Origin of the sequence: Streptococcus sp. ACS2 (assembly GCF_000525585.1) — a bacterium.
Classification (GTDB): domain Bacteria; phylum Bacillota; class Bacilli; order Lactobacillales; family Streptococcaceae; genus Streptococcus.
The window spans coordinates 1-57,671 of the sequence record NZ_JALT01000024.1; the positions used below are offsets into that span (position 1 = coordinate 1).

General features: G+C 41.6%; 54 protein-coding genes, 1 tRNA gene and 1 other annotated feature (1 of these 56 running past the window's edge). Of the genes, 52 read left to right on the forward strand and 3 right to left on the reverse strand.

Annotation, left to right across the window (positions count from 1 at the left end):
* Nucleotides 1–259: 259 nt before the first annotated feature.
* The 22 genes from HMPREF1517_RS04460 to HMPREF1517_RS04565 all read left to right on the forward strand — a co-directional run bounded on the left by HMPREF1517_RS04460 (nucleotide 260) and on the right by HMPREF1517_RS04565 (nucleotide 19,904).
* Nucleotides 260–457 carry a F0F1 ATP synthase subunit C gene (locus HMPREF1517_RS04460; protein ID WP_002886037.1) on the forward strand — a complete coding sequence of 66 codons (198 nt, stop codon included), beginning with the start codon at nucleotides 260–262 and terminating at the stop codon, nucleotides 455–457.
* A gap of 32 nt (nucleotides 458–489) precedes the next feature.
* On the forward strand, nucleotides 490–1,197 hold the full coding sequence (atpB, locus tag HMPREF1517_RS04465; protein WP_002890198.1) for a F0F1 ATP synthase subunit A: 708 nt from the start codon (nucleotides 490–492) through the stop codon (nucleotides 1,195–1,197).
* A gap of 20 nt (nucleotides 1,198–1,217) precedes the next feature.
* On the forward strand, nucleotides 1,218–1,715 hold the full coding sequence (atpF, locus tag HMPREF1517_RS04470) for a F0F1 ATP synthase subunit B (RefSeq protein WP_002886161.1): 498 nt from the start codon (nucleotides 1,218–1,220) through the stop codon (nucleotides 1,713–1,715).
* Nucleotides 1,715–2,251: a F0F1 ATP synthase subunit delta gene (locus tag HMPREF1517_RS04475; protein WP_002890205.1), complete on the forward strand. Its 537-nt coding sequence runs from the start codon at nucleotides 1,715–1,717 to the stop codon at nucleotides 2,249–2,251. Before atpF ends, HMPREF1517_RS04475 begins: the two co-directional genes overlap by 1 nt.
* A 15-nt stretch (nucleotides 2,252–2,266) precedes the next feature.
* Nucleotides 2,267–3,772, forward strand: a complete 1,506-nt coding sequence (atpA, locus tag HMPREF1517_RS04480; RefSeq protein WP_002885972.1) for a F0F1 ATP synthase subunit alpha — start codon at nucleotides 2,267–2,269, stop codon at nucleotides 3,770–3,772.
* Between the two features lie 18 nt (nucleotides 3,773–3,790).
* Nucleotides 3,791–4,669 (forward strand): F0F1 ATP synthase subunit gamma, encoded by an 879-nt coding sequence (locus HMPREF1517_RS04485; RefSeq protein ID WP_002886026.1) that lies wholly within the window; start codon nucleotides 3,791–3,793, stop codon nucleotides 4,667–4,669.
* Between the two features lie 75 nt (nucleotides 4,670–4,744).
* Complete coding sequence (gene atpD / locus HMPREF1517_RS04490) at nucleotides 4,745–6,151, forward strand: F0F1 ATP synthase subunit beta (protein WP_002890209.1); 1,407 nt, start codon at nucleotides 4,745–4,747, stop codon at nucleotides 6,149–6,151.
* Nucleotides 6,152–6,163: 12 nt separating this feature from the next.
* A complete protein-coding gene (locus HMPREF1517_RS04495) occupies nucleotides 6,164–6,580 on the forward strand; it encodes a F0F1 ATP synthase subunit epsilon (protein WP_002890211.1) in 417 nt (138 codons plus the stop codon).
* A gap of 259 nt (nucleotides 6,581–6,839) precedes the next feature.
* Entirely contained in the window at nucleotides 6,840–8,120 is a 1,281-nt protein-coding gene (gene ftsW, locus HMPREF1517_RS04500; protein ID WP_037599630.1) for a cell division peptidoglycan polymerase FtsW, read from the forward strand.
* A 236-nt stretch (nucleotides 8,121–8,356) separates the two neighbouring features.
* Entirely contained in the window at nucleotides 8,357–9,553 is a 1,197-nt protein-coding gene (gene tuf, locus HMPREF1517_RS04505; protein WP_002886182.1) for an elongation factor Tu, read from the forward strand.
* A 253-nt stretch (nucleotides 9,554–9,806) separates the two neighbouring features.
* Entirely contained in the window at nucleotides 9,807–10,565 is a 759-nt protein-coding gene (gene tpiA / locus HMPREF1517_RS04510; protein ID WP_002890214.1) for a triose-phosphate isomerase, read from the forward strand.
* Nucleotides 10,566–10,827: 262 nt separating this feature from the next.
* A complete protein-coding gene (gene tkt / locus HMPREF1517_RS04515; protein ID WP_037599632.1) occupies nucleotides 10,828–12,813 on the forward strand; it encodes a transketolase in 1,986 nt (661 codons plus the stop codon).
* Nucleotides 12,814–12,905: 92 nt separating this feature from the next.
* Nucleotides 12,906–12,978, forward strand: a tRNA-Thr gene (locus HMPREF1517_RS04520).
* 123 nt (nucleotides 12,979–13,101) lie between these two features.
* The gene (gene tmk / locus HMPREF1517_RS04525) at nucleotides 13,102–13,731 is read left to right on the forward strand and encodes a dTMP kinase (RefSeq protein ID WP_037599634.1); all 630 of its coding nucleotides are present in this window, start codon (nucleotides 13,102–13,104) and stop codon (nucleotides 13,729–13,731) included.
* A gap of 8 nt (nucleotides 13,732–13,739) precedes the next feature.
* The gene (locus HMPREF1517_RS04530) at nucleotides 13,740–14,615 is read left to right on the forward strand and encodes a DNA polymerase III subunit delta' (RefSeq protein WP_037599636.1); all 876 of its coding nucleotides are present in this window, start codon (nucleotides 13,740–13,742) and stop codon (nucleotides 14,613–14,615) included.
* Nucleotides 14,612–15,418: a regulatory iron-sulfur-containing complex subunit RicT gene (gene ricT, locus HMPREF1517_RS04535; RefSeq protein WP_037599638.1), complete on the forward strand. Its 807-nt coding sequence runs from the start codon at nucleotides 14,612–14,614 to the stop codon at nucleotides 15,416–15,418. Before HMPREF1517_RS04530 ends, ricT begins: the two co-directional genes overlap by 4 nt.
* Nucleotides 15,405–15,725, forward strand: coding sequence for a DNA replication initiation control protein YabA (yabA, locus tag HMPREF1517_RS04540; protein WP_002887582.1), 321 nt, complete (start codon nucleotides 15,405–15,407; stop codon nucleotides 15,723–15,725). The genes ricT and yabA overlap by 14 nt, the downstream gene beginning before the upstream one ends.
* Nucleotides 15,726–15,727: 2 nt before the next feature.
* Nucleotides 15,728–16,594, forward strand: coding sequence for a 16S rRNA (cytidine(1402)-2'-O)-methyltransferase (gene rsmI / locus HMPREF1517_RS04545; protein WP_037599640.1), 867 nt, complete (start codon nucleotides 15,728–15,730; stop codon nucleotides 16,592–16,594).
* 136 nt (nucleotides 16,595–16,730) lie between these two features.
* Nucleotides 16,731–17,966 (forward strand): ammonium transporter, encoded by a 1,236-nt coding sequence (locus tag HMPREF1517_RS04550; RefSeq protein ID WP_037599642.1) that lies wholly within the window; start codon nucleotides 16,731–16,733, stop codon nucleotides 17,964–17,966.
* 10 nt (nucleotides 17,967–17,976) lie between these two features.
* The gene (locus HMPREF1517_RS04555) at nucleotides 17,977–18,318 is read left to right on the forward strand and encodes a P-II family nitrogen regulator (RefSeq protein WP_021144573.1); all 342 of its coding nucleotides are present in this window, start codon (nucleotides 17,977–17,979) and stop codon (nucleotides 18,316–18,318) included.
* Between the two features lie 90 nt (nucleotides 18,319–18,408).
* Nucleotides 18,409–19,065 (forward strand): glucosaminidase domain-containing protein, encoded by a 657-nt coding sequence (locus HMPREF1517_RS04560; RefSeq protein ID WP_002890229.1) that lies wholly within the window; start codon nucleotides 18,409–18,411, stop codon nucleotides 19,063–19,065.
* A gap of 17 nt (nucleotides 19,066–19,082) precedes the next feature.
* Nucleotides 19,083–19,904 carry a Cof-type HAD-IIB family hydrolase gene (locus HMPREF1517_RS04565; protein ID WP_037599644.1) on the forward strand — a complete coding sequence of 274 codons (822 nt, stop codon included), beginning with the start codon at nucleotides 19,083–19,085 and terminating at the stop codon, nucleotides 19,902–19,904.
* Between the two features lie 18 nt (nucleotides 19,905–19,922).
* On the opposite strand, the gene HMPREF1517_RS04570 is transcribed toward HMPREF1517_RS04565, so the two are convergent.
* On the reverse strand, nucleotides 19,923–20,429 hold the full coding sequence (locus tag HMPREF1517_RS04570; RefSeq protein WP_037599703.1) for a YgjV family protein: 507 nt from the start codon (nucleotides 20,427–20,429) through the stop codon (nucleotides 19,923–19,925).
* A 224-nt stretch (nucleotides 20,430–20,653) separates the two neighbouring features.
* Between HMPREF1517_RS04570 and HMPREF1517_RS04575 the strand changes: the two genes are divergently transcribed.
* The 8 genes from HMPREF1517_RS04575 (at nucleotide 20,654) to HMPREF1517_RS04610 (ending at nucleotide 31,625) form a co-directional block, all read left to right on the forward strand.
* Nucleotides 20,654–21,730 (forward strand): SH3 domain-containing protein, encoded by a 1,077-nt coding sequence (locus HMPREF1517_RS04575; protein WP_037599645.1) that lies wholly within the window; start codon nucleotides 20,654–20,656, stop codon nucleotides 21,728–21,730.
* Nucleotides 21,731–21,867: 137 nt separating this feature from the next.
* Nucleotides 21,868–23,499: a Na/Pi cotransporter family protein gene (locus tag HMPREF1517_RS04580; RefSeq protein ID WP_002890237.1), complete on the forward strand. Its 1,632-nt coding sequence runs from the start codon at nucleotides 21,868–21,870 to the stop codon at nucleotides 23,497–23,499.
* A gap of 84 nt (nucleotides 23,500–23,583) precedes the next feature.
* Nucleotides 23,584–24,732, forward strand: coding sequence for an N-acetylglucosamine-6-phosphate deacetylase (gene nagA / locus HMPREF1517_RS04585; RefSeq protein WP_037599705.1), 1,149 nt, complete (start codon nucleotides 23,584–23,586; stop codon nucleotides 24,730–24,732).
* Nucleotides 24,733–24,837: 105 nt separating this feature from the next.
* Nucleotides 24,838–26,082 (forward strand): YkvI family membrane protein, encoded by a 1,245-nt coding sequence (locus tag HMPREF1517_RS04590; protein ID WP_037599647.1) that lies wholly within the window; start codon nucleotides 24,838–24,840, stop codon nucleotides 26,080–26,082.
* Nucleotides 26,083–26,538: 456 nt separating this feature from the next.
* Entirely contained in the window at nucleotides 26,539–27,456 is a 918-nt protein-coding gene (gene glyQ, locus HMPREF1517_RS04595) for a glycine--tRNA ligase subunit alpha (protein WP_002886077.1), read from the forward strand.
* Nucleotides 27,457–27,739: 283 nt separating this feature from the next.
* Nucleotides 27,740–29,776 carry a glycine--tRNA ligase subunit beta gene (gene glyS, locus HMPREF1517_RS04600; protein WP_014634025.1) on the forward strand — a complete coding sequence of 679 codons (2,037 nt, stop codon included), beginning with the start codon at nucleotides 27,740–27,742 and terminating at the stop codon, nucleotides 29,774–29,776.
* A 33-nt stretch (nucleotides 29,777–29,809) separates the two neighbouring features.
* Nucleotides 29,810–30,067 (forward strand): DUF896 family protein, encoded by a 258-nt coding sequence (locus HMPREF1517_RS04605; protein ID WP_002886085.1) that lies wholly within the window; start codon nucleotides 29,810–29,812, stop codon nucleotides 30,065–30,067.
* 169 nt (nucleotides 30,068–30,236) lie between these two features.
* Nucleotides 30,237–31,625 carry an amino acid permease gene (locus HMPREF1517_RS04610; RefSeq protein ID WP_037599650.1) on the forward strand — a complete coding sequence of 463 codons (1,389 nt, stop codon included), beginning with the start codon at nucleotides 30,237–30,239 and terminating at the stop codon, nucleotides 31,623–31,625.
* A 69-nt stretch (nucleotides 31,626–31,694) separates the two neighbouring features.
* On the opposite strand, the gene HMPREF1517_RS04615 is transcribed toward HMPREF1517_RS04610, so the two are convergent.
* Nucleotides 31,695–32,330, reverse strand: a complete 636-nt coding sequence (locus tag HMPREF1517_RS04615; RefSeq protein ID WP_013990993.1) for a hypothetical protein — start codon at nucleotides 32,328–32,330, stop codon at nucleotides 31,695–31,697.
* Nucleotides 32,331–32,636: 306 nt separating this feature from the next.
* Between HMPREF1517_RS04615 and HMPREF1517_RS04620 the strand changes: the two genes are divergently transcribed.
* Nucleotides 32,637–34,538: a beta-glucoside-specific PTS transporter subunit IIABC gene (locus HMPREF1517_RS04620; RefSeq protein ID WP_037599652.1), complete on the forward strand. Its 1,902-nt coding sequence runs from the start codon at nucleotides 32,637–32,639 to the stop codon at nucleotides 34,536–34,538.
* A gap of 36 nt (nucleotides 34,539–34,574) precedes the next feature.
* On the opposite strand, the gene HMPREF1517_RS04625 is transcribed toward HMPREF1517_RS04620, so the two are convergent.
* Complete coding sequence (locus HMPREF1517_RS04625; RefSeq protein ID WP_037599655.1) at nucleotides 34,575–35,333, reverse strand: peptidylprolyl isomerase; 759 nt, start codon at nucleotides 35,331–35,333, stop codon at nucleotides 34,575–34,577.
* A 287-nt stretch (nucleotides 35,334–35,620) separates the two neighbouring features.
* Here HMPREF1517_RS04625 and HMPREF1517_RS04630 point away from each other — a divergent pair, with 287 nt between their 5' ends.
* The 21 genes from HMPREF1517_RS04630 to HMPREF1517_RS04730 form a co-directional block, all read left to right on the forward strand.
* The gene (locus HMPREF1517_RS04630) at nucleotides 35,621–36,988 is read left to right on the forward strand and encodes a hypothetical protein (RefSeq protein ID WP_037599657.1); all 1,368 of its coding nucleotides are present in this window, start codon (nucleotides 35,621–35,623) and stop codon (nucleotides 36,986–36,988) included.
* 334 nt (nucleotides 36,989–37,322) lie between these two features.
* Nucleotides 37,323–37,829 (forward strand): hypothetical protein, encoded by a 507-nt coding sequence (locus HMPREF1517_RS10655; protein WP_232219561.1) that lies wholly within the window; start codon nucleotides 37,323–37,325, stop codon nucleotides 37,827–37,829.
* A 397-nt stretch (nucleotides 37,830–38,226) separates the two neighbouring features.
* Nucleotides 38,227–38,463, forward strand: coding sequence for a hypothetical protein (locus HMPREF1517_RS04640; RefSeq protein ID WP_037599660.1), 237 nt, complete (start codon nucleotides 38,227–38,229; stop codon nucleotides 38,461–38,463).
* A 21-nt stretch (nucleotides 38,464–38,484) separates the two neighbouring features.
* On the forward strand, nucleotides 38,485–38,952 hold the full coding sequence (locus tag HMPREF1517_RS04645) for a helix-turn-helix transcriptional regulator (protein ID WP_037599662.1): 468 nt from the start codon (nucleotides 38,485–38,487) through the stop codon (nucleotides 38,950–38,952).
* Nucleotides 38,953–39,038: 86 nt separating this feature from the next.
* Nucleotides 39,039–39,368 (forward strand): hypothetical protein, encoded by a 330-nt coding sequence (locus HMPREF1517_RS04650; protein WP_048790465.1) that lies wholly within the window; start codon nucleotides 39,039–39,041, stop codon nucleotides 39,366–39,368.
* A gap of 218 nt (nucleotides 39,369–39,586) precedes the next feature.
* Nucleotides 39,587–40,825, forward strand: a complete 1,239-nt coding sequence (locus tag HMPREF1517_RS04655) for a CD20-like domain-containing protein (protein ID WP_037599664.1) — start codon at nucleotides 39,587–39,589, stop codon at nucleotides 40,823–40,825.
* A gap of 115 nt (nucleotides 40,826–40,940) precedes the next feature.
* A complete protein-coding gene (locus tag HMPREF1517_RS04660; protein WP_002886225.1) occupies nucleotides 40,941–41,846 on the forward strand; it encodes a LysR family transcriptional regulator in 906 nt (301 codons plus the stop codon).
* A gap of 8 nt (nucleotides 41,847–41,854) precedes the next feature.
* A complete protein-coding gene (gene lspA, locus HMPREF1517_RS04665; protein ID WP_014634033.1) occupies nucleotides 41,855–42,316 on the forward strand; it encodes a signal peptidase II in 462 nt (153 codons plus the stop codon).
* Nucleotides 42,300–43,190, forward strand: coding sequence for an RluA family pseudouridine synthase (locus tag HMPREF1517_RS04670; RefSeq protein WP_002886027.1), 891 nt, complete (start codon nucleotides 42,300–42,302; stop codon nucleotides 43,188–43,190). Before lspA ends, HMPREF1517_RS04670 begins: the two co-directional genes overlap by 17 nt.
* A gap of 220 nt (nucleotides 43,191–43,410) precedes the next feature.
* Entirely contained in the window at nucleotides 43,411–43,932 is a 522-nt protein-coding gene (gene pyrR / locus HMPREF1517_RS04675) for a bifunctional pyr operon transcriptional regulator/uracil phosphoribosyltransferase PyrR (RefSeq protein WP_002886175.1), read from the forward strand.
* A gap of 175 nt (nucleotides 43,933–44,107) precedes the next feature.
* Nucleotides 44,108–45,385 carry a uracil-xanthine permease family protein gene (locus tag HMPREF1517_RS04680; protein WP_037599667.1) on the forward strand — a complete coding sequence of 426 codons (1,278 nt, stop codon included), beginning with the start codon at nucleotides 44,108–44,110 and terminating at the stop codon, nucleotides 45,383–45,385.
* Nucleotides 45,386–45,409: 24 nt separating this feature from the next.
* Nucleotides 45,410–46,336 (forward strand): aspartate carbamoyltransferase catalytic subunit, encoded by a 927-nt coding sequence (locus tag HMPREF1517_RS04685; protein ID WP_002890256.1) that lies wholly within the window; start codon nucleotides 45,410–45,412, stop codon nucleotides 46,334–46,336.
* 162 nt (nucleotides 46,337–46,498) lie between these two features.
* A complete protein-coding gene (locus tag HMPREF1517_RS04690; protein ID WP_002885900.1) occupies nucleotides 46,499–47,587 on the forward strand; it encodes a carbamoyl phosphate synthase small subunit in 1,089 nt (362 codons plus the stop codon).
* Between the two features lie 227 nt (nucleotides 47,588–47,814).
* Nucleotides 47,815–50,994, forward strand: coding sequence for a carbamoyl-phosphate synthase large subunit (carB, locus tag HMPREF1517_RS04695; RefSeq protein ID WP_037599670.1), 3,180 nt, complete (start codon nucleotides 47,815–47,817; stop codon nucleotides 50,992–50,994).
* 367 nt (nucleotides 50,995–51,361) lie between these two features.
* A complete protein-coding gene (locus HMPREF1517_RS04700) occupies nucleotides 51,362–52,117 on the forward strand; it encodes a class I SAM-dependent methyltransferase (protein ID WP_037599673.1) in 756 nt (251 codons plus the stop codon).
* A gap of 64 nt (nucleotides 52,118–52,181) precedes the next feature.
* The gene (locus HMPREF1517_RS04705; protein WP_037599675.1) at nucleotides 52,182–53,435 is read left to right on the forward strand and encodes an efflux RND transporter periplasmic adaptor subunit; all 1,254 of its coding nucleotides are present in this window, start codon (nucleotides 52,182–52,184) and stop codon (nucleotides 53,433–53,435) included.
* Between the two features lie 10 nt (nucleotides 53,436–53,445).
* Entirely contained in the window at nucleotides 53,446–54,132 is a 687-nt protein-coding gene (locus HMPREF1517_RS04710; protein WP_207185330.1) for an ABC transporter ATP-binding protein, read from the forward strand.
* 9 nt (nucleotides 54,133–54,141) lie between these two features.
* On the forward strand, nucleotides 54,142–55,350 hold the full coding sequence (locus tag HMPREF1517_RS04715) for an ABC transporter permease (protein ID WP_037599679.1): 1,209 nt from the start codon (nucleotides 54,142–54,144) through the stop codon (nucleotides 55,348–55,350).
* Nucleotides 55,351–55,473: 123 nt separating this feature from the next.
* Nucleotides 55,474–55,610, forward strand: a sequence feature (ribosomal protein L10 leader region).
* Between the two features lie 31 nt (nucleotides 55,611–55,641).
* Complete coding sequence (rplJ, locus tag HMPREF1517_RS04720) at nucleotides 55,642–56,145, forward strand: 50S ribosomal protein L10 (RefSeq protein ID WP_003095623.1); 504 nt, start codon at nucleotides 55,642–55,644, stop codon at nucleotides 56,143–56,145.
* Nucleotides 56,146–56,219: 74 nt separating this feature from the next.
* Nucleotides 56,220–56,588, forward strand: coding sequence for a 50S ribosomal protein L7/L12 (gene rplL, locus HMPREF1517_RS04725; protein ID WP_004183006.1), 369 nt, complete (start codon nucleotides 56,220–56,222; stop codon nucleotides 56,586–56,588).
* Nucleotides 56,589–56,796: 208 nt separating this feature from the next.
* A protein-coding gene (locus tag HMPREF1517_RS04730) for an ABC transporter ATP-binding protein (protein ID WP_037599682.1) crosses the window boundary here: on the forward strand, nucleotides 56,797–57,671 show its 5' portion. 862 nt of this gene lie beyond the right edge of the window; the window shows 875 of its 1,737 coding nt (coding positions 1–875); the start codon lies at nucleotides 56,797–56,799; the stop codon falls past the right edge of the window.

Sequence of the window (57,671 nt, forward strand, 5' to 3'; positions counted from 1 at the left end):
TATAGTTCTTATGGGACTTTTTGTGTACATTGAAAAAGCTCCATAATCTCTACAGTGGTTTTACCCACTACAGAAATTATAGAGCCGTTTTTATGAAATAAGCAGAAAGTTTTTCATTAAAAGTAAACGCTTGTGTAAGTAAAATGAAAACGTTAGGCAAAGTCAGTGAAAACGTCTAAAAAACCGTCAATTCATTGACTTTCGTGGAAAATAGGACTAAAATAGCAGGGTAAAAATAATTAAAAAGGAGAATTCTACTATGAATCTAACTATCTTAGCCCTCGGTTTGGCCGTTATGGGTGTATCTCTTGGTGAGGGTATCCTCGTTGCCAATATCGCTAAAGCTGCGGCTCGCCAACCTGAGATGTTTAGCAAACTTCAAACATTGATGTTTACTGGTGTTGCCTTTATCGAAGGTACCTTCTTCGTATTGTTTGCCCTTAGCTACATTGTCTAATAGACAAATAAAAGATGAAGGAGGGATGAGCAGTGGAAACTACAAGTAATCCAACCGTCTCATTATTTGGGATTGATTTTGACTTGACTGTCCTTGCCATGTCTCTCTTGACAGTAATTATCGTTTTTGGAGTAGTTTTTTGGTCAAGTCGTAAGATGACCATTAAACCAAAGGGAAAACAAAATGTGCTTGAGTTCATCTATGAGTTTGTGAACAGTACCATTTCTCAAAATCTTGGGAAATTCACGAAGAATTATAGTTTGCTCTTGTTTGTAATTTTCACCTTTGTTTTTACAGCGAACAACTTAGGTTTGCTTGTATCTGTAAAAAGTGAGCATTACAATTTTTGGACTTCTCCAACATCGAACTTCGGTGTTACTATCACTCTTTCTTTGATTATTACCCTCATTAGTCATATTGAGGGGATCCGTAAAAAAGGGTTTAAAGGCTATCTAAAGGGCTACCTTTCACCATACCCAGCTATGCTCCCAATGAACATTTTGGAACAATTAACCAACCTTGCTTCATTGGCCTTGCGTTTGTTTGGTAACATTTATTCTGGTGAGGTACTTACTGGCTTGATTCTTCAATTGGTGACCTGGTCTGCTTTTGCAGCACCTGTATCCTTTGCTTTGAACCTTGTCTGGGTTGCCTTTTCAGCCTTTATCGGCTTTATCCAAGCCTATGTCTTTATTATCCTAAGTTCAAACTATATTGGTGATAAAGTCAACGAAGAATAATTAAGAAAGGGAGAAATGAAATGTCATTACTGATTAATAGTACGACACTTGGTAATATCATTATCACACTCGGCTCAGTTTTTCTCTTGTATTACCTCATCCGTAAATTCGCATGGGATCAAATTACAGGAATCTTTGCTGCTCGTGAAAAGAAAATTGCCACAGATATTGATAGTGCTGAAAATGCTCGTCAAGAAGCAGAAAGCTTGGCACAAAAACGTCAAGATGAGTTGGCAGGTGCTCGCACTGAAGCAGCTCAAATTATTGATGGGGCCAAGGAAACTGGTAAAACTCAAGAATCTAAAATCATTGCAGAAGCACATGATGAAGCTAAACGCTTGAAAGAAAAAGCAAATCAAGACATCGCCCAAAGCCGTGTGGAAGCACTTGCTGGCGTTAAAGGTGAAGTTGCAGACTTAACTGTCCTCTTGGCGGAAAAAGTTATGAAACAAAACCTTGATGCTAAAGCGCAATCTGACTTGATTGATAGCTATCTTGATCAATTAGGAGATGCTTAATGGATAAGAAAACACAAGCTCTTGTTGAGCAGTATGCCAGAAGCCTGGTAGAAGTCGCTTTTGAACAAGACGCCGTGTCAACAATCCAAGAAGAAGTAAGGCAAATCCTAACAGTTTTTGCTGAAACAAATCTAAAAAACTTCTTGTCGCAGGAAAATGTGACAAGTGAAGCTAAAAAAGAAAGTTTGAGCTTGTTTCAAGAGTCTTGTTCAGTGTATATGAACAATTTTCTTGAGGTAATCTTACTCAATGACCGTGCCAACATTCTCTATGATGTGTTGAAATTGGTCCTTGAGCTCTTTGATCAAGAAGACAATACTTACGATGTTACAGTGACATCAGCAAGTCCCTTGTCTGAGGAACAAAAAGCCCGACTTTTGGCGATTGTTTCACAAAAATTTGAGATTAAGACACGTCGTTTAGTAGAAAAAATTGATGAGGACCTCATCGGAGGATTCGTCATCAAAGCAAAAAATAAGGTTGTTGACACGTCAATTCGCAGTCAATTGCAAACCTTTAAAACGAATTTGAAATAGAAAGTGGTGTGACTTTTGGCAATTAACGCACAAGAAATTAGCGCTTTAATTAAAAAGCAAATTGAAAACTTCCAGCCAAACTTTGACGTCACTGAAACTGGTGTCGTTACCTATATCGGTGACGGTATCGCACGTGCTCGTGGTCTTGATAATGCCATGAGTGGTGAGTTGCTCGAATTTGAAAATGGTGCCTATGGTATGGCCCAAAACCTTGAAACTAATGATGTCGGTATCATTATCTTGGGGGATTTCGTAGCAATTCGTGAAGGCGATATTGTTAAACGTACTGGAAAAATCATGGAAGTTCCAGTTGGTGAAGCCCTTATTGGTCGTGTAGTAAACCCACTTGGGCAACCAGTTGATGGTCTTGGTGACATCGAAACAACAGGTTTCCGTCCAGTTGAAACACCTGCTCCAGGTGTTATGCAACGTAAATCAGTTTCTGAGCCATTGCAAACTGGTCTTAAGGCGATTGATGCCTTGGTTCCAATTGGACGTGGTCAACGTGAGTTGGTCATCGGAGACCGCCAAACTGGTAAAACTTCAGTAGCCATTGATGCGATCTTGAACCAAAAAGGTCAAGATATGATCTGTATCTATGTGGCTATTGGTCAAAAAGAATCAACAGTTCGTACACAAGTAGAAACGCTTCGTAAACATGGTGCTCTTGATTACACAATCGTTGTGACTGCCTCAGCATCACAACCATCACCATTGCTTTACATCGCGCCTTACGCTGGTGTTGCAATGGCTGAAGAGTTCATGTATAACGGAAAACACGTCTTGATTGTTTATGATGATTTGTCTAAACAAGCCGTGGCCTATCGTGAACTTTCATTGCTTCTCCGTCGTCCACCAGGTCGTGAAGCCTACCCAGGGGATGTCTTCTATCTCCACTCACGTCTTTTGGAACGTTCAGCTAAAGTTTCAGATGATCTTGGTGGTGGTTCAATTACTGCCTTGCCAATCATCCAAACGCAAGCCGGAGATATCTCAGCTTATATCGCAACAAACGTTATCTCAATCACAGATGGACAAATCTTCTTGCAAGAAAACTTGTTTAACTCAGGTATTCGTCCAGCCATTGATGCGGGTTCTTCCGTATCACGTGTAGGTGGATCAGCGCAAATTAAAGCGATGAAGAAGGTTGCTGGTACACTTCGTCTTGACTTGGCTTCATATCGTGAACTTGAAGCCTTTACGCAATTTGGTTCAGATTTGGATGCTGCGACTCAAGCGAAATTGAACCGTGGTCGTCGTACAATCGAAGTTTTGAAACAACCGCTTCATAAACCACTTCCAGTTGAGAAACAAGTTGTTATCCTTTACGCTTTGACACACGGTTTCTTGGATAGTGTTCCGGTTGATCAAATCTTGGATTTTGAAGAAGCACTCTATGACTACTTTGATAGTCACCATGAGGATATCTTTGAAACTATTCGTACAACTAAGGATCTTCCTGAGGAATCTGTACTTAATGAAGCTATCCAAGCTTTCAAAGATCAGTCAGAATACAAATAGAAATAGGGAGGACAGCATATGGCAGGCTCTCTAAGAGAAATCCAAGCAAAAATTGCTTCAACTAAGAAAACGAGTCAAATCACAGGAGCCATGCAAATGGTTTCTGCCTCAAAATTGACACGTTCTGAGCAAGCTGCTAAAGATTTCCAAATCTATGCCTCAAAAATTAGACAGATCACAACAGATCTTCTACATTCAGAATTGATTAATGGTTCGTCAAATCCAATGTTGGATGCACGCCCAGTTCGTAAGACAGGTTACATTGTCATTACTTCAGATAAAGGACTCGTTGGAGGTTATAATTCAACAATTCTTAAAGCTGTGTTGGACATGATTAAACGTGACCATGATTCTGAAGATGAATATGCTATCATTTCTATTGGTGGAACAGGTTCAGATTTCTTCAAGGCTCGTAACATGAATGTTGCTTTTGAACTTCGTGGCCTTGAAGATCAACCTAGTTTTGAACAAGTCGGAAAAATCATTTCTAAAGCTGTAGGAATGTATCAAAATGAACTTTTTGATGAACTCTATGTGTGCTATAACCACCATGTTAACAGTTTGTCTAGCGAAGTTCGTGTGGAACAAATGCTTCCTATCGCTGATTTGGATCCCAATGAATCAGAAGGTCATGTGTTGACCAAGTTTGAATTGGAACCAGATCGTGACACTATTTTGGATCAACTCTTACCACAATATGCGGAGAGTCTTATCTACGGTGCTATCGTAGATGCCAAAACAGCTGAGCACGCAGCGGGTATGACTGCAATGCAGACAGCCACTGATAATGCTAAGAATGTGATTAACGATTTGACAATCCAATATAACCGTGCGCGTCAAGCTGCCATCACTCAGGAAATTACTGAAATTGTTGGTGGTGCAAGTGCACTTGAATAGCAGAGATTTGTCTTAATTAGACACACATGAAAAAGGGATGATTGTCATCCAAAAAACTATCATAAGGAGAAAACAATGAGCTCAGGCAAAATTGCTCAGGTTGTTGGTCCTGTTGTAGACGTAGCGTTTGCAGCTGGTGATAAACTCCCTGAGATTAACAATGCATTGGTCGTTTATACTGATGAACAAAAGTCTAAACGTATCGTGCTCGAAGTAGCTCTTGAACTTGGAGAAGGTGTGGTTCGTACCATTGCCATGGAATCTACTGATGGATTGACTCGTGGACTAGAAGTTCTGGACACTGGTCGTCCAATCAGCGTTCCTGTTGGTAAAGATACCCTTGGACGTGTCTTTAACGTTCTTGGTGATACCATTGACTTGGAAGCACCTTTTGCAGAAGATGCAGAGCGTGAACCAATTCACAAAAAAGCACCAACTTTCGATGAATTGTCAACATCTACTGAAATCCTTGAAACAGGGATTAAAGTTATCGACTTGCTTGCCCCTTACCTTAAAGGTGGTAAAGTCGGACTCTTTGGTGGTGCCGGTGTTGGTAAAACCGTTCTTATTCAAGAGTTGATTCACAACATTGCCCAAGAGCACGGTGGTATTTCCGTGTTTACAGGTGTTGGTGAACGTACACGTGAAGGTAATGACCTTTACTGGGAAATGAAAGAATCTGGCGTTATTGAGAAAACAGCCATGGTCTTCGGTCAAATGAACGAACCACCTGGAGCACGTATGCGTGTTGCTCTTACTGGTTTGACAATTGCGGAATACTTCCGTGATGTCGAAGGTCAAGACGTGCTTCTCTTCATCGATAACATCTTCCGTTTCACTCAAGCGGGTTCTGAGGTTTCTGCCCTTCTTGGTCGTATGCCATCAGCCGTTGGTTACCAACCTACACTTGCTACTGAAATGGGTCAATTGCAAGAACGTATCACATCAACTAAAAAAGGTTCTGTTACATCAATCCAAGCCATCTACGTTCCAGCCGATGACTATACTGACCCAGCGCCAGCTACAGCATTTGCTCACTTGGATTCAACAACCAACCTTGAACGTAAGTTGACACAAATGGGTATTTACCCAGCCGTTGACCCATTGGCATCAAGCTCACGTGCCCTTTCACCTGAAATTGTTGGTGAAGAACACTATGCTGTTGCGACTGAAGTTCAACGTGTGCTTCAACGTTACCGTGAATTGCAAGATATTATCGCTATCCTTGGTATGGATGAATTGTCAGACGAAGAAAAAACATTGGTTGGACGTGCTCGTCGTATCCAATTCTTCTTGTCACAAAACTTTAACGTTGCTGAACAGTTTACAGGTCAACCAGGTTCTTATGTTCCAGTTGCTGAAACCGTTCGTAGCTTTAAAGAAATCCTTGAAGGTAAATATGACAATCTTCCAGAAGATGCCTTCCGTAGCGTAGGTCCAATTGAGGATGTAGTAGCTAAAGCTAAAGCTATGGGCTACTAATGAGGTGAAGATATGGCACAAATGACCGTACAAGTGGTAACTCCGGATGGTCTGAAATATGACCACCATGCCAGCTTTATCCACGCGGTTACTAAAGATGGTCAAATTGGTATCTTGCCAGGCCATATTAACTTGATTGCGCCACTTGAAGTGGATGAACTCAAGGTTCGTCGTGTGGATGACGAGAGTCACGTCGATTGGATTGCCGTAAATGGTGGTATCATCGAAGTTAAAGATGATTTTATTACTATCGTTGCCGATTCAGCAGAACGTGAACGCGACATTGACGTTTCTCGTGCCGAACGTGCCAAGCAACGTGCCGAACGTGACTTGGAAGAAGCAACTAAATCTGACCGTATTGATGAAGTTCAACGTGCTCAGGTTGCTCTCCGTCGAGCACTTAATCGTATCAGTGTCGGTACAAAATAAGACAACAAAAAACGAGACTTTGGTCCCGTTTTTTATTTATCGTAAAAGAAAACATGAGAAGTAGCAAAGTTATCAAAGAAAGCTCATTGTAAAACCTATCTGAAGGTAAGATAAAAAATCAAATTTCCAGTCCTGAAAACGGTTAATTTAGCTTTTACTTTAGTTTAAGGTATCAAAGTGTTATAATATAAGCTGTTAGCTTTATATTTTAAGAGAAAATGTAGAGTAACGTAATAGAAAGTATGAGTTTTTTAAAGATATGAAAATTGAAAAGAAGCATCTTTTAGATTACACCATCTTAATACCTTATTTAATCTTATCCATAGTTGGTTTAATAGTAGTGTATTCAACAACAAGTGCTCGTTTAGTAGCCTTGGGAGCCAATCCCTTCGCATCTGTTATAAACCAAGGAGCCTTTTGGTTGGTATCCTTGTTCTCTATTTTTTTCATCTACCGACTGAAATTGAACTTTCTTAGGAAAGATAAGCTTTTGGGTGTTGTTATTGCCTTTGAGATTTTACTTTTGGTCATTGCCAAATTTTTCACCAGGGAAATTAATGGTGCCAATGGTTGGATTGTGCTTGGTCCCTTGTCTTTCCAACCAGCGGAGTACCTTAAGATCATTGTTGTCTGGTTTTTGGCACACACTTTTTCAAAAAAACAGTCTGCTATAGAACGTTATGACTACCAAGCCTTGACGAAGAATAGATGGATTCCTAGGAATGGTAAGGAACTTAATGACTGGCGTGTTTATTTGCTTGTAATGATTGGTTTGGTTGCTATCCAACCTGACTTGGGTAATGCGGCTATCATTGTGTTGACTACGGTAGTTATGTTTTCAATTTCTGGTGTTGGCTACCGTTGGTTCACGGCCTTATTTGCAGGCATTGTAGGGATTTCATCAGCCTTCCTTGGTTTAATTGCCTTGGTTGGGGTTCAAACCATGGCTAAGGTACCTATCTTCGGTTATGTTGCCAAGCGTTTCGCAGCATATTTTAATCCGTTCAAGGATTTGACTGGATCTGGTCTCCAGCTATCTCATTCCTACTATGCTATGAGTAATGGGGGCTGGTTCGGTCTTGGACTTGGAAATTCGATTGAAAAAACTGGTTATCTCCCAGAAGCTACAACAGACTTTGTGTTTTCAATTGCAATTGAAGAGTTAGGTCTTATCGGAGCTGGCTTGATTCTGGCCCTCCTCTTTTTCCTCATTCTTCGTATTATGATTGTGGGAGTAAAGGCACGAAATCCTTTTAACTCTATGATGGCATTGGGTGTAGGTGCCTTAATGCTAATGCAGGTCTTCGTTAACATCGGAGGAATCTCAGGGCTAATTCCATCAACAGGGGTTACCTTCCCCTTCCTTTCGCAAGGAGGTAACTCTCTTTTAGTGACTTCAGTTGGGATAGCCTTTGTCTTGAACATCGCTGCTAATGAAAAGCGTGATAATATTGTTCAAGCGATTGAGGATGAGTTATCTCAGACTCAAGAATTGGAAAATCAAGATGAAAAAATCGTACCTTTAAGAAGAAGTCGTTAATACGGCTTCTTTTTTCGTTAGATGGTGTTAGACAGTAGTATGAAGATAGTGAAAGCTAATAGGAGCAGTAGAAATAGAATTATTGAAAGGGATATTTGTAATTACTCTAAAGAAAAACTGAAAACTATATAAAATACTTGCAATTCTATGACATTTTGATAGAATAGTAGAGTAAAGTTAGACTGTATTGCCTACTGTCTATCTATAAAATATATTTTATTGGAGGCTTTTCCTAAATGGCAAAAGAAAAATACGATCGTAGTAAACCACACGTTAACATTGGTACAATCGGACACGTTGACCACGGTAAAACTACTTTGACAGCTGCTATCACAACTGTATTGGCTCGTCGTCTCCCTAGCGCAGTTAACACACCAAAAGACTACGCTTCAATCGACGCTGCTCCAGAAGAACGTGAACGCGGTATCACAATCAACACTGCACACGTTGAGTACGAAACTGAAAAACGTCACTACGCTCACATCGATGCGCCAGGACACGCGGACTACGTTAAAAACATGATTACTGGTGCCGCTCAAATGGACGGTGCGATCCTTGTAGTAGCATCTACTGACGGACCAATGCCACAAACTCGTGAGCACATCCTTCTTTCACGTCAGGTTGGTGTTAAACACCTTATCGTCTTCATGAACAAAGTTGACTTGGTTGACGATGAAGAATTGCTTGAATTGGTTGAAATGGAAATCCGTGACCTTCTTTCAGAATACGATTTCCCAGGTGATGACATTCCAGTTATCCAAGGTTCAGCTCTTAAAGCTCTTGAAGGTGATTCTAAATACGAAGACATCATCATGGACTTGATGAACACTGTTGACGAATACATTCCAGAACCAGAACGTGACACTGACAAACCATTGTTGCTTCCAGTCGAAGACGTATTCTCAATCACTGGTCGTGGTACTGTTGCTTCAGGACGTATCGACCGTGGTGTTGTTCGTGTCAATGACGAAGTTGAAATCGTGGGTCTTAAAGAAGACATCCAAAAAGCAGTTGTTACTGGTGTTGAAATGTTCCGTAAACAACTTGATGAAGGTATTGCCGGAGATAACGTCGGTGTCCTTCTTCGTGGTATCCAACGTGATGAAATCGAACGTGGTCAAGTATTGGCTGCACCTGGTTCAATCAACCCACACACTAAATTCAAAGGTGAAGTTTACATCCTTTCTAAAGAAGAAGGTGGACGTCACACTCCATTCTTCAACAACTACCGTCCACAGTTCTACTTCCGTACAACTGACGTAACAGGTTCAATCGAACTTCCTGCAGGTACTGAAATGGTTATGCCTGGTGATAACGTGACTATCGACGTTGAGTTGATCCACCCAATCGCCGTTGAACAAGGTACAACATTCTCTATCCGTGAAGGTGGACGTACTGTTGGTTCAGGTATCGTATCTGAAATCGAAGCTTAATTAATATTAAGTTCCCAATACAATTATTCGTCAGACAATAATTGAGAGAGTCGAGGTTACTCGGCTCTTTTTGGTGTTTGAAAATGTTTGTATTCTATACTTTTAAACTGTTTAAGGTCCTTAAGCTAAGTTTTGATAGTGATAAATAGACATAAAGCAGATCGAGTTTTCGGAATTTTCCTAAAATCCTAGTAATAGTAAGGGATTTGTGATAAAATAAACGAGTAAATAAATAAAAGAAGAGGTATGTGAAATGTCACGTAAACCATTTATCGCTGGTAACTGGAAAATGAACAAAAATCCAGAAGAAGCAAAAGCATTCGTTGAAGCTGTAGCATCAAAACTTCCTTCATCAGATCTTGTTGAAGCTGGTATCGCAGCTCCTGCAGTTGACTTGACAGCTGTACTTGCCGCTGCTAAAGGTTCAAACCTTAAAGTTGCTGCACAAAACACTTACTTTGAAAATGCTGGTGCCTTCACTGGTGAAACTAGCCCACAAGTTTTGAAAGAAATCGGTACTGACTACGTTGTTATCGGTCACTCAGAACGTCGTGACTACTTCCACGAAACTGATGAAGACATCAACAAAAAAGCAAAAGCAATCTTTGCTAACGGTATGCTTCCAATCATCTGTTGTGGTGAATCACTTGAAACTTACGAAGCTGGTAAAGCAGCAGAATTCGTAGGTGCTCAAGTTTCAGCTGCTCTTGCTGGATTGACTGCAGAACAAGTAGCTTCAACAGTAATCGCATACGAACCAATCTGGGCTATCGGTACTGGTAAATCAGCTTCACAAGACGACGCACAAAAAATGTGTAAAGTTGTTCGTGACGTTGTAGCTGCTGACTTTGGTCAAGAAGTTGCTGACAAAGTACGTGTTCAATACGGTGGATCAGTTAAACCTGAAAACGTTGCTGAATACATGGCTTGTCCAGACGTTGACGGAGCTCTTGTTGGTGGTGCATCACTTGAAGCTGAAAGCTTCTTGGCATTGCTTGACTTCGTTAAATAATTTTACATAAAGTCGGGGTTTCCCTCGGCTTTTTTGTTTTTTGATGAATAGATTTAATAATTACTTGGGATAAGACAAATGCTATTGGTTTGTAAAAACGAACGCTTTAGGTCCTGTATTTTATAGGTTTAGGGTCTCACAAATAGAATTGGACTGCCCAAAGAGATAGATAATATGCTATAATTAAAATAGTATAACTAGAGCTCAGACGCTAATAGTCTGTATGCTCCGCATTTTTTCCCAAAAAAGGAGAGTTAGAATCATGACTTTTGATGCAATTGACCAAATGGCGGTCAGCACTATTCGTTCGCTTTCGATCGAGGCAATTCAAGCCGCGAATTCTGGGCACCCAGGTCTTCCTATGGGTGCAGCGCCAATGGCTTATGTGCTTTGGAACCATGTGATGAATGTCAATCCAAAGACTAGCCGTAACTGGACAAACCGTGACCGTTTTGTTCTTTCTGCTGGTCATGGTTCTGCCTTGCTTTATAGTCTATTGCACCTTTCTGGCTATGATGTGACAATGGACGACTTGAAGAATTTCCGTCAATGGGGCTCTAAGACTCCAGGTCACCCTGAAGTTAACCATACTGATGGTGTTGAAGCAACATCAGGTCCTCTTGGTCAAGGGATTGCTAATGCTGTAGGTATGGCAATGGCTGAAGCACACTTGGCAGCTAAATTTAACAAACCTGGTTTTGATATTGTTGACCATTATACTTATGCCCTCCATGGCGATGGTTGTTTGATGGAAGGTGTTTCTCAAGAAGCTGCCAGTCTTGCTGGTCACCTTAAACTTGGTAAGTTGGTGCTTCTTTACGATTCAAATGATATCTCACTTGATGGACCAACTTCAATGGCTTTCACAGAAGATGTTAAGGCAAAGTTTGAAGCTTATGGTTGGCAACACATTCTTGTCAAAGATGGTAATGATTTGGAAGCTATTGCTAAAGCCATCGAAGAAGCTAAGGCTGAGACAGATAAACCATCTATCATTGAAGTTAAGACAATCATTGGTTATGGAGCTGAAGGGCAAGGAACATCAGCTGTCCACGGTGCTCCAATTGGTCAAGATGGCATTGATCACGCAAAAGGTGTTTACGGTTATGATGCACCGGCATTTACAGTTCCAGATGAAGTTGCTCGTCGTTTTGAAGCTGGTATTAAATTCCGTGGTGAAGCTGCTGAAAATGCTTGGCAAACTAAATTTGCAGAATATGAAACTGCTTACCCAGAATTGGCTGCTGAATACAAGTTTGCCTTTGCAAATGAACCTGTACACGTTAACTTGAATGCTCATGAATTGGGTTCAGCAGTAGCTAGCCGTGTATCAAGCCAACAAGCTATCCAACAGATTTCTGAACAAGTTCCTTCATTCTGGGGAGGTTCAGCAGACCTTTCAGCTTCTAACAATACTATGGTTAAGGCTGAGTCTGATTTCCAAGCAGACAACTATGCTGGACGTAATATTTGGTTTGGTGTGCGTGAGTTTGCTATGGCTGCAGCGATGAATGGTATTGCTCTTCATGGTGGTACTCGTGTTTATGGTGGTACCTTCTTCGTCTTCTCAAACTACTTGCTTCCAGCAGTACGTATGGCAGCTCTTCAAAACCTGCCAGTAACTTATGTAATGACACACGACTCAGTAGCAGTTGGTGAAGATGGACCTACTCACGAACCAATCGAACAATTGGCAAGTGTGCGTTCAATGCCTTACCTTAACGTTATCCGTCCTGCAGATGGTAATGAAACTAATGCTGCATGGAAACGTGCCTTGGCTGAGACTGAACGTCCAACAATGCTAGTCTTGACGCGTCAAAACTTGCCAGTCCTTGATGGTACTGCTGAAAATGCTGAAACTGGTGTCAATAAAGGAGCTTACATCATCTCAGAAGCAAAAGGTGATCTTGATGGTATCATCATTGCCACTGGTTCTGAAGTGAAATTGGCTCTTGATACGCAGGCTGCTCTTGAAGCTGAAGGTGTGCATGTTCGTGTTGTTTCAATGCCATCACAAAACCTCTTTGATGAACAAGATGCCGCATATAAAGAAGAAGTCCTTCCAGCAGCTGTGACAAAACGTTTGGCTATCGAAGCTGGAACTAGCTTTGGTTGGGGCAAATACGTTGGTCTTGCAGGTAAAACACTTACTATTGATACTTGGGGTGCCTCAGCACCTGGTGACTGTATCTTTAAAGAATATGGTTTCACTGTTGAAAATGCAAGTCAACTTTACAAATCATTGTAAGAAAAGAAAGAGCTTGGTTCGTCCAAGTTCTTTTTTCTAAATATCATACAGAACTTGACTTTTTAGGACATAGTGCTAGAATGACTGTGTCAGCCGATTTAGCTCAGTTGGTAGAGCAACGCACTCGTAACGCGTAGGTCACAGGTTCGAAACCTGCAATCGGCATGGTCAGAAGTATTCAGATAGAAAAAGGGGTTTTTAGAAACCTCTGTTTTCTTTTGTCCTAGATTGTTCATTTAAGCTAAAATTTGATAAAATAGAAGGTGAAAAAATAAAAAAGGAAGTATCATGTCAAAAGGGTTATTAATCTCAATCGAAGGGCCAGATGGTGCTGGAAAGACCACAGTTTTGGAGGCGCTTTTACCTCGTCTTAGAGAAGCCTATCCAGCCAAAGTCGTGACGACACGTGAACCAGGCGGAGTAGCTATTGCAGAGCAAATCCGTGAGGTTATTTTGGATGTAGATAATACGGCTATGGATGCTAAGACAGAGCTCTTACTCTATATTGCGGCTCGCCGTCAACATCTGGTTGAGAAGGTTTTGCCAGAGCTTGAAAAAGGCAATATGGTCATCATGGATCGTTTTATTGATTCATCAGTTGCTTATCAAGGTACTGGCCGTGGCTTGAATCAGGATGAGATTGCCTGGTTAAATGCCTATGCGACTGATGGTTATAAACCTGATGTGACCCTATTGTTTGATGTGGATTCTGAGACTGGTTTGGCCCGCATTGCAGCCAGCGGTGAACGTGAAGTCAATCGGTTGGATTTAGAGAAGCTTGACTTGCATCAGCGTGTACGTCAAGGTTATTTAGATTTAGCACAGGCTGAACCAGAACGTATCAAGCTAATCGATGCCTCACAGGCTTTTGAAGATGTTGTAGAGGACGCTTGGAAAGTAATTAAAGGCTATTTATAAGGAGCAAGATGAAGTTAGCTGAAAGTCAAAGCAAACTATTTGAAGAGTTTTCACAAATTATCAGGGAAAATCGTTTGAGTCATGCTTATTTGTTTTCGGGTGATTTTGGAAGTCTCGACATGGCTATTTGGCTAGCACAGAGTCGATTTTGTGTGACTCCTGAGAATGGTCTACCTTGTGGTCATTGTCGTCCCTGTCGCTTGATTGCACAGGGGGACTTTTCTGATGTTAAATTAGTAGAGCCACAAGGACAGATTATTAAGACGGACACGATTCGTCAGTTGACCAGAGAGTTTAGTCAATCGAGTTTTGAGGGACAGGCTCAGGTGTTTATCATTCGTGATGCAGATAAGATGCATGTCAATGCTACCAATAGTCTATTAAAGTTTATTGAAGAACCTCAAAGTCAGATTTATATTTTTCTTTTGACAGCTGATGATAGTCGTATTTTACCGACGATTAAAAGTCGAGCTCAACTCTTTTATTTTCCTAAGAATCGGGCTTATCTGGAAGAATTGCTGCAGAAGGAAGGCTTGTTGCTGACACAAGCCAAAGTGTTGGCGGATTTTGCTAAAGATGATGTTCAGGCTTTAGACTTAGCTAAGGATAATAGGATTCTTGATCTGATTAATACAGTAGAGCGTTTCACACAGTCCCTGCTATCTAATCAGGACCTGCTTTATTTGGATGTTGCAAAACTGGCTGTCCAGTGTAGTGAAAAGTCGGAACAAGAGATGGTCTGGGCTTTTTTAACTTATCAATTGGGGAAGGATATACAAAATCCACAAGCAAGACGATGGTTAGGCTTAGTTTATGAGGCACGAAAAATGTGGCTAGCTAATGTCAGCTTTCAAAATGCGATGGAGTATATGGTATTATCATGACAGAAGTCATTGGAATAAAATTTGAAGAAACTGGAGCAGTAGAATATGTTGTTCCTGATAAAAATTATGCCAAAGATGACTTTGTAGTCGTTTTGGAGAAAAAAGATAAACGCCTAGCCCAGGTTGTCATGGAAAACACTGATTTTCCTGAGGTTAGTTTGCCTGCGGATTTGAATCGGGTTGAAGGATTGGCAGGGGAGAAAGATTTCGCTAGATATGATGAAAATCTTTTGAAGGCTGAAAAGAGTATGGGAGTAGTGGCTGATTTGATTGCTCAAAATCAGCTAGAAATGAAGGTCGTTGATATTGTCTTTCCGCTAAATTGCTCTTATGTGCTAATCAGTTTTGTTGCTGAAAAACGGGTAGATTTTCGTCAATTGCTCAAAGATCTGGCTTCTTACTTTAAGACACGTATTGAGTTGCGCCAAATTTCAAGTCGTGAGGAATCAAAGATTTATGGTGGCTTAGGACCTTGTGGGCGGGCACTTTGTTGTTCTAGTTTTTTGGGTGAATTCCCACCAGTATCAATTAAGATGGCTAAAAACCAAAGTTTATCTTTGAATTCTGGTAAGATGAATGGGGTCTGTGGTCGACTTATGTGTTGTCTCAGTTATGAAGATGACTTTTACCGAGATAGCAAGGCTAGTTATCCTGACTTGGGTGATGACATTGAAACCAAGGATGGCACAGGTCAGGTTGTTGCCATTGATGTAATTGCAGGGACCATTAAGGTTGTATTTGAAAAAGGGCGTGCGCCCCTAACTTATGGAGTGGAGGAAGTTCAGCTAAATGGAAAAGCGTGAATTGTATGATAAATTCGAGGAATTATCACAAAATTTGATGTCGATGTTGGCAGAAGTGGAAGCGATTAAGGCGAACTTCTCAGGGATTCTTGATGAAAATACGGCCCTAAAGTTGGAAAACGACAAGTTGCGTGAGCACTTGAGTCAAGTGGTTCAAGAGGAGACAGGGACTAAAATGTCTCATGGTAAGGTAAATCTCGAGGCTATTTACGATGATGGATTCCATATTTGTCCAGATTTTTATGGCCAACGTCGTGATAATAATGAAGCTTGTGGCTTCTGTGCAGAATTGTTGTACGGAGACTAAGCATGCGGATTCAAAAGAGTTTTAAGGGGCAATCTAGCTACGGTACCCTCTATCTGGTTCCCACACCTATTGGGAATTTGCAGGATATGACTTTTCGTAGTGTGCAAATCCTGAAAGAGGTGGATCTTATTTGTGCGGAGGACACGCGCAATACGGGTCTCTTGCTCAAGCATTTTGAGATTGAAACGAAGCAGTATTCTTTTCATGAGCACAATGCTTATGAGAAAATTCCAGATTTACTGGAGCGCTTGAAGTCAGGTCTTTCTTTGGCTCAGGTTTCTGATGCGGGGATGCCTTCTATTTCGGATCCTGGGCATGATTTGGTCAAAGCCGCCATTGCAGAGGATATTCCAGTGGTGGCCTTACCGGGAGCATCGGCTGGTATTACAGCCTTGATTGCCAGTGGTTTAGCACCCCAACCTCATATTTTTTATGGCTTCCTACCCCGTAAAAAAGGACAGCAGATTGATTTCTTCAAGGAAAAACTGTCTTATCCTGAGACACAGATTTTTTACGAGTCACCTTACCGTGTGGCGGACACCCTTGAAAATATGCATGCGGTCTATGGCAACCGTCAAGTAACTTTAGTTCGAGAATTGACCAAGCTTTATGAAGAGTACCAACGAGGATCTATTTCAGAAGTTTTAGATTATATTGCTAGTAATCCTCTCAAGGGTGAATGTTTACTGATTGTGGCTGGAGCTTCTGAAAATGATAAGGAAGAAAATCTAACATCAAATGTTACCCCGGTAGAGGCTGTAGAAGCTTTAATTGCCTCTGGAATGAAACCTAATCAGGCTATAAAAACCGTTGCTAAAGAGCGAAAAATGAATAGACAAGAGCTTTATAACCTTTTTCATGGGGTTTAAGAGGCTCTTTTTTTGTGGCAACACAAGATGTTAGAAAAGAAAGAATTATCAAAAAATTCCGTAAATACACTTGTTTGTCTCATGGTTTTGTGTTATATTATCTGACATAAAATATTTTACGCATTGGAGTGGTTTCATGGATACAGGTAGCAGTGCCTTTATATTGATTTGTTCTGCCATGGTTTGTTTGATGACACCGGCCTTGGCCTTCTTCTATGGTGGGCTTGGACGTCGTAAGAATGTTATCAATACCATGATGATGTCTGTTCTTCCCTTAGCTATAGCTTCTCTCTTGTGGATTGTTGTTGGCTACTCGCTTTCTTTTGGCGGTCATGGGAATTTCTTCGGTAATTTCAGTCACCTTTTTTTAAATGGTGTGTCTGAAACGGCCTCAAGCCGTGGTTTAACCATTTCTGATATGCTGTTTGCTGCTTTTCAGATGATGTTTTCGATTATCTGTGTGGCGATATTGACGGGTTCAGTGGTAGGACGGATGCGCTTTACACCTTTAGCCATTTTTGTTATTTTTTGGTTACTTTTTGTCTATTATCCATTTGCACATATGGTTTGGGATGAAGGGCTCCTTGCAAAATGGGGGACGATTGACTTTGCAGGTGGTGATGTGGTTCATATTACCTCAGGTGTATCAGCCCTAGTTTTGGCAATCGTTGTTGGTAAACGTCGTGATTTTGGCATTTTAGAACACCGTCCTCATAATGTTCCTTTTGTCCTATTGGGAGCGGGTCTCTTATGGTTTGGTTGGTTTGGCTTTAATGCAGGATCAGCCTTGGCTGCTAATGGTTTGGCAGTTCACGCGCTAGTAACCACTCATGTGTCAGCTGCTGCAGCCATGTTTTCATGGTTGGCAATTGAAAAACATGTCACAGGACATCCATCCTTGGTTGGTGGTTCAACCGGTTTGGTAGCAGGTCTAGTTGCAATCACACCTGGAGCTGGTTTTGTTTCAATTTGGAGTGCTATTCTAATTGGTCTTATGGTTAGTCCGATTTGTTTCTATGCTATTTCAGTCTTGAAGAAACGTTTTGCCTATGATGATGCTTTGGATGCTTTTGGTTGCCATGGTGTTGGAGGTATCTTTGGTGGTTTTGCCACTGCGATTTTTACGACACCAGATTTAGCCCTAGATAAGGCCAATATTGGCTTGATTTATGGAAAGGCGCATCTGTTTATTGTGACATTTTTGGCTATTATTTTTACAGCTATTTGGTCTGCTCTTGTGACCTATGGTATTATTAAAGTAATTGCTCATTATATGCCTTTACGTGTTAGTGACCGTGATGAAGCTATTGGTCTTGATGACTGTGAACACAAGGAAACAGCCTATCCAACCTTTATGGGCTTAGATTCGTAGGAGAATACAGATGAAAAAAGTAGAAGCGATTATTCGTTCGGATAAATTAGAAGATTTGAAAAACGCCTTGACTGGTAGTGGCTTGGCCAAAGGGATGACTGTGAGTCAAGTACTAGGTTATGGTAATCAACGTGGCTTTGCAGAGTTTGTTCGTGGACAGCGCATTGTTCCTACCTTATTAGCTAAGGTTAAGGTTGAGATTGTAGTCAAGGACATGGCAGTTGACGAAGTTGTTGAAGCTATTCGTAGTGCCGTGGCGACAGGAGAAGTTGGTGATGGGAAGATTTTTATCGTTCCTATTGATGATGTTATCCGTATTCGTACTGGTGAACGTGGTGGAGACGCCATTTAATATAATGAAGGCTTAAACCGGTTGGTTTGGGTCTTTTTTAGTGAATTTTGATATACTTAGAGAAGTTAGTATGATTGAGGGGGTGACCAATTGGCAAAAGGAAAAAAGAAAAGCAAGTCGAAAGCTAGACCTAAGAAAACTAAAAAGAAAAAGAAGTCTTTCTTGCTCTTTCCAAAATTTTTCCAGAAGTGGAGTCTGATTTTTATTGGCCTATTTGCCTTATTGGGACTCCTAGCTAGTTTAAATTTTCCAAGGTTGACCATGGAAAAGAACATGACATCTACGGATGAGACAACGGTTGCTTTTATTGCCGAGATTGGTGAGACGTCCCGCTATTTGGCGGCTAGAAACGATCTTTATGCATCTGTCATGATTGCTCAGGCCATCTTGGAATCAGACTCTGGACAATCTACTTTGAGTCAGAAGCCGTCCTATAACTTCTTTGGAATTAAGGGGGACTACAATGGTCAAAGTGTAACCCTACCAACCTGGGAGGATGATGGTAAGGGCAATCCTTACTATATTGATGCAGCTTTTCGTTCTTATGGCTCTGTGGAAAATTCTTTACAGGACTACGTAGACTTCCTTGAGGGCAGCTACTATGTAGGGGTACACCGTTCCAAGACTAAGAATTATAAGGATGCCACAGCTGCCCTAACAGGGGTCTACGCTACGGATACAACCTATGGAGACAAATTAAACAGCATCATTGAACAATACCAGTTAACCATTTATGACACTTATTAGGGTCGAAGGAGAGTAAAATGAATCAGAATCAAGTGAAACTCATTGCAATTGATATGGACGGGACGCTCTTAAATAGCCAAAAAGAGATTCCTGTAGAGAATATTAAGGCTATTCAAGAAGCAGCTGCGGCAGGTATCAAAATTGTCCTTTGTACAGGACGCCCACGTTCAGGTATTCTTCCCCATTTTGAGAAATTAGGACTGAGTGAAGAAGAGTACATTATCATGAACAATGGTTGTTCAACTTATGAGACAAAAAATTGGAACTTGCTTCAATATGAAAGTTTATCTCGCTCTGAGATGGAAGAACTCTTGCAGGCTTGCGAAGGCTTTCCAGAGGTGGCTCTAACCTTTACTGGTGAGAAGACTTACTATGTTGTGGGCGATGAAGTGCCTGAGCTAGTAGCATATGATGCTAGCACTGTTTTCACAGAAGCGAAGGCTAGAAGTTTGGAAGAGATCTTTGTGGAAGGCCAAGTGATTTTCCAAGCCATGTATATGGCTGATTCTGAACCTTTGGACGCCTTCCAAAACGCTGTGCAAGATAGACTTAGTCAAAGCTATAGCACAGTTCGTAGCCAAGACTATATCTTTGAAATCATGCCACAGGGGGCAACTAAGGCCAGTGGACTTAAGCATTTAGCGGAAAAACTTGGAATTGCTCCAGATCAAATCATGGCTCTGGGTGATGCTGCTAATGACCTTGAAATGCTTAAATTCGTCGGTCAAAGTGTTGCCTTGGGTAATGCTAGTGACGATATTAAAGAGTTGTGTAAGTATGTGACCTTGACAAATGACGAGGCAGGCGTAGCCCACGCTATTCGTACTTGGGCTTTATAAGAAAAAGACCTTTAGCTTCTATCTGCTAAAGGTTTTTCGATTTTTAATAATGGCAACAAGAGTAGTCAGTGTGATGGTGACATCAGTGACGGCAGCTGGGTAAGCCTGAATGGTCAAATCGTAAATGAGCCAGAGTAACATATTCTCAATGATGACCCAGCGAAGCCACTGAAGGTTTCGTGTGATGGCAATGGCTAAACTATAAGAGACTGAAGAGATGATTGGCAGATAGCCAATAAGTCCAAGCTGATTGAGGTAGGATCCTAAGATGATTTGAATAATGATGAGGATGGTCAAGATAGCCTTGGTCATCTTCTTTTTGACCATCAAGCTATTACGAATGATGGAAATACTAATGGTTAAAGCACCCGTATAGCCCCCTAGAAGTAGGTTGGCAATAGCAGTAAAAATATAGTCGGTAATTTGCCAGACCAGCATTTTATGTTTTGATTTTGCAAAAGAGGATATGGCGACACAGAGAGCTCCGATGGCTGAGAATACTTGTGCTAGAAGATAGATTGTCATGGTATAACTTTCAATTTTTGTCTCCATTATATCACAAGGATTCAAGAGATTTTCATCTCATTTTTAGAATTTACAGCCCTAATATGTTAGCGTTTACATTAGAAAATGATATAATAAAAGTGTAGAAAAGATTGTTCCCTTAATAGTAGAGAGAACCCGATGTTGCCTTGTAACATAGGTCCTTTCTTTACTTTTTACGATAGACTAGAAATGAGGAAATAATTATGAAAAACAAATTTTCCCAAGCAATCGTGCTTTCCATGGTTACCCTTTCCTCAGTGGTTTTGTTGACAGCCTGTTCCAGCCATAAGGAATCGAGTTCAGCAGATAAGACGCCTAAGAGCAGCCAGGTGACCTCATCAAGTAAGGCTAAAACATCCAGTAAAGATAGCGGTAAGACTAGCAAATCTAGTGCTAAGGTCAAGGAATCTTCGGGTTCAAAGACGGAGTCTTCAAGCACGCAAAGTAGTCAAAAGGCTTCTGTCCCAAGTTCGAGTAGTAGTCAGGCTCAGTCATCATCTTCAAAGAGTTCATCAGTTCCCTCAAGTAGCCAGTCCCAAGCACCTAAATCATCAAACGAGAGCCAATCTTCAGCCAGTCAATCTCAAGTGCCAAAGAGCTCAAGTGATAGCCAAGCTTCAAGTAGCCAATCTAGCAGCCAAGCTCAATCTAAAACGGATACGCAAGTAACCACCGTGGATATGGATGTGAGTGCTGTAGCGCGTGGTCAGTTTGATAGTATTGCTGGTACTTGGAAGTCCAGTGATGGCAGTCGTCTGGTCTTTAATAACACTAGTCTAGTAGGAGATATCACTGCCCAAGGTCAAGCGACAGTTCACAATTATGTGCACCCGAAAGATAATTATCAAGAAGGCTCAGGTAAGTATGATGCCACTCTTTCAAGAGATAGGGGTGACACCTCTGGTATTGTTGGCGATATTAGTTTTGTTTCTAAAAAGGCAGCTATTTCTGGTCCTAGCTATGAACAAGATACCATTCAAGTAACCAGTACTGGTGGAACAAAGGTCTACTTTAAAGAATCAGACAATGTGACGCTACCTAAAGATGTGACAGTTACTGACAATCAACTTCCAATTGATGGTGGTATAGCAGAATCTGGCAGTTACACGCTTACCAAACGCACAGTTGTCAAAAATACTCCTAGTGATACAGCTCCAGTTGAATTTTACTTAGAAGCAGGCGATAAGATTAACTTTGATATGAAGGTTACTCAAGACGGTCATAGTTGGATTTCTTACATCAGCTATAGTGGTGTTCGCCGTTATGTTCAAGTGGATTAAATAAGATATCTAGAAAGGTCAGAATTTCTTCTGATCTTTCTATTATTTTGTGGAAAAAGCCTTGTCTATTCCCTAATAAATCGATACAATAGAAAGGTCGGTTTAACCGAAAATTTTTAAATAATGAGGACAAAAATGTGTCAGTAAATTGGCAAGATATTGCGTTTTCTTTCCTCGGTGGTTTGGGGCTTTTCCTCTTTAGTATCAAGTACATGGGAGATGGTCTTCAACAAGCAGCCGGAGATAAGTTGCGTTTTTACATCGATAAGTATACCAGCAACCCGTTTTTAGGGGTTTTGATTGGTATTGTCATGACGGCCTTGATTCAGTCGAGTTCAGGGGTTACCGTTATTGTCGTCGGTCTGGTTTCGGCAGGGCTTTTAAGTCTTCGTCAGGCTATTGGTATTGTCATGGGGGCAAATATCGGTACAACCGTAACTTCCTTCATGATTGGTTTCAAGCTTGGTGACTATGCCCTTCCAGTGATTTTCCTGGGGGCTGCGCTTCTCTTCTTTACAAGCAATAAGAAGCTCAATAACCTAGGTCGTATCTTGTTTGGTGTAGGGGGAATTTTCTTTGCCCTTAACCTTATGGGAGATGCGGTAGAACCTTTGAAGTCAGTTACAGCCTTTAAGGACTACTTGGCAACCTTGGGTGATCGCCCAGTCATGGGGGTTATCATCGGTGCTGGCTTGACCATGTTGATTCAATCGTCAGCAGCGACCATCGGTATTCTTCAGAGTCTCTATTCAGGTGGTTTGCTTGACCTGCAAGGTGCCCTTCCAATCCTCTTTGGGGATAATATCGGAACAACTATTACAGCGGTTCTAGCTGCTCTTGGTTCGAACATTGCAGCTAAACGTGTGGCAGGGGCTCACGTCCTGTTCAACGTCATTGGGACCGTCTTGTGTTTGATTCTCTTGGTACCATTTACAGCCTTGATTCAATGGTTTAAGTCTGTGCTTGGTTTGACACCTGAGATGACTATCGCCTTTGCTCACGGTACTTTTAACATCGCAAATACTATTGTTCAATTCCCATTCATCGGACTCTTGGCTTACCTTGTGACTAAGATTATTCCTGGTGAAGATGAGATTAACAAGTACGAAGCACTCTACTTGGACCGTTTGCTTATCACACAAGCACCAGCTATCGCCCTTGGTAATGCTAAGAAAGAATTGGTGCACTTGGCATCGTACGCCATCCAGTCTTTGGAAGCTTCCTATGCTTTCTTTGCTAAGGGAGATGAAAAATACTTCGATAAGGTTGAGAAGTATGAAACAGCAGTTAATAGTATTGACGAAGAGTTGACAACTTACTTGATTGACATCTCTAACGAATCTCTAAGTGTTTCTGAAAATGAAGTGTTGGCAAGTGTGCTTGACTCTGTTCGTGACTTGGAGCGTATTGGTGACCTTGCAGTTGCAAGTGCAAACCTTTCACAACACATTCATAATAAGGGAATTGAATTTTCTGATACTGCCAAGGCTGAGCTTGCGGATGTTTACAACCGTACTCACCGTATCGCCCTTGATAGTATTCGTGTTGTTGTAGATGACGATAAGGTACTTGCAGGTCAAGTCATCCTTCGCCATGAAGAGTTGGAAAAACTTGAAAAACAATTGCGTAAAATACATACCAAACGTCTTAACAATGGTGAGTGTACTGCGCAAGCAGGTATCAACTATGTTGATTACCTCTCACATTACACACGTATCGCAGACCATGCGATTAACCTTGTTGAAAAGGTTACAGAAGGTGTGATTTAATAGAGAAAGTCGAGAAAATTTCTCGGCTTTTTTGTTATAATGAAAGCGTATTAAAAACATAGAAAAATGATGAGAGGTGGTCCTATGACCTATTATATTTCAGCCAAGCGTTTTTATTTTGAACATAAAATTAAGGAAGGTGGCTACCTAGCGGTTGAGGATAGCTGTTTTGGTGACTGGACGGAAAATGTACCAGAAGGTGCAGAGGTGCTAGATTACGGTGATTATCAGATTTCTCCGGGTCTTGTAGATACTCACATTCATGGATTTGCGGGTTATGATGTCATGGATAATTCTGAGGAAAGTCTTATAGGCATGAGTCAAGCCTTGCTTTCAGCAGGTGTGACCTCCTTCTTACCGACAGCTTTAACAGCGCCATTTGAAGAGTTGAAGGCTATTTGCCAAACAACAGCTAATACGGTTGGTAAGGAGACTGGTGCCAAAATTCAAGGGCTCTTCTTTGAAGGACCTTATTTCACTGAAACCTACAAGGGAGCTCAAAATCCTAAGTATATGGGCAATCCAAGTGTGGAACAATTGAAGGAATGGCAGGAGGCGGCTCAAGGAAAACTGATTAAATTGGCCCTTGCTCCTGAACGTGAGGGAGTGGCTGAATTTATCCAAGAAGCGACCAAGCAAGGCGTGACTATTGCTCTAGGTCATTCCAATGCCACATATGAAGAAGCCATGGCAGCAGTGGAAGCCGGGGCGTCCGTTTGGGTTCACGTCTACAACGGGATGCGTGGCTTTACCCACCGTGAGCCAGGTATGGTTGGGGCAGCCTTCGATAGTCCAGAAACTATTGGTGAGCTGATTGCAGATGGTCATCACGTGGTTCCTGCAGCTTGTAAGGTTCTTATCAAGCAAAAGACACCTCAAGGAGTTGCCCTAATTACAGACTGTATGTCAGCGGGAGGCTGTCCGGACGGCGACTATATGTTAGGCGAACTTCCTGTTATTGTTGAAAATGGTACCGCCCGCCTCAAAGAAGGTGGTAATCTAGCTGGATCTATCTTACAACTTAAAGACGGTGTCAAACATGTGGTTGATTGGGGACTTGTGACAGTTGCTCAAGCCTTACAAATGGCCACTAGTGTTCCAGCTAAATCGGTTGGGCTTGAAAATACTTGCGGAAGCCTAAAAGCAGGTTTACCAGCTGATTTTATTGTATTAGATGACTCCTTGGAATTACAAGCAACCTTTGTTGATGGACGAAAAGGTTGGGAAAAATAAGAGTATGAGTAGCACTTTCTTATGAAGGTGCTGTTTTTTATTGATTTTTACAAAGGTGTTAGAGTAGTGTAAAATAAAAATACTTTGTATTTTACAGGAGGTAATATGTCAAAACGTATTTGGAGCATTGCCCTGGCCTATGTCGGTGTAATGATTGGTGCAGGGGTATCTTCAGGACAGGACCTCTTACAGTATTTTGTTAGTTTTGGAGCCTGGGGACTGATAGGTGTCATAGTTCTAGGAATATTGCATGTTGGCTTTGGGCGACTCATGATTGCTCTGGGAAGTTATTATCGCTCAGACGATCATTCGGTAGTCCTGGCAGAAATCAGTCATCCTGTTATCTACCGTATTTTGGATATCGCTTTGATTATCACTTGTTTCCTGTTTGGCTTTGTGATGACAGCGGGGGCAGGGGCTAACCTAAACCAACAGTTCGGCTTTCCGATTTGGGTAGGTGCTTTCCTTTGTACAGCTCTGACTATCTTTGTGAGTTTCCTAGATTTCAAAAAAATCATCGGTGTTATTGGAGTTTTTACCCCTATGATTTTGGTTATGATTGCCATGATATTCGTGACCAATGTTTTAGGACGTCACTGGGATTTTGCTGAGATGGATAAGGTGTCGCAAACCATTCAATCTCCTTTTCCGAGTATTTGGCTGTCTGTGGTTAACTATTTTGCCGTTTGTGTTATGTCAGCCATAGCCATGGCCTTTGTGATGGGTGGCTCTATTCTTAAAATCAATGAAGCTGAAAAGAGTGGAGCCTGGGGAGGATTTATGGTTGGTGTGATTTTCTTCGTCACGACCTTGATTCTCTTTGCTAACAGTGATAAGATTGCTAGCTCGGATGTCCCTATGTTGGCTATTGCTAAGGAAGTGAACCCTATCTTTGCGACGCTCTACGCCTTGGTCATCTTTGGGTTGATTTTTAATACCGTCTTTAGTCTCTATTATGCTCTTGGGAAACGCTTCTCAGCAGGTAGTGATAAACGCTTCAAGTTCTTCGTGGCTACATTTGCCCTTGCTGGTTTCGCTATTTCCTTCATGGGCTTCCGTCAACTGGTAGCGGTTATGTATCCTATTATCGGTTATTTAGGAATGCTGATGTTGGTTGTGCTGGTTGTGGCTAGCTACCGCAAAAAAGCCAAAATTTGTAAGGAAAAGGAAATTCGAAATCATCTCTTGTCTATCGTTGAGAAAGCGTATGATCCCAATCAAGACTTAACCCATCAGGACAAGAAAAAGGCCAAAGAACTTCGAGAAGCCTCAATTATTGATAATGACATTCTCCATGAAGATTCCCATGCACATGTTCGTCAGGAAATGGGAATCAGTGAGAAGGATTAGAATTTTATTTTACAAGTTTCCCTATTTCTGCTATAATACTGACAAGAAAGAAGGGCTTATGGCGTTCTTCTAGCGAGCTTGGGATAGTGAAAGCCAAGTAGAGCAAAGTAAGCAAGTGGCGCTTTCTCTCAGCAAAGAGCTGAGTACAAACAGATAAAATGAAGTAATAAATTAGGGTGGAACCGCGTTTCTGACGCCCCTAGGTCGAACGACTTAGGAGCAGAGACACGGTTCTTTTTGCATCCTGAGTCACAAGAAACTTTATGAATAAGGAGTAAATAATGTCTAAAAAATTGACTTTCCACTGCGTCAGTGGTAGAGACCTCCTTATAGTCGGACTGCCCCACGCTCAGCACTAGGGTGCCTGAGCTAAACGCAGTACTAACTCGTCTTGCCTCGTAAAATCGACGAGGCAGACTCGTGTCGCAAGAAATCATTTAAATCAAGGAGTATTTAATGTCTAAGAAATTAACATTTCAAGAAATTATTTTGACTTTGCAACAATACTGGAATGACCAGGGTTGTATGCTCATGCAGGCTTATGATAATGAAAAAGGTGCGGGAACCATGAGTCCTTACACTTTCCTTCGTGCCATTGGTCCTGAGCCATGGAATGCGGCTTATGTAGAGCCATCTCGTCGTCCAGCGGATGGTCGTTACGGGGAAAACCCAAACCGTCTTTACCAACACCACCAATTCCAAGTTGTTATGAAACCATCACCATCAAACATCCAAGAACTCTACCTTGAGTCATTGGAAAAATTGGGTATCAATCCTTTGGAACACGATATTCGTTTCGTTGAAGATAACTGGGAAAATCCATCAACTGGTTCAGCTGGTCTTGGTTGGGAAGTTTGGCTCGACGGTATGGAAATCACTCAGTTCACCTACTTCCAACAAGTTGGTGGATTGGCAACTGGCCCGGTAACTTCTGAGGTCACTTACGGATTGGAACGTTTGGCTTCTTACATCCAAGAGGTAGACTCAGTTTATGACATCGAGTGGGCTCCAGGCGTTAAATACGGAGAAATCTTCCTTCAACCAGAATATGAACACTCAAAATACAGCTTTGAAGTTTCTGACCAAGATATGCTTCTTGAAAACTTCGAAAAATTTGAAAAAGAAGCAGGACGTGCTTTGGAATTGGGCCTTGTTCACCCTGCCTATGATTACGTTTTGAAATGTTCACACACCTTCAACTTGCTTGACGCTCGTGGTGCTGTTTCTGTTACAGAACGTGCCGGCTACATTGCCCGCATCCGTAACTTGGCCCGTGTCGTAGCCAAAACCTTCGTCGCAGAACGTAAGAAACTTGGTTACCCACTTCTCGACGAAGCCACACGCGCAAAACTCCTAGCAGAAGAGGAAGAATAAAAAAGAGTTACAAGAATGGAAAATGGGCAAACAAAGTGAGCCCACATGGCTACCCAGAGGCAAGTCGAAGACTTGCTAAAGGGATAGGCATCGCCGTACTGGTATATGGGGATTTTTGAAACGTTAGGTTCAAGAATCAGTTGGTTAAATCCACTTTGATGAGACTGTTGGAAATCGATGTGGAGAAGACAGAAGATTTCCCTACAGCCTCACAAAGTTAGTTAGCAACGTCCCCAGTACCTAAGATGCCTATCAAAAAGAAGAATTTTGTAAAGGAAAAAACATGACAAAAAACTTATTAGTAGAACTTGGACTTGAAGAGTTGCCAGCCTACGTTGTCACACCAAGTGAAAAACAACTCGGTGAGAAAATGGCAGCCTTCTTAGATGACAACCGTCTTTCATACGAAAGCATTCAAACCTTCTCAACACCACGTCGTTTGGCAGTCCGTGTGATTGGTTTAGCTGACCAACAATCGGATTTGACTGAAGATTTTAAAGGACCTTCTAAGAAAATCGCCTTGGATGCAGATGGAAACTTCTCAAAAGCAGCTCAAGGATTCGTCCGTGGGAAAGGTTTGACTGTTGATGATATCGAATTCCGTGAAGTCAAAGGTGAAGAGTACGTTTATGTCACTAAACACGAAGCTGGAAAACCAGCTAAAGAAGTTTTGGCTGGCGTTCCAGAAGTGCTTGCTTCATTGACCTTCCCTGTCAGCATGCACTGGGCTAACAATACATTTGAATACATTCGCCCAGTTCATACCTTGACAGTTCTTTTGGGTGACGAAGCGCTCGACCTTGATTTCTTGGATATCAAGTCAGGTCGTGTGAGTCGTGGACACCGTTTCCTTGGACATGAAGTGGAAATTACTAATGCGGATTCTTATGAAGAAGACCTTCGTACCGTTTACGTGATTGCGGATAGCAAAGAACGTGAAAACATGATTCGTGAGCAAATCAAAGCCATCGAAGCAGAACAAGGTGTTCAAGTTCAAATCGAAGAAGGACTTTTGAATGAAGTCTTGAACTTGGTCGAATACCCAACTGCCTTCATGGGAAGTTTTGATACTAAGTATTTGGATGTTCCAGAAGAAGTCTTGGTGACCTCAATGGAAACGCACCAACGTTACTTTGTTGTACGTGACCTTGATGGTAAACTTAAACCAAACTTCATCTCAGTCCGTAATGGTAACGCTGAGCACTTGGAAAATGTTATCCGAGGAAATGAAAAAGTATTGGTTGCACGTCTTGAAGATGGTGAATTCTTCTGGCGTGAAGACCAAAAACTTAAGATTGAAGACCTCGTTGCTAAATTGGCGAACGTAACCTTCCATGAAAAAATTGGTTCTCTTTCAGAACACATGGCGCGCGCTGGTGTCATTGCAGCGTCACTAGCTGAGCAAGCTGGTTTGACTGCAGAAGAAACGGCAGCAGTAGCTCGTGCAGCTGAAATCTACAAATTTGACCTCTTGACTGGTATGGTCGGAGAGTTCGATGAATTGCAAGGAATCATGGGTGAAAAATACGCCCTTCTCGCTGGTGAAGATGCTGCGGTAGCGACAGCTATCCGTGAGCACTACCTTCCTGATTCAGCAGATGGTGCCCTTCCAGAGACTAAGGTTGGTGCTATCCTTGCGCTTGCAGATAAATTGGATACCCTCCTTTCATTCTTCTCAGTTGGCTTGATTCCATCAGGTTCAAATGACCCTTATGCGCTTCGTCGTGCAACACAAGGGATTGTTCGTATCTTGGATGCCTTTGGTTGGCACATCCCTATGGATGAGTTGATTGACAGCCTCTACGGACTTTCATTTGATAGCCTTTCATATGACAATCAAGCAGAAGTCATCAACTTCATCAAAGCGCGTGTGGACAAGATGATGGGACGCACTTCAAAAGATATCAAAGAAGCCGTTCTTGCTGGTTCAAACTTTGTCGTGGCTGATATGCTTGAAGCAGCTGACGCCCTCTCAGAAGCTGCTAAGGCTGATGGTTACAAAGCAGCTGTTGAATCACTCTCTCGTGCCTTCAATTTGGCAGAAAAAGCAGATGCTTCAGTAGCAGTCGATGCCAGTCTCTTTGAAAATGATCAAGAAAAAGCTCTTGCTAAAGCGATTGAAGAGCTAGAATTGACTGGTTCAGCTAGCGACAAATTGGCTCAACTCTTTGCTCTTAGCCCAGTCATCGATGCCTTCTTTGACAACACCATGGTCATGGCAGAAGATGAAGCGGTTAAAAACAACCGTTTGGCCCTTCTTGCAGGTCTTGTAGCGAAAGCTAACGCTGTTGCAGCCTTCAACCAATTGAACACAAAATAAGTACCTGGTAACAGGTAGAAAGTAGGTTTTATTATGACACCTGAAAAAATCGCTCGTATCAATGAGCTTGCTAAAAAGAAAAAAACAGAAGGTTTGACTCCAGAAGAAGAAGTGGAGCAAGCAAAACTTCGTGAAGAATACATTGAGGGCTATCGTCGCTCAGTTCGTCACCATATCGAAGGAATTAAAGTGGTTGACGAAGAAGGTAACGATGTGACACCTGAAAAACTACGCCAAGTGCAACGTGAAAAAGGTTTGCATGGCCGTAGCCTTGATGATCCTGAATCATAATAACGATGAACAAGGGTTTGGAATTTTTCCAAGCCCTTGTTTTGAAGTATAAAATTCTGAATATTCTGTATAAAAATTGACCAATTATTTCAAAAATGGTAAAATATAAGTTATGTTAAAAAATGGCATGATTCAATGAGTCGTGCTCAATAGAATTGGAGTGAAAAAAATGTCGCAAAAGCAACATCATAAAGACGACAACCAGACTGAGAATGGGATGGTGCGTGGTCTTCAAAACCGTCACGTCCAGCTGATTGCCATCGCTGGTACAATCGGTACAGGTCTCTTCCTCGGGGCAGGGCGTTCTCTCTCCCTAACAGGACCTTCAATCATCTTAGTATATATACTAACTGGTATCTTCATGTATCTTATGATGCGAGCGATCGGTGAGATGCTCTATATGGATCCTGACCAGCACACCTTTATCAACTTTATTACCAAATACCTTGGTAAGGGCTGGGGATTCTTCTCGGGTTGGTCTTACTGGGTATCACTGATATTCCTCGGGATGGCAGAAATTACGGCAGTATCAACCTATGTGCAATATTGGTTCCCAAGTTGGCCTGCCTGGCAGATTCAGATTGTCTTCTTGATTATCCTGAGCTCGGTTAACCTGATTGCGGTTAAGATTTTCGGGGAAGTTGAGTTTTGGTTTGGGATGATTAAGATTATCACCATTCTTGCTCTTATCGCAACAGGTATCTTCATGGTAGCAACCAACTTTGAAACGCCTGCTGGACATGCTAGCCTTGCCAATATTACACACGGCTTTCAGATGTTCCCTAAAGGTTGGGTAAGCTTTGTTATGACCTTCCAAATGGTCTTCTTTGCTTACCAAGCCATCGAATTTGTAGGGATTACAACTTCTGAGACAGCGAATCCACGTAAGGTCTTACCAAAGGCAATCAAGGAGATTCCGATTCGTATTGTCATCTTCTATGTGGGTGCCCTCATTGCCCTCATGGCTATCTTCCCATGGCAAAAACTTCCAGTTAATGAATCACCGTTCGTAACGGTCTTCCAAATGGCTGGTATCAAGTGGGCAGCAGCCTTCATTAACTTTGTTGTCTTGACAGCAGCGGCTTCATCATTGAACTCAACACTTTACTCTACAGGTCGTCACCTCTTCCAAATTGCTAAGGAAACACCAAATAGTAAAGTCATGAAAGCTTTGAAGCTAGATACTTTGTCACGTAATGGTATTCCTTCACGTGCTATCATTGTTTCAGCCATTGTAGTATGTGTTTCAGCCTTCATCAATGTCTTGCCTGGTGTATCTGATGCCTTCGCTTTGATTACCGCATCATCATCAGGGGTCTACATTGCCATCTATATCTTGACCATGCTTGCTCATCTCAAGTACCGTAAATCTCAAGAGTTCATGGCAGATGGTTTCCTTATGCCAGCCTACAAGATTCTCAATCCATTGACTATCCTTTTCTTTATCTTCGTCTTTGTTTGTCTCTTCTTGCAAAAGTCAACAGTTGTCGGAGCTATTGGGGCAGCCATCTGGATTGTGGTATTTAGTATCTATAGTAACTGGAAACATAGTAAATAAATCAATCTAGCTCACCTTTATGGTGAGTTTTTTGTTGCAAAAAAGGACACAAGGTGTCCCAGTTATTAGTTATGCAATACTTTCTTGATTTCCGTGGTGAAAGAAGCCACCTAAGAGGCCTTTGCTACGATGAAAAATAGCAGGCTTATGATCGTTGTGTGAACGACCATTAACATCAAGTTTAGCCCATTCAAGAGCCTGGTAGGCATTTCGGTCTGAAACTGTAGATGTCCCAATATAGCTATAAATACCTGCCTGAGCAAGAATAAACCCTTGTAGTTGACGAATATGCTCATCATTGAGTGCTTCAGAAAAATGGATTTTAACTGTCTTATAAGTCAAGGCTTGGACAGACTCAACGATAGGTGATTCTGCTAGGAGGTGCAAAAGTTCTTGATGCTTAGTAAAGTACTTATCATAGTCCATTGGAAGAATAATAGTATGGGCAATCCAATCTTCCAAGTTGGCTTTGGCTTTCTTACTGAGACCTTTTGCTGTGATACTGAGATTATCTATATTGAAAGGAAGCTGGTCGATGTGAGCAGTGTTCGAACCATATGCCTTTCTGAAAAGCGGTGTACTTGATAGAATATGTCCAGTAGGGGAAATAATAGCCAAGGCAGTTTCCTTGGTTTGGTAACCAAGCTTGTGGCATTCCATGCTAGCGTATGTATCTTTAAATTCAATAATTGCTCTTGTTTTCATCGTGTAACTCTCTTTCTGTTAGTTTATAAACTAACAATAGTTTATCATGACTTATGCTCTTGGTCAAGAATTTACCTCGAAAAACAAAAAACAATTATGTAAGGGCTTGCAAAAATGTTTGGACTCTGATAAGATAGAACCATAGCAAAAGGATTGTTACTGGTCAGCAGGCAAAACCTAGATAAATACGAAAAACTAATGGGAGTAGTGTATGCTTATCCCAATTGGTTCTTGGTATTTATTTAGGTTTTTTTCGTTGAAAAAGCCTCAAAGAAAACTAGAATCCTAGACAAGAAAGGAGCCCTTATGGCTAAATATACTGAATTAGCTGAGGACATTCTCAAACACGTTGGTGGCAAGGAAAATGTCAATAGCTTGAAACACTGTGTGACACGTTTGCGTTTTGATTTGAAAGATGAATCTAAAGCAGATGATGACTACCTTAAGAACCGTGACGGAGTTGTTACGGTGGTTAAGGCAGGTGGACAATATCAGGTGGTTATTGGTAACCATGTGCCTGACGTCTATGCGGAAGTCCTCCAAGTTGGTGGTCTTCCAGCAGGTGGAAGTCTTGATCTCGATGAAGGGGATGCACCTAAGGGAAATCTCTTTGACCGCTTTGTATCTATGGTCTCTAGTATTTTCCAACCCTTCCTTGGTCCATTGGCTGCGGCCGGGATTATCAAAGGGGTAGTCGCTATCATGGCGGCATGTGGCCTGTCAGCTGCGACAAGTCCTATGTATGTTATCTTGAATGCGGCGGGAGATGGTTTCTTCCAGTTCTTGCCAATCTTGATTGCCTTGACATCTGCTCGTCGTTTCAAGGTTAATGAGTTTACAGCTATTGCGATTGCAGGAGCACTTGTCTACCCAGATATTGCTACAGCGGTAGCAGCGCTTCAAAAGGCTGGCCATGGTCATGTTCTAGGAGCCATTCCATTTACGCTTCCAGCAGGGGGCTACCTCTCAACTGTAATGCCTTCTATCTTGGCCATCTGGGTAGCTTCTCACATTCAAAAATTCTTTACTAAGATTATCCCAGATGTCATTAAAGTCTTTGCGGTACCTTTCTTTACATTACTCATTACTGTCCCATTGACATTCTTGGTGGTAGGACCAGTTGCTAATACTTTCTCTGATGGATTGACAAGCCTTTTCCAAGCAATCATGAACTTTAGTCCGATTGTCTTTGGTCTTATACTCGGTATCTCGTGGCAAGTCTTGGTTATGTTCGGAATGCACTGGGCGCTTGTTCCCCTTGCTATCCTAGATGTGGCAACAAACGGAAGTTCTATTATTCTTTCGGCAGCTATTCTTCCATGTTTCACGCAAACAGGTGTGTTGGGAGCTATCATGCTTAAAACGAAAGAAGAAAAAGTCCGTACCATCTCTATGCCAGCCTTCATTTCATCTATTTTTGGGGTTACAGAACCTGCTATCTATGGGGTAACCCTTCCAATGAAAACGCCATTCTACATTTCATGTGGTGTTTCAGGACTTATGGGGGCTGCCATGATGGCCCTAGATATTAAGACGTATTCAATAGGTGGTCTGGGTGTCTTTGTCTTCCCAAGCCTTATTGGGCCTGACGGTAACCTTTCTAAAGTTATCTTTGCCATTATTATTGCCATTGTGGGTGGTGTTCTTGCCTTCCTCATCCAACTTTTTGTCCGAGTACCAAATCTATACGGTGGTGGGGCAGCTAAGGTTGAGGAAAAAGCTGAAGAAGCTGCACCCGCTCCTAAGGAAATTCAACAAGAAATTATTGCAAGCCCACTTATCGGGAATGTTGTCCCACTTGACCAAGTTCCTGACCAAGTCTTTGCCTCAGGAGCTATGGGTAAAGGTATCGCTATTGACCCTACTGATGGGGTAGTTGTCGCACCAGCTAAGGCAACTGTTAATTTAGTCTTCCCTACTGGTCATGCGATTGGTTTGACAACTGAAAATGGTGCAGAGCTTCTCATTCATATTGGTATGGACACTGTTTCTCTTGCTGGTAAAGGTTTCAAGACCTATGTGGAAGCAGGTGAAGTCGTAGAAGCAGGACAGAAACTTATAGAATTTGACCTAGCAACTATCCGAGATGCTAAATTACCAGTTATCACGCCAGTCATTGTGACCAATACAGCTGACTTTAATGATGTCTTAACGACTAAAGAAGCTCGTGTTAACACTGGCGACTATCTCCTCACTGCTGTTAAATAAAAAAGAAATCCGAGAATCAACTTCTCGGATTTTTGTTTATTTGAATTTGTAGTCTTTCACAACTTCAACGGAATTAACCGTTACATTTTCTTTTGGTTTGCTGTTGTCATCGACTTCAAGGTTTGCAATGGTATCAACGACATCCATGCCTTTGATGACTTGTCCAAAGACAGTATATTTGGTATCACCAGCTGGGTAACCACCTTTTTTGTAGGCGTCAATGATAGGTTTTGGATAGCCAGCATTTCCTAGTTGCTTGCTTTGATCGTCCTTGTTTTGAACAATGTAGAATTGGCTGCCATTTGAATTCTTAGCACCAGTATTGGCCATAGCAAGTGCGCCACGGATGTTGTAGAGGAATGGTGTAGGCTCAACAGCGAAACCTTTCTTCCAGATAGATTCTCCGCCAGTACCGTCACCCTTAGGGTCACCACTTTGAATCATGAAGTCCTTGATGACACGGTGGAAGGTAAGACCATCATAGTATTTGTCCTTGGCATGTTTCAAGAAGTTTTCAGAAGCCTTTGGAGCAAGTGTAGGGAAGAGTTTGACTGTGATATCACCCTTTGAAGTGTGGAGGATAACTTCAGCTTCGTCCTTACCGACCTTGTCAGACAACTGTGGAAAGGCATCTTTTCCAGATTTTTGGGCTTTTTCTAATTGTTTAGTGAATATCTTATTATCAACATAAGCATCTCCACGAACGACGCGTGCGATGTTCTCACGAAAGGCAAAACCTAGGCCTGCGATAACAAGTACAATAATTAATGGAATGTACTTTTTAATGTTTTTCATATATAACTCCTTTGGTGCATTATACCTACTATTGTAGCAGAAAAAAACCTTTTGGGAAACGGTTAACAGAGGTCTTTAAATATGGTAGAATGGAACTATCAACAAGAAAATGAACATGGGACTAGATATAGGGAAAGGTTGCCTCAGGCTAAAAAGTGAGGGCTGACTTTTGGAAGGACGCATGCTACTTGCTCTTATCAGAGATAGGTGTCTAAATTCTAACTATAGAAAACTTCGCTAAGCTGAAGGGGCCTCTTGTTTGGATTTCTTGAAAAAAGGAGATTTTTATGTCAACTAAAGCAGAATGGGCTGAACTCTTTGAGTCGGTACACGGGCGTAAGCCTAGCCCCCAAGAATTTTTGGATGCTAAAGCAGCTGACTTTGATACAAGTGCTTTGGCTGCTCAAGCAGCATCTGTAGAAGCACCAGCTAATGAACCTGTCGCTGAAGAAGTAGCTCCAGAACCAGTTGCTACTGAAGAAGTCACAGAACAAGATGACATCGCAGATGTAGCTGAAACAGCTGAGGATGCCGTCGCAGAACAAGCAAGCAGTGAATCACCATTTGGTGCAGAAGCTTTCTCAGAAGCACCTGTGCAACAACCAACACCACAATTTGATTCAAGCATGTTTGAAAAGGCACCTATCTCATCAGCTCAAGGATTTGGAACAGTTCCTAATCCAGCAGCAGCTGGCTCAGCAGATAAACCTCTTTTCAATCTTATCTTGCCAATCGTTGCGATTGCACTTTCAGTAATCTTTGCAGTCTTGGCATGGTTTGTAGGTCCTGCTTGGCTCTTCATCATCTTGACAGTCCTCGCAGTTGCGGTGGCAGTTGTTTCACTTGTCTTTAGCCTTAAATCAAGCAAGAAATTGCTTTCAATCATTGCAACAGGTGTTGCTGGTCTCATGCTCTTTGTGTCTATTGGTGGTTTGATTTTCCAAATCTCTCAAAACGCTAGTGATAACACAAGCTCAAGCAAGACATCAAAAGTTGCTGATAAAGACGATGATGCTGACAAGAAAAATGATGACAGCGATTCAAAATCTGACTCTAAATCTGATTCAAAAGGTGATAGCACTGACGTCAACGATTACATTGACAAAAATGCTAAATTTGACTGGAATGAATCTAAGTTCCAGAAATTGAAAGTCGGTAAAGATACCGTTAAGTCTATCATCAAGACTTATGGTAAGGCTTCTGATGCACAAATCTCTGGCGATGAGATGAAGTTGAACTACTCTGGTAAAGACTATGGTGAAAGTGTTTACCTAACCTTTACGAAACAATATGATGGTACATTTATCTTGTCATATGCTTCAGGTAGATTCCCTCAAGATAAGGTAGAAGTTGATAAGTCTTATAAAGCTGACTGGACAAAAGAACAGTTTGATGCTCTCAATAAGGGGGATTACACTGATCCATCAAACGGTACAAAACTTGAAGATGTCGTTAAGGATCACCCTAAAGCTTCAAGTGCAGAATACACGATTTCAACATCTCGTCAAGGTGAATTCAAAAAAGAAATGACTATTTCTTATAGTGATTATAAGGCTGAAGATGGCAAACTCAAGAGTGTTTACTTGTCATTTGATACCAAAGAAGGTGAAGATACATTCTACCTTACTTATAAATCAGGTCCAGATGAGGATTAATTAAGGGACAGGAGGGGAAACCTTCCTTTTTTTTCTTGATAAAAGGAGAAAGCTATTGAAATTCTTAAATTATACATTCGAGCAAAGTCAGTCTCTTGTCACTAAGGAGACCGTAGAAAAGCTCAATCAAAAAGGAAGCTGGAAACGATTTATTGGCTTGTTAATCACTTCAATTGTTATTTATTTCTTCTCCATTGCTATGCCCATGTTTATAAAAGGATTGACAGTTGATCAAAATCCAACATTTTCTTGGATTCAGTGGCCAGTCATTCTCTTGTATGTAGTCATGTATCTGATCTATCTTTTCTTTTCAATAAAGTACAGAAGAAGCCCGATGAAACTAAAATTCTGCACCTACTTTTATATGGTCGTCTTACTCGCTATCTTTACAGTATGTGCTGGTATAATGATGATGACACGACGAAATATTGTCAGTATACTATCGGGGGCTATGTTTCTTCTGTCCATTTATTATTTGATTCGAACGGTTCCCCGTAAACTGAGAGAAGCCGTTCAAAATCAGACAGAGTTTAGCCCTATGGTAGCTCTTGTAACCGAAAAAATTTCAGATGGCTTGGTCTTTTTAGGAGGAACGGGGATTACAGCTGGACTGGTACTGTTTGACCGCTCTACCGGGAGCGACATCAGAGGGAGTATTGATGCAGTTTTGATGCCCCTAATGCCTGCTATTTTTGTCTTTGCGACTTATGTCTTTTCCATTGATTTGCTACGAGGCTATTACCTCTTCAAATACTCCGAGCGATATAGAGAGCAGTTTGGCTACTCAGCTAAGGACTGGTATGGCGAGAAGTCGAAGGAGTATAGGAGGATGCAGGGGTAAGGTGCATAGAGAAGACCAACAGGTTTTGAAGTTAATTATAAGATTGATGGAAACGTAATAAAGATGATTAAAGTTAATGAAAGTGTAACTACAAAAGTAGAAGCTTCAAAAATATGAAGGTCGTAGTCCAACGTTTTGGTCTCGAAGACAAACAAAAGTTTATGAAAATATAGACTTTAAAATAGTACAGCTTAATTATTATAAAATTTCACTGTCTTTAGATTCTAATGTACTGCCATTTCGTACTTTTAAGAGGTAATATTCTCCTCGTTGCGTAATGACTTGGAGCGTTGCATCCTAGTTTCTAAGGACGTTGCGCATATTTTACTATTCGTTGCGTGCTTTTAGTCATGGGTCTTGATAAATTTAAAGTAACAAATCTGAGGAGGTATTCTTAATGTTACAATTTATTAAGAAAAACAAAACTAATTTTATATGGGTGCTTGCTTTTGGATTAATGGGGTTGATACTGAAACCTTTAGTTAATTTATTGGTCAGTTTATCAAACAAATATCCGTGGGTTACGAGAATGTTATTGTTTCTATTACTCGTTGCTACTTACTTTATTTATAAACTTCCTCTCTATATAATATTAATAGCAATTTTGTTGATAGAGCCTTTTATCGAAGAATAGAAATAAGCTAGGGGTATTAAAATGGACATTGCTACGTTGATTAAAGAATATAGAACTAAAACAGGTATGACTCAGCAAGAACTTGCAGATAAAGTATTTGTTACTCGTCAGACGATTTCTAAATGGGAATTAGGAAAAAGTGAACCTGATAATGTTTCACTGGAACTATTATTTAAAGAGATGAATATTGAAAAAGAATCTCAAAAAGGCATTAAAGCTAATTTAATTAGCAGAAAAAATATTTTACTTACAATCATTGCCGTTTTATTCTCTCCATCGATACTTATCATTAGACTATTGGTACTTAAAATAGGCAAGATAGAAAATAAAAGATTAGTCATTTTGATCAATACCTTTCTCTTTATAATAATTGGCATTTATCTGAAGAGTTTAAAGGATAATGTATACTTTGGTTTCTTGGGAATCATTGCAATTGCTTATAGCCTTTATAGTTTTTATAAGCTTAGTTTGGAGATTAAAAAAGACTAGATACATAGCTATACATTTAAATATAAAAAACTAGTCTTACTAATACTAGACTGTATATATGTGCAAGATTTCTAAAGGATGAAGTTATGTCAGTAATCTACTCAAAAGTAAAAATGTCAAATAATATTTTTGAAGCTTGTAAATTGGTAAGAAACTTTATGACTATACCAATTAGTGAGATAAAAAATAGGATTCAAAAGGGAGAAGTTTTATTAGAATGTAATTATCTAGATTTAGAGGAATTGATAAAAATGAGGACCCTCCTAGAAAGTCTTGAAACATTAGGTGCTCAAATATATTTATATGAAGGAGATTACGAGGTAAGTATGGAATTCCTTAGTAATACAATCGAGTCATATAAGGGTATTGCTGAAGATAGAGAAAAGATAGATGAATTGATGTTTTCTGATGAGTAATAAATAAACCATAATGTGAACTGCCCCCAAAAAGTGTGATAGAGAAAATCTAACTTTTGGGTGCAGTTTCTTTTCTTCTTCCATCCATTTTCATGAGATGGCTTGTCACTTAAGCACCTAAGGTAGTCTCAAAAAATTCTCTCTTATATCCGATTTTATTTTCATAAGACGAGATTAAAGTATGATAAAATAAAGAAAAAGAGATAAAGGAGTCAGCTATGGCAACTAGAGAAGAATGGGTGCGTCACTTTGAGGACGTCAATGGACGTAAACCAAGTCCTGAGGAGTTTATGGAAGCTAAGAAAGAGGGTTTTGTCATTGCTTCGGAGGAACCAAGTGCCCAAGTGTCTGAGCAGGTTGAGGCTAAGCAGGTGGATAGTTCTGAAGCTACTGAAGAGGTGACAGCTGACTCAGTAGCAGATACGCAACCAGAAGAGGCTCAGGTGGCATTAGAGGAGGAAGCTCCTAAGCCAATGCCTGAGTTGAATATGGAGAAAGAGCAAGAAAAAGAAACTCCAAAGGCAAGTCAGATACCTTTGGAAAACCCTTATTACAAACCAAAAGTAACCAAGAATAATGCTTTTGTTAATATTGCTTTGCCGATTATTATCCTAGTTTTGGGGATTCTATTCGTCATTTTGTCTTGGACGCTTCCTTTCGGTTTTGTCTTTACTTTCCTTGCTTTCTTCCTTATCATTCTAGCTATTGTGACTTTGGTTTTGAGTCTGAAGTCGACACGCAAGGCACTTTCTATTATTGCCCTAGTCATGTCAATCATCTTCTTCATGACTTCGCTTGCTGGAGCAGGCTATCAAGCAGTGAAATTTGTCATGAACCATGCTGAGCAGTTCCAAAGTGATGGTCACGATAGAGCTTATCTGTACATCGATGAGAATTATAAGTTTGACTGGACTGAGGATCAGTTTAAGGAGTTGAAGGTTGGTACTTTGACATTGGACGAGGTCTTGGATACTCACGGTAAGGCGACTGATGCCGAGTATAGTGATGCTTACGAGGAAGATAAACCAGATTTACTAGACCTCACCTATAGAAAAGAAAACACAGATGGAAACAACTATGTTCGTTTGACTTTTGAGAAAAAAGACGATGTTTATGTTTTGAAATCTGCCTCAGCAACCTTCGACTATGATAAGGTCAAAGAAGTTGATGACTATCATAGCAACTGGACAAAAGATGACTATGAAAAGTTGTCTGTAGGTACACAAGCTGATTTGCTCAAGGGGACACGACTTTCTGAGGTGGTTGAAAAACACCCAGAGGCTAGCTTCACTTATCATGAAATGACACAAACTGAACAAGGCGATCTCACTCAGTCAGTCAGTCTTAGCTACCGTGATTATAATCCAGAAAGTGGAAAGGTAGATGCTGTTCGTTTGACCTTCGACTATGACAAACGTGAAAACGAGTACTTCTTGACAGACAAATCAGACGAATAAGACTACATTTTAATTAATTCAAGCTCAGGGTTGCCTGGGCTTTTTAGTATCAACAAAAGAGGATAAAATCTGGTATAATAGAAATGATTGATTTTTCAAGAAAGAAGTGTCACACATGAACATACAACAACTACGTTATGTCGTAGCCATTGCCAATAGCGGAACCTTCCGCGAGGCAGCCAGCAAGCTCTTTGTGAGTCAGCCTAGCCTTTCGGTGGCTATCAAGGATTTGGAGCAGGAGCTGAATTTCCAAATTTTCACCCGTACAACGACGGGGGCTGTCTTGACCAGTCAGGGCATGACTTTTTACGAGCGTGCGCTTGAGGTGGTACGCAGTTTTGATAGTTTTGAAAATCGCTATCTCAATGCTTCTGAAAAGGGCAACCAGTTTTCAATTGCCAGTCAGCACTATGACTTTTTGCCACCTTTGATCACGACTTTTTCAGAGCGTTACCCTGATTACAAGGATTTTCGTATCTTTGAGTCTACGACCATTCAGATTTTGGATGAGGTAGCCAAGGGGCACAGTGAGATTGGGATTATCTATTTGAACCGTCAAAATAGTAAGGGAATCCATCAAAATATGGACAAGCTTGGGCTTGAGGCTATTGATTTGATTCCGTTTAAAACGCACATTTATCTCCGTAAGGGGCATCCTCTGGCTAAAAAAGAAAGTCTTGTTATGGAGGATTTGGCGGCCTTGCCTACAGTACGTTTCACTCAGGAGAAGGACGAGTACCTTTACTATTCTGAAAACTTCGTGGATACATCAGATTCGTCTCTGATGTTTAACGTGACAGACCGTGCGACTTTGAACGGTATCTTGGAACGTACGGATGCTTATGCGACGGGATCTGGTTTCTTGGATGCACAAAGTGTGAACGGGATTACGGTTATTCCGCTTGAGGATAATTTGGATAACAAGATGGTTTATGTCCGTCGTAAGGGGATTAACTTGTCATCTTGTGCTCTTAAGTTTGTCAATGTTATGTTTGACTACTTTGATACATACAAACCATAGGAGGACTTATGCGTAAGGTTGCGATTCCTTTGGCTATCTTGGCTCTGATTGGTTTGGATCAGTGGGTTAAGCATTGGGTTGTGGCAAATATTGCCCTTAACCAAGTTATCAAGGCTATTCCTGGACTTTTCAGCTTGACCTATCTACAGAACCGTGGTGCTGCCTTTTCGATTTTACAGGATCAGAAATATTTCTTTGTGATTTTGACGGTTCTAGTGATTGGTGCGGCTCTGGTTTATCTGGTTAAAAATTACCAGAAGAGTCTTTGGTTGGTGCTATCTTTGGTTTTGATTATCTCAGGTGGTATTGGTAACTTTATTGACCGTGTGCACTTGGGTTACGTGGTTGATATGGTTCAGCTTGATTTTATTGATTTTGCAATATTTAATGTGGCAGACTCCTATCTAACGGTGGGGGTACTGCTCTTGATTTTAATCTTATGGAAAGAGGAAAATGGAAGTCATCATTAAAGAGGCGGGAAACCGTCTGGACAAGGCTTTGGCAGATTTGACAGAATTGTCACGTAGTCAGGCCAATGAAGCGATTAAGGCTGGAACGGTCTTGGTTAATGGTAAGTCGGCAAAGGCCAAGTATGCGGTTAAAGAGGGTGATGTCATCACCTATGAATTGCCAGAAGAAGAGGTCTTGGAATACAAGGCTGAAGATATTCCTTTGGATATTATCTACGAAGATGCGGATGTGGCAGTAGTCAACAAACCTCAAGGCATGGTTGTCCATCCATCAGCTGGTCACACGTCTGGTACCTTGGTCAATGCTCTGATGTACCATGTCAAGGACCTCTCGTCTATCAATGGTGTGGTTCGTCCAGGAATTGTTCACCGTATTGACAAGGACACGTCTGGTCTCCTTATGATTGCTAAGAATGATAAGGCTCACAATGCTTTGGCGGCTGAGCTTAAGGATAAGAAGTCCCTTCGTAAGTATGTGGCTATCGTGCATGGCAATCTACCTAATGATCGAGGCGTGATTGAGGCTCCGATTGGGCGTTCGGACAAGGATCGCAAGAAGCAGGCAGTTACAGCTAAAGGAAAACCTGCAGTTACACGATTTACCGTTCTTGAACGTTTTGGCAACTATACTTTGGTAGAGTTGCAGCTGGAGACAGGTCGCACGCACCAGATTCGTGTGCACATGGCTTATATCGGTCACCCGGTGGCGGGAGATCCTCTTTATGGTCCACGTAAGACCCTCAAGGGCCATGGACAATTTCTACATGCTAAGACTCTCGGTTTCACACATCCTACGACTGGAGAATTGGTCGAATTTACAGCGGAAGAACCTGCTATTTTCAAGGAAACCTTGGAGAAGTTGAGAGAAGCGTAACAGTTATTAAACGGATAGTCTTTCTTGGGAGGGGCGTCCGTTTTTTCCTTGTAAAAGAGTCTGAAATTTGCTATAATTTACCTAATTAAATAAGTCCTTTAATCACTGTCCAGAGAGGCAGGCAAGGAGCCATGAGAAGTGTACGGGTGAACTGTACTCATATTTTTGTGTATCTCCTTGTTTTCGAGGGGATTTTTTTGTATTTAGAAAGGTTCTTTTTATGAAGAAAAAAGAGATCGTCGATGACGTAACCATGAAACGTGCCATTACACGTATCACTTATGAGATTATTGAGCGTAACAAAAATCTCGACAAGATTGTCTTGGCTGGTATTAAGACACGTGGTGTTTATATTGCACAGCGTATCCAGGAGCGCTTGAAACAGTTGGAAAACCTTGATGTGCCATTGATTGAGCTTGACACTAAAGCTTTCCGTGATGATGTTAAGGCTGAACAAGACACATCTGTTTTCCCTATTGAAATTGATGGTACAGATGTTATCCTTGTGGATGATGTGCTTTACACAGGTCGTACGATTCGTGCAGCTATTGATAATATCGTTAGCCATGGACGTCCAGCGCGTGTTGGTTTGGCTGTCTTGGTTGACCGTGGTCACCGTGAATTGCCAATCCGTGCGGACTATGTTGGTAAAAATATCCCAACTAGTGAGTCAGAAGAAATCGAAGTTTTGGTCGCAGAAGTTGATGGCAAAGATAGCGTCAACATTATTGATCCAAGCTAAGTTGACTGACGGATAGGGTAATATGCCCTTTGTATCTTGTTAATTGAACACGCCCTAAGCCTTGTGCAAAAAAGATAAATATTCTTAGGAGCTGGCGCTCCGTCATCATATTTCCTATTTTTGCTTTAGGCTTTATACGGGCTTTGTATCTTGTTTTAAGGAGTCCTTTGATATCGTGAATAACGTAAAATATGATGTGAATGATATGCCAAAACCTGGTTTATTGGTTGGTTTGTCATTCCAGCACTTGTTTGCCATGTTTGGTGCGACGGTGCTTGTGCCGATTTTGGTTGGGATTGATCCCGCTATTGCTCTTTTCTCATCTGGTTTGGGAACTTTGGCTCACTTGACGGTGACCAAGTACAAAATTCCAGCTTACATGGGGTCTAGTTTTGCCTATATTGCGGCTATGCAGACACTTATGAAGACTGATGGCATTGCGGCAGTGGCTCAAGGTGCCATGGCAGGTGGTTTGGTTTACTTGCTTGTGGCTCTGATTGTTAAGTATGCGGGTAAAGACTGGATTGATAAGGTCCTTCCACCAATCGTGGTTGGTCCCATTATCATGGTGATTGGTTTGAACCTTGCAGCCAATGCAGTCAATGATGCGACAACTTTAAATAAAAGCTATAGTATCTATGCTCTATTGATTTCGATGGTGACCCTCTTTGCGGTTATCCTCTTTAACATGTATGGCAAGAAGATTGTCGGTGTCATCCCAATTTTGCTTGGTTTAGTTGTGGGCTATATTTTCTCAGCGGTTCTTGGTTTGCTGACAGGACATAGTTTTATCAATTTCTCAGAGGTAGCTGCGGCACATTGGATTCAAGTTCCCAACTTTGACATTCCATTTGTGGATTATAGTTTTAAGCTTTATCCAAGTGCGATTTTGACCATGGCTCCGATTGCCTTTGTGACGATGACTGAACACTTTGGTCACGTCATGGTTCTAAACAGTTTGACTGAGCGTGATTACTTCAAAGATCCAGGACTTGACCACACCCTTACTGGTGATGGTTTGGCACAGATTATCGCTGGTTTCTTTGGAGCTCCTCCGGTAACTTCTTATGGTGAAAATATTGGGGTTATGGCCCTCAGTAAGGTCTACTCAGTTTACGTTATTGCGGGCGCAGCAGTGATTGCGGTCTTGATGAGCTTTATTGGTAAGCTATCAGCACTCTTGCATTCTATTCCAACTCCTGTATTGGGTGGATTATCTATTGCCCTCTTTGGGGTTATCGCTGCTAGCGGTTTGAAAATTTTAGTTGAACATAAGATTGATTTTGATAATAAAAAGAATCTCTTGATTGCTAGTGTTATCTTGGTATCTGGTATCGGTGGTTTGATGATTGACCTTGGTGGTCTTCAAATTACGGGTGTGGCAAGTTCAACCATTCTTGGTATCTTGCTTTACCAAATCTTGCCAGATCCTAAAAAAGGTAGCAAAGAATAGTCAATCAATTTAAAAGGAAAAACTATGGCGATTGCAGATGGAAAAGTGTCACTGAAACATTTGGTGACAATGGAAACCCTCACGAATGAAGAGGTCTTGGGCCTGATTCGTCGAGGTGGAGATTTTAAAAATGGCAGAGCTGATTTCCAGCTGGATCGACAGTATTTCGCTGCCAATCTCTTTTTTGAAAATTCAACACGAACGCACAAGTCCTTCGAAGTGGCGGAGAAAAAACTTGGCCTGGATGTGATTGAGTTCGATGCTGGAACTAGCTCGGTGAACAAGGGTGAGACCCTCTATGATACGATCTTAACCATGTCTGCTTTGGGCGTTGACATCTGTGTGGTCCGCCACTCGGAAGTCGATTACTACAAGCAGTTGATTGATAGTAGGACCATCCAGACCTCTATTGTCAATGGTGGTGATGGTTCAGGGCAACACCCAAGTCAGTGTTTGCTTGACTTGATGACCATTTACGAAGAGTTCGGAACCTTTGAAAATCTTAAGATTTGTATTGCAGGTGACATTACGCATTCGCGTGTCGCTAAGTCAAATATGCAGATTCTCAAGCGTTTGGGTGCTCAGCTTTATTTTGCTGGTCCGGCAGAGTGGTACTCGAATGAGTTTGATGTTTATGGTCAGCATGTGGCCATTGACGACGTCATTGAGGACTTGGATGTTCTCATGTTGCTTCGTGTTCAGCACGAGCGTCATGGGGATGACAAAGGATTTTCAAAAGAAGACTACCATGCTCTCTATGGTTTGACTGAAGAACGTTATGCCAAGTTAGCTGATCAGGCGATTATCATGCACCCTGCTCCGGTTAATCGTGATGTGGAGATTGCTGATAGTCTGGTTGAGGCGCCTAAGGCTCGTATCGTTGCTCAGATGCAAAACGGGGTCTTTGTCCGTATGGCAATTATTGAAGCTATTTTAAATGGCAAAGCGTAAACAACGTTAATCGATTCCTGAGAGAATCAGACGAAAAAGAACATGGGCTAAATCTTTGAAAAGAGACAAATCTTCCTAGAGGCTGGAGCTTCTCTGTCAGATTTGATTTTCATTCAGATTTTAACGCCCTTTGTATCTTAGTGAAAGGAACAATTTACTATAATGGCAAAACGTTTACTTATTTTGGAAGACGGCACTATTTTTGAAGGTCAGGCCTTCGGTGCTGATGTGGATGTGACGGGTGAAATCGTCTTTAATACTGGTATGACAGGTTATCAAGAATCTATCACAGACCAGTCTTATAATGGTCAAATTTTGACTTTTACTTATCCACTTGTTGGTAACTACGGTGTTAACCGTGACGACTATGAGTCAATTAAGCCAACGACTAAGGGTGTCGTTGTGTCAGAGGCTAGCCGTCGTGCCAGCAACTGGCGTAACCAAATGACCTTGGATGAGTTTTTGAAGGCGAAAAACATCCCTGGTATCTCTGGTATTGATACACGTGCCTTGACTAAAATTATCCGTCAACACGGTACCATGAAAGCCACTTTGGCCAGCCCTGGTGACAGTATTGAGCACTTGCAAGATCAATTGCGTGCGACTGTTTTGCCAACCAACAATATTGAGCAGGTATCAACTAAGACAGCTTACCCAGCACCGGGTGTTGGTAAAAATATCGTTTTGGTTGACTTTGGTCTCAAGCACTCTATCTTGCGTGAGTTTTCAAAACGTGATTGTAACGTGACTGTTGTGCCACATGATATCACTGCTGAAGAAATTCTCCACCTCAATCCAGATGGTGTGATGTTGTCAAATGGTCCAGGTAACCCTGAAGATGTACCGTACGCACTTGATATGATTCGTGGCATCCAAGGTAAAATTCCAATCTTTGGTATTTGTATGGGTCACCAGTTGTTTAGTTTGGCTAATGGTGCCAAGGCCTACAAGATGAAGTTTGGTCACCGTGGATTTAACCACGCGGTTCGTGAAATTGCGACTGGTCGTGTTGATTTTACAAGCCAAAACCATGGTTATGCCATTGACCGTGAGTCACTTCCAGATTGCCTCATGGTAACACACGAAGAAATTAACGATAAGTCAGTTGAAGGTGTTCGTCACCGTGACTTCCCTGCATTCTCAGTGCAATTCCACCCAGATGCAGCACCTGGTCCACACGATGCTAGCTATCTCTTTGATGAGTTCTTGGAATTGATTGATGCTTTCCAAGCTGAAAAAGCACGTCGTTAATTGCAACTGTCTAGTGACTATAGTGGGGTGTGACTCTTGTTCGCCCCAGTCTACTACCTTATTTAATGACAACCAGAGAGTTGTCAAATAGAAAGGAGAAGATACAGGTTCACGGAAGTGAACATGCCCTAAGGACTGTGTGAAAAAGATAAACGGTGACTAGACGCTTAGGCGTCGTCACGTTTCCTATTTTCACTGGGTCCTTAACGGGCTTTGTATCATAAATTATGCCTAAACGTTCTGATATTAAAAAAATTATGGTTATCGGGTCTGGTCCTATCATCATTGGTCAGGCTGCTGAGTTCGACTACGCTGGTACACAAGCCTGCTTGGCCTTGAAAGAAGAAGGTTACAGTGTTGTCCTTGTCAACTCTAACCCTGCGACAATCATGACTGATAAAGAAATCGCAGACAAGGTTTACATTGAACCAATTACGCTTGAATTTGTTACACGTATTCTTCGTAAAGAGCGTCCTGATGCTCTCTTGCCAACACTTGGGGGACAAACTGGTTTGAACATGGCAATGGAATTGTCAAAAGCTGGTATTCTTGAAGAGCTTGGAGTAGAGCTTTTGGGAACAAAATTGTCTGCCATTGACCAAGCCGAAGACCGTGACCTCTTCAAACAATTGATGGAAGATTTGGAACAACCTATTCCAGAATCTGAAATCGTCAATACGGTTGAAGAAGCAGTTGCCTTTGCGACAGAAATTGGTTACCCAGTTATCGTGCGTCCTGCCTTTACCCTTGGTGGTACTGGTGGTGGTATGTGTGCCAACGAAGAAGAACTTCGTGAAATCGCTGAAAATGGCTTGAAATTGTCACCAGTAACACAATGTTTGATTGAGCGTTCTATCGCTGGTTTCAAGGAAATAGAATACGAAGTTATGCGTGATGCCGCAGACAATGCTCTTGTGGTATGTAACATGGAAAACTTCGACCCAGTGGGTATCCACACAGGGGACTCAATCGTATTTGCCCCAACGCAAACCTTGTCAGATATTGAAAACCAAATGCTTCGTGATGCCAGCTTGAAGATTATCCGTGCCCTTAAAATTGAGGGTGGATGTAACGTACAGTTGGCTCTTGACCCTAATAGCTTCAAGTACTATGTTATCGAAGTAAACCCTCGTGTATCACGTTCATCAGCCCTTGCCTCAAAAGCAACTGGTTACCCAATTGCCAAATTGGCAGCCAAGATCGCTGTTGGTTTGACACTTGATGAAATGATTAACCCAGTCACTGGTACAACTTATGCCATGTTTGAACCAGCTCTTGACTATGTGGTTGCTAAGATTCCACGTTTCCCATTTGATAAATTTGAACATGGTGAACGTCGCCTTGGTACTCAGATGAAAGCAACAGGTGAAGTTATGGCTATCGGTCGTAACATCGAAGAGTCACTTCTTAAAGCCTGCCGTTCACTTGAAATCGGTGTTTACCACAATGAAATGTCTGAGCTTGCGGATGTCACAGACGATGCCTTGGTTGAAAAGATTGTCAAAGCTCAAGACGACCGTCTCTTCTACCTTTCTGAAGCCATCCGTCGTGGATACACTATTGAAGAATTGTCAGAGTTGACTAAGATTGATATCTTCTTCCTTGACAAATTGCTCCATATCTTTGAATTGGAACAAGAATTGGCTACTCACGTAGGCGATGTTGATGTTCTGAAAGAAGCTAAACGTAACGGTTTCTCTGATCGTAAGATTGCTGATCTTTGGAATCAAACAGCCGACCAAGTTCGTGCGACACGTTTGGAAAATAATATTGTTCCTGTTTACAAGATGGTTGATACCTGTGCGGCTGAGTTCGAGTCATCAACACCATATTTCTACTCAACTTACGAGTGGGAAAATGAATCAATCAAATCTGATAAAGAATCTGTTATCGTTCTTGGTTCGGGACCTATCCGTATCGGACAAGGGGTTGAGTTCGACTATGCGACAGTTCACTCTGTGAAAGCTATCCAGGCTGCAGGTTACGAAGCCATCATCATGAACTCTAACCCTGAGACGGTTTCAACAGACTTCTCAGTTTCAGATAAACTTTACTTCGAACCATTGACCTTCGAAGACGTGATGAACGTTATCGAATTGGAACAACCTAAGGGGGTCGTGGTTCAGTTTGGTGGACAAACAGCCATCAACTTGGCAGAGCCATTGTCTAAAGCTGGTGTGAAAATCTTGGGTACACAGGTTGCTGACCTTGACCGTGCCGAAGACCGTGACCTTTTTGAACAAGCCCTTAAAGACCTCGATATCCCACAACCACCAGGACAAACAGCGACAAATGAAGAAGAAGCGGTTGAAGCAGCTCGTAAGATTGGCTTCCCAGTTCTTGTTCGTCCATCATACGTTTTGGGTGGACGTGCCATGGAAATCGTTGAAAATGAAGATGACCTTCGTTCTTACATGCGTACAGCCGTTAAGGCAAGTCCAGACCACCCAGTCCTTGTTGATAGCTATATCATTGGACGTGAGTGTGAAGTGGATGCCATCTCTGATGGTAAGGATGTCTTGATTCCAGGTATTATGGAACACATCGAACGTGCAGGGGTTCACTCAGGGGACTCAATGGCAGTTTACCCTCCACAAACTCTCTCTAAGAAAATCCAAGAGACTATTGCTGATTACACTAAACGCTTGGCTATCGGTCTTAACTGTATTGGTATGATGAACATTCAGTTCGTTATTAAGGACGAAACTGTCTATGTTATCGAGGTTAACCCACGTGCCAGCCGTACGGTACCATTCTTGTCTAAAGTGACTGATATCCCAATGGCACAAGTTGCTACAAACTTGATTCTTGGTAAATCATTGGCTGAACAAGGTTACAAAGATGGTCTTTACCCAGAAAGCAAGCATGTCCATGTTAAAGCACCAGTCTTCTCATTCACAAAATTGGCTAAGGTGGATAGTCTCCTTGGACCTGAAATGAAATCAACTGGTGAAGTTATGGGGACAGATGCGACTCTTGAAAAAGCCCTCTATAAAGCCTTTGAAGCTTCTTATCTCCATTTGCCAACCTTTGGTAATGTCATCTTTACAATTCATGATGATACGAAAGAAGAAGCCCTTGATTTGGCTCGTCGTTTCGATGCTATCGGTTACGGTATCTACGCGACTGAAGGAACAGCTAAGTTCTTGAATGAACATGGAGTTCACGCAACGCTTGTTAACAAATTAGGTGAAAATGACGACAACGACATTCCAGCCCTTGTTCGTACAGGTAAAGCGCAAGCTATTATCAATACGGTTGGTAACAAACGTACTTATGACGAAGATGGAGCAGCAATTCGTAGCTCTGCTATTGAAGCAGGAATCCCACTCTTCACAGCGCTTGATACAGCAGATGCCATGGTGCGTGTGCTTGAAAGCCGTAGCTTTACAACAGAAGCTATCTAATCATAATATTGAGTCTCAGCATTGCTGGGACTTTTTTTATTGAAGACACAGTTTTCTTTTGAGACTTTTCTTGGGTGATGGCGGACATCAGCGATCTTCTTCGTAGTTCCATGACTAAGTTTTGAACCGAACGTCTCAAAACTTCCGAACGCCTGAGACTACTTGCTTCAGGTGTTTTCATCACTGCCAAAAGTCTCGGTCTAAGCTGACTAGGTTCGCAAAATCTATTTCATATTTAAAAATAGTTTAATTATGTTCTGAATCTCAGCCTTGCTGGGGCTTTTTCTTACACAAATGTAAGCTAACAAGTTAAAAATGAAAGATAAGACCATGGTTTAGACTACTTAAATTCTGCTATACTAGAAACATGATTATTACGACATCTTTACGGGAAAACGAGACCTTGATTGCGCGTGCCCAAGAACTAGCTCACGAGTTAGGAGCTGACTACCAGCCTCGTCGCAAGTTATCTTTGGCAAAATCTTTAGAGCGCTTTGGACCTTTCTATCTCCTATATAAAGACAGATTGTCTTTTGTTAATGCTGATGCTAGTGAGTTGACCTTCCATCCAGATACGGCTGCTCTCAGGATTAAGGCTCCCCATGACGCTTTAGTCAGTCTTTTAGGTAAGTCTCCCAAGACTATTCTTGACACGACCATGGGTCTGGCTTCTGATAGCCTAGTGATGGCAACAGCGGGAAATCAGGTGACTGCCCTTGAGAGTCAAGATGTGATTTTTCAGGTGGTTTCTCGTGGTCTTGCTTCTTATCAGACGGATGATAAGCAGCTTAAAAAGGTCATGCGTTCTATTAAAGCTATTAAGAGCGATAGCTTGTCTTTTTTGAAGGCTCAAGCTGACAATTCCTTTGATATCATCTATGCCGATCCTATGTTTTCAGAGATTATCAAGGAATCGGAAAATCTAGAGGCTATCAAGCCTCTGGCCAATGGTAGCCGTCTGACAGAAGAATGGCTAAAAGAAGCTAAACGTGTTGCGCGGGACAAAATTATCATCAAGGCACATTTTCGAGATACCGTTTTTGAAGAACTTGGTTTTGAACGCCAGGTTCGGCCCAATCAAAAGCTGCATTATGGTGTCATGGATGTAAGCGAAGACCATTGACACTGAAAGTTAAAAGTATTACAATTGTTTTATTTATGTGATACAAAAAAGAAAAGAGAGACATATGCGAAAGAAAATCAGTCCAAAGTTATTTAAAAATAAAAAAAGAGTTTGGATCATTGGAGGAATTGGCTTCCTTGTCCTTTTGGTCCTAGGCTTTAACCTTTTTGCAGGTGGTGGCAAGAAAGATAAGGCTTCTGAGTCCCCTACAGCAAGTAAGGTAACTAAGGGGCAGCTAGCCTCGTCGACCCTTCTGACTGGCATGGTGAAGGCTCAGTCGGAACAGTATGTTTATTTTGACAATACCATTGGACGCAATGCCACTGTAACAGTCTCTGTGGGTGAGGAAGTTAGCGTCGGTCAGCAACTGGTCCAATACGATAGCACCTCAGCGCAAGCGGCTTATGATACGGCTAGTCGTGCCTACAATAAGGCAGTTCGTGACCGTAATTATTTCCAACAGTATGGGACGGCTCCTGGGGCTTCAGCACAAACAAGTAGTGATTCGGATGAGGATGATTCGACAACTACCGTTAGTCCTCAACAGCGTCAGCAAACCGAGGCAAGTAATTACCAAACCTTGCAAGATTATAATGATGCCATTGCCAATGCAGCATCAGAGCTAGAAAAGGCACAAGATGTTCTCAACCAAACAGTCATTGTTTCAGATGCTAATGGGACAGTCGTAGAAGTCGCGGACTCTGTGGACCCTGCTTCAAAAGAGAGCCAAACCCTAGTTCATGTGACAAGTGAAGGCCAATTTGAGATTCAAGGGACCTTAACAGAATATGACATTCCAAATATTTCAGTGGGGCAAAAGGTCAAGATTACTTCCAAAGTATACCCAGACCAAACTTGGACAGGGAAGGTCAGCTATGTTTCCAATTATCCTAAGCAAAATGCCAACCAGTCAACGGGGACATCTGGCAACTCAGGTCAGTCAGGTTCTCAGTATGAATACAAGGTTCAATTGACCAGTCCAATCGGAAAACTGAAGCAAGGTTTTAATGTATCACTTGAAGTGACCAAAGATGATGATGCCTTGTTGGTTCCTGTAACTGCTGTGACCAAGAAAGGCTCTGACAACTATGTCTGGGTTTACGATGATGAAACTCAGAAAATTAAGCAAGTCAAGGTTAAACTTGGCAATGCGGATGCCAAGCAACAGGAAATTGCTTCAGGACTTAAAGAAGGTCAAAAAGTTATCACCAAGGCAGATAAATCCTTTAAGGATGGCGAAACCCTAAAAGATGTGACGGATGCTGATAGCAAACAATCAAAAGACACTAGTGGAGAAGAGGTGAGGTCTAGTGACTAAGCCAGCACTTATGGTTTTAAAGAGCATCACCAAGTCTTTCAAAAATGGTCAAGAGTCTTTGCAGGTCCTTAAGGGGATTGACTTATCGGTAGAAGAAGGGGACTTTGTGGCAATCATGGGCCCTTCTGGATCAGGGAAATCAACCCTTATGAATATTATCGGTCTTCTTGATCAACCGACTACAGGTTCCTATCAACTCGAGGGCGAGGATGTGGCTGATCTCTCTGAAAATCGTTTGGCCAAGGTAAGAAATGACCAGATTGGCTTTATCTTTCAACAGTTTTTTCTCTTGCCAAAGTTAAGTGCCCAAAAGAACGTAGAGCTTCCTTTGATTTATGCAGGGAAATCTCCACGTGAACGTAAGCAAAGGGCACAACAATTCTTGGAAAAAGTTGGCTTGTCAGACCGTAGCCATCACCTACCATCGGAGCTGTCTGGTGGACAGAAGCAGAGGGTTGCCATTGCGCGTGCACTGTCTAACGATCCGGCAATCATTTTGGCAGATGAGCCTACGGGTGCTCTTGATACCAAGACAGGGATGCAGATTATGGAGCTCTTAACCCAGCTGAACCGTGAAGGAAAGACTATCATCATGGTTACCCATGAGCCAGAGATTGCAGACTATGCCCGACGTAAGATTGTCATCCGCGATGGGGAAATTACCCAGGATACGACTGATAGCGTTCGGATTGACTAGGAGGTAAGAATGGAAAATTGGAAATTTGCTCTTAGTTCTATCCGTTCACACAAGATGAGGTCCTTCCTGACCATGTTGGGAATCATCATTGGTGTTGCTGCGGTAGTACTTATCATGGGGCTAGGAAATGGAATGCGTCAGAGTGTTACCGATAGTGTGACTGGTGACAAGGATACAGTTCAAGTCTACTATGAAGCCAAGGGTGAGGAGCTAGATCCTGCCTATGCGGACTTGTCACAACCGACCAAACCGGTTAAAGAAGTTTGGTTGGAGCAAGTGGCTAGGCAGACGCCTGGTATTGATAGTTATTTTGTGACTAACAGCCTAACTTCCTCTATCTCCCTCCAAAAAAAGACCGTGAAGAATGTTAATATCACAGGTGCCAGTCAGGGCTACTTTAAAGCTAAAAAGTTAGAAATGTTGACAGGACGTTCCTTGCAAGACAATGATTATAAAAACTTTTCACGAGTTATTGTCATTGATCAGATGGTGGCTAAAAAACTCTTTGAGACGAATGGGGATGCCCTTAACCAAGTGGTTACTATTGGGAACAATGATTATCGTGTGATTGGTGTTTATAAGAATAAAGACACAGCAATCGGTGCCTATGGTGAAATTGGAACAGCTCTTGTGGCCAATACCCAGTTAGCGGCTGAAAATAACACTGATGCTATTGGCCAGATTTTTTTCCATGTGACCGATGTGAAAAATAGTAGTAGCGTTGCTAAGGATGCTGCTAAACGCTTGACCCAGTTGGCCCAAGATGACAATGGAGAATATAAGGCAGCAGATATGAGTTCGGCCCTAGATCAGGTGAACACAATCTTTGGAACCATTACCACCGTTGTCGGAGCTATTGCTGGGATTTCATTATTAGTTGGCGGAATCGGTGTTATGAACATCATGTTGGTTTCGGTAACTGAGCGGACACGAGAGATTGGTCTTCGTAAGGCTTTAGGTGCTACACGTCGTAAAATCTTGACACAGTTTTTAATTGAGTCGATGGTTCTGACTATTCTGGGAGGTTTGATTGGGCTAGGCTTTGCAGCCCTAGTTGTTGGACCAATTGGGAATGCCATGGACCTTAAAGCGACGGTTTCTCTTGGTGTAGCCATGGGAAGCATAGCCTTCTCAGCAGCTGTAGGGATTATCTTTGGTCTCCTACCGGCTAATAAAGCTTCGAAACTCGATCCTATCGAAGCTCTTAGGTATGATTAGAAATAACCTCTTGAAATCTTTAGATTTTGAGAGGTTTTATGGTCTTCAAAAAAAGATAGAGAAAAAAATAAAAAAAATTGCATTTTTTTCTTGACGTCTGATTTAGGTCATGATATTATAAATAAGGTTTGAAAAAACTGACCTAAGACAGTTGGGGAGTTAAACTCATAAACATCCAACCGAGGCACAAAACGTAACTATTTTTTTGGAACGTATTGTACTTTCGTGTCTAGGTTTAGGTACGATTTTTTTGTGCCTAGCCCAAAAATAAAAACGGAGGTAAAACTACTAATGAGTGAAGCTATTATTGCTAAGAAAGCTGAACAGGTTGCTATCGTCGCTGAGAAAATGAAAGCAGCAGCATCTATCGTTGTTGTTGACTCTCGTGGACTTACAGTTGACCAAGATACAGTTCTTCGTCGTAATCTTCGTGAATCAGGCGTTGAATTTAAAGTTATCAAAAACTCTATCTTGAGCCGTGCAGCTGAAGAAGCAGGTCTTGAAGACCTTAAAGAACTTTTTGTTGGTCCATCTGCAGTAGCATTCTCAAACGAAGATGTTATCGCACCAGCAAAAGTTATTAGCGAATTTGCTAAAGACGCAGAAGCTCTTGAAATCAAAGGTGGTGTTGTTGACGGCGCGTTCACTTCAGTCGAAGAAATCAACGCTCTTGCATCACTTCCAAACAAAGAAGGTATGCTTTCTATGCTCCTTTCTGTACTTCAAGCGCCAGTGCGCAACGTTGCATACGCTGTCAAAGCGGTTGCAGAAAGCAAAGAAGACGGTGCTGCATAAGCCCATCTTCACAACTCGTAGCCTAAGCTACGTTTAAAACACTATATTAAAAAACACATTTGGAGGAAATCACAATGGCATTGAACATTGAAAACATTATTGCTGAAATTAAAGAAGCTTCAATCCTTGAATTGAACGACCTTGTAAAAGCTATCGAAGAAGAGTTTGGCGTAACTGCTGCTGCTCCTGTAGCTGCTGCTGCAGCTGGTGCTGCTGACGCTGGTGCTGCTAAAGATTCATTCGACGTTGAATTGACATCTGCAGGCGACAAAAAAGTTGGCGTTATCAAAGTTGTACGTGAAATCACAGGCGAAGGTCTTAAAGAAGCTAAAGCTATCGTTGACGGTGCACCATCAGTTATTAAAGAAGGTGTTGCTGCAGCTGAAGCTGAAGAAATCAAAGCTAAACTTGAAGAAGCTGGAGCTTCAGTTACTCTTAAATAATAAGGTAACGACTCAAGTCGCTTAATAAAGAAAACCAGGGCATAAGCTCTGGTTTTTTCTATTACTTTTAATATTTTCATTTGTTAGAATGTAGGTAATGTGCGTGCTTGTCACGCCCTTTTTCTGTGTCTTTTACGGCTTTAGTGGTTGTAAATAACTATAAAAATCTTAAAGGCATGGTAAATGCTAAAAAGAAAAGGAGAAATTTATGGCTTATATTTGGTCTTATCTCAGACGTTATCCTAAGTGGCTAGCAATGAATTTTACGGCGGCCATTTTATTTGTTATTGCTAACTTGGGTTTGCCGACGGTTCTTGCCAGAATGATTGATGAGGGAATAAACCGTGGTGATGTTGATAAGCTTTACGCTTATGCTTGGGTCATGTTTGGTGTAGTTTTGACTGGGATTGTTGGTCGTATACTTCTGTCCTATGCGGTTGGTAAGTTGACCACTACTATGGTGCAAGTCATGCGTAATGACATTTATGCTAAGCTTCAGGAGTATTCCCACCACGAGTATGAGCAGATTGGGGTATCCTCTTTGGTGACTCGTATCACATCAGATGCTTTTGTGCTTATGCAGTTTGCGGATCAGGTTCTTAAGCTAGGGGTTATCACTCCTTTGATGATGGTTTCCAGTGTCTTTTTGATTTTGACGACAAGTCCATCTTTGGCTTGGATTGTGGCAATCTCCTTGCCTTTCCTAGCCGTAGTAGTATGGTATGTGGCGGTAAAAACGCGTCCGCTTTCTGAAAAACAACAGGCAACTCTCGACAAGATTAACCAGTATGCTCGTGAAAATCTGACTGGACTTCGTGTCATCCGTGCTTTTGCTAGAGAAGATTTTCAAGAGAAGAAGTTCGCTTCTGAAAATGCTGTCTATGCGGATAATTCAAACAAACTTTTTAAATTGACTGGTTTGACCGAGCCACTTTTTGTGCAAATCATCATCGCCATGATTGTGGCAATTGTTTGGTTTGCCCTTGAGCCATTAGGCTCTGGAAGTTTGGCTATCGGTGACTTGGTTGCCTTTATTGAGTACAGCTTCCATGCACTATTGTCCTTCCTCTTCCTAGCTAATCT

What these genes read in the sequence shown, in the direction of transcription:
- HMPREF1517_RS04460 (WP_002886037.1), top strand. Translation starts at nt 260, where the DNA reads ATGAATCTAACTATCTTAGCCCTCGGTTTGGCCGTTATGGGTGTATCT.
- atpF (WP_002886161.1), top strand. Translation starts at nt 1,218, where the DNA reads ATGTCATTACTGATTAATAGTACGACACTTGGTAATATCATTATCACA.
- HMPREF1517_RS04475 (WP_002890205.1), top strand. Translation starts at nt 1,715, where the DNA reads ATGGATAAGAAAACACAAGCTCTTGTTGAGCAGTATGCCAGAAGCCTG.
- HMPREF1517_RS04485 (WP_002886026.1), top strand. Translation starts at nt 3,791, where the DNA reads ATGGCAGGCTCTCTAAGAGAAATCCAAGCAAAAATTGCTTCAACTAAG.
- atpD (WP_002890209.1), top strand. Translation starts at nt 4,745, where the DNA reads ATGAGCTCAGGCAAAATTGCTCAGGTTGTTGGTCCTGTTGTAGACGTA.
- HMPREF1517_RS04495 (WP_002890211.1), top strand. Translation starts at nt 6,164, where the DNA reads ATGGCACAAATGACCGTACAAGTGGTAACTCCGGATGGTCTGAAATAT.
- ftsW (WP_037599630.1), top strand. Translation starts at nt 6,840, where the DNA reads ATGAAAATTGAAAAGAAGCATCTTTTAGATTACACCATCTTAATACCT.
- tuf (WP_002886182.1), top strand. Translation starts at nt 8,357, where the DNA reads ATGGCAAAAGAAAAATACGATCGTAGTAAACCACACGTTAACATTGGT.
- tpiA (WP_002890214.1), top strand. Translation starts at nt 9,807, where the DNA reads ATGTCACGTAAACCATTTATCGCTGGTAACTGGAAAATGAACAAAAAT.
- tkt (WP_037599632.1), top strand. Translation starts at nt 10,828, where the DNA reads ATGACTTTTGATGCAATTGACCAAATGGCGGTCAGCACTATTCGTTCG.
- tmk (WP_037599634.1), top strand. Translation starts at nt 13,102, where the DNA reads ATGTCAAAAGGGTTATTAATCTCAATCGAAGGGCCAGATGGTGCTGGA.
- HMPREF1517_RS04530 (WP_037599636.1), top strand. Translation starts at nt 13,740, where the DNA reads ATGAAGTTAGCTGAAAGTCAAAGCAAACTATTTGAAGAGTTTTCACAA.
- ricT (WP_037599638.1), top strand. Translation starts at nt 14,612, where the DNA reads ATGACAGAAGTCATTGGAATAAAATTTGAAGAAACTGGAGCAGTAGAA.
- yabA (WP_002887582.1), top strand. Translation starts at nt 15,405, where the DNA reads ATGGAAAAGCGTGAATTGTATGATAAATTCGAGGAATTATCACAAAAT.
- rsmI (WP_037599640.1), top strand. Translation starts at nt 15,728, where the DNA reads ATGCGGATTCAAAAGAGTTTTAAGGGGCAATCTAGCTACGGTACCCTC.
- HMPREF1517_RS04550 (WP_037599642.1), top strand. Translation starts at nt 16,731, where the DNA reads ATGGATACAGGTAGCAGTGCCTTTATATTGATTTGTTCTGCCATGGTT.
- HMPREF1517_RS04555 (WP_021144573.1), top strand. Translation starts at nt 17,977, where the DNA reads ATGAAAAAAGTAGAAGCGATTATTCGTTCGGATAAATTAGAAGATTTG.
- HMPREF1517_RS04565 (WP_037599644.1), top strand. Translation starts at nt 19,083, where the DNA reads ATGAATCAGAATCAAGTGAAACTCATTGCAATTGATATGGACGGGACG.
- HMPREF1517_RS04570 (WP_037599703.1), bottom strand. Translation starts at nt 20,429, where the DNA reads ATGACAATCTATCTTCTAGCACAAGTATTCTCAGCCATCGGAGCTCTC.
- HMPREF1517_RS04575 (WP_037599645.1), top strand. Translation starts at nt 20,654, where the DNA reads ATGAAAAACAAATTTTCCCAAGCAATCGTGCTTTCCATGGTTACCCTT.
- nagA (WP_037599705.1), top strand. Translation starts at nt 23,584, where the DNA reads ATGACCTATTATATTTCAGCCAAGCGTTTTTATTTTGAACATAAAATT.
- HMPREF1517_RS04590 (WP_037599647.1), top strand. Translation starts at nt 24,838, where the DNA reads ATGTCAAAACGTATTTGGAGCATTGCCCTGGCCTATGTCGGTGTAATG.
- glyQ (WP_002886077.1), top strand. Translation starts at nt 26,539, where the DNA reads ATGTCTAAGAAATTAACATTTCAAGAAATTATTTTGACTTTGCAACAA.
- glyS (WP_014634025.1), top strand. Translation starts at nt 27,740, where the DNA reads ATGACAAAAAACTTATTAGTAGAACTTGGACTTGAAGAGTTGCCAGCC.
- HMPREF1517_RS04605 (WP_002886085.1), top strand. Translation starts at nt 29,810, where the DNA reads ATGACACCTGAAAAAATCGCTCGTATCAATGAGCTTGCTAAAAAGAAA.
- HMPREF1517_RS04610 (WP_037599650.1), top strand. Translation starts at nt 30,237, where the DNA reads ATGTCGCAAAAGCAACATCATAAAGACGACAACCAGACTGAGAATGGG.
- HMPREF1517_RS04615 (WP_013990993.1), bottom strand. Translation starts at nt 32,330, where the DNA reads ATGAAAACAAGAGCAATTATTGAATTTAAAGATACATACGCTAGCATG.
- HMPREF1517_RS04620 (WP_037599652.1), top strand. Translation starts at nt 32,637, where the DNA reads ATGGCTAAATATACTGAATTAGCTGAGGACATTCTCAAACACGTTGGT.
- HMPREF1517_RS04625 (WP_037599655.1), bottom strand. Translation starts at nt 35,333, where the DNA reads ATGAAAAACATTAAAAAGTACATTCCATTAATTATTGTACTTGTTATC.
- HMPREF1517_RS04630 (WP_037599657.1), top strand. Translation starts at nt 35,621, where the DNA reads ATGTCAACTAAAGCAGAATGGGCTGAACTCTTTGAGTCGGTACACGGG.
- HMPREF1517_RS10655 (WP_232219561.1), top strand. Translation starts at nt 37,323, where the DNA reads ATGAAACTAAAATTCTGCACCTACTTTTATATGGTCGTCTTACTCGCT.
- HMPREF1517_RS04640 (WP_037599660.1), top strand. Translation starts at nt 38,227, where the DNA reads ATGTTACAATTTATTAAGAAAAACAAAACTAATTTTATATGGGTGCTT.
- HMPREF1517_RS04645 (WP_037599662.1), top strand. Translation starts at nt 38,485, where the DNA reads ATGGACATTGCTACGTTGATTAAAGAATATAGAACTAAAACAGGTATG.
- HMPREF1517_RS04650 (WP_048790465.1), top strand. Translation starts at nt 39,039, where the DNA reads ATGTCAGTAATCTACTCAAAAGTAAAAATGTCAAATAATATTTTTGAA.
- HMPREF1517_RS04655 (WP_037599664.1), top strand. Translation starts at nt 39,587, where the DNA reads ATGGCAACTAGAGAAGAATGGGTGCGTCACTTTGAGGACGTCAATGGA.
- HMPREF1517_RS04660 (WP_002886225.1), top strand. Translation starts at nt 40,941, where the DNA reads ATGAACATACAACAACTACGTTATGTCGTAGCCATTGCCAATAGCGGA.
- lspA (WP_014634033.1), top strand. Translation starts at nt 41,855, where the DNA reads ATGCGTAAGGTTGCGATTCCTTTGGCTATCTTGGCTCTGATTGGTTTG.
- HMPREF1517_RS04670 (WP_002886027.1), top strand. Translation starts at nt 42,300, where the DNA reads ATGGAAGTCATCATTAAAGAGGCGGGAAACCGTCTGGACAAGGCTTTG.
- pyrR (WP_002886175.1), top strand. Translation starts at nt 43,411, where the DNA reads ATGAAGAAAAAAGAGATCGTCGATGACGTAACCATGAAACGTGCCATT.
- HMPREF1517_RS04685 (WP_002890256.1), top strand. Translation starts at nt 45,410, where the DNA reads ATGGCGATTGCAGATGGAAAAGTGTCACTGAAACATTTGGTGACAATG.
- HMPREF1517_RS04690 (WP_002885900.1), top strand. Translation starts at nt 46,499, where the DNA reads ATGGCAAAACGTTTACTTATTTTGGAAGACGGCACTATTTTTGAAGGT.
- carB (WP_037599670.1), top strand. Translation starts at nt 47,815, where the DNA reads ATGCCTAAACGTTCTGATATTAAAAAAATTATGGTTATCGGGTCTGGT.
- HMPREF1517_RS04700 (WP_037599673.1), top strand. Translation starts at nt 51,362, where the DNA reads ATGATTATTACGACATCTTTACGGGAAAACGAGACCTTGATTGCGCGT.
- HMPREF1517_RS04705 (WP_037599675.1), top strand. Translation starts at nt 52,182, where the DNA reads ATGCGAAAGAAAATCAGTCCAAAGTTATTTAAAAATAAAAAAAGAGTT.
- HMPREF1517_RS04710 (WP_207185330.1), top strand. Translation starts at nt 53,446, where the DNA reads ATGGTTTTAAAGAGCATCACCAAGTCTTTCAAAAATGGTCAAGAGTCT.
- HMPREF1517_RS04715 (WP_037599679.1), top strand. Translation starts at nt 54,142, where the DNA reads ATGGAAAATTGGAAATTTGCTCTTAGTTCTATCCGTTCACACAAGATG.
- rplJ (WP_003095623.1), top strand. Translation starts at nt 55,642, where the DNA reads ATGAGTGAAGCTATTATTGCTAAGAAAGCTGAACAGGTTGCTATCGTC.
- rplL (WP_004183006.1), top strand. Translation starts at nt 56,220, where the DNA reads ATGGCATTGAACATTGAAAACATTATTGCTGAAATTAAAGAAGCTTCA.